This window comes from Haloterrigena salifodinae (assembly GCF_003977755.1).
In the GTDB taxonomy this organism is placed as follows: domain Archaea; phylum Halobacteriota; class Halobacteria; order Halobacteriales; family Natrialbaceae; genus Haloterrigena; species Haloterrigena salifodinae.
In genome coordinates this window covers 1,170,684-1,224,896 of record NZ_RQWN01000001.1, presented here as the reverse complement: position 1 = coordinate 1,224,896, position 54,213 = coordinate 1,170,684, and the positions used below count along the sequence as shown (strand labels likewise).

The window sequence follows — 54,213 nt, the reverse complement described above, 5'->3', positions numbered from 1 at the left end:
GGGTTCGACGCGCTCGCCGCGGGGCCCCTCGATGTCGACCTTCGGGAGCAGATCGCGCAGGTAGCGACCGGTGTGGGAGTCGTCGAGTCGCGCAACCTCCTCCGGCGTTCCCGTCGCGACGATCTCGCCGCCGTTCTCGCCGCCCTCGGGGCCGAGATCGATGATGTGGTCGGCGTTCTTGACGAGGTCGAGTTCGTGCTCGATGACGACGACGGTGTTGCCGTTGTCGGTCAGCCGGTGGAGCACGTCGATGAGCTTGCGCTCGTCCTCGCTGTGGAGTCCGGTGGTGGGCTCGTCGAGCAGGTAGAGCGTCTCGCCCGTGTCCTTCTTCCCCAACTCTTCGGCGAGCTTAATCCGCTGGGCCTCGCCGCCCGACAGCGTCGTGGAGGGTTGGCCGAGCTTCATGTAGTCGAGGCCGACGTCCTTCAGCAGCTTCAGGCGCCGCCGGATCTGGCTCGAGGACTCGAAGAACTCGTAGGCCTCCTCGACTTCCATCTCGAGGACGTCGGCGATGGTCTTGCCCTTGTAGGTGACGTCGAGCGTAGCGTCGTTGTAGCGGGCGCCGTCGCACTCTTCACAGGGGACGTACACGTCGGAGAGGAAGTTCATCTCGATCTTCACCGTACCCTGTCCGCCACACTCCTCGCAGCGGCCGCCCTTGACGTTGAAGGAGAACCGTCCCTTCTCGTAGCCGCGCTGTTTCGCCAGCTTCGTCTGAGCGAACAGCTTGCGGATGTAGTCGAAGACGTTGGTGTACGTCGCCGGGTTCGAGCGGGGCGTACGGCCGATCGGCGACTGGTCGATCAGCCGCACGGTCTCGATCTCCTCGAGGCCCTCGAGGGCGTCGTGGTCGCCCGGGATGACCGACGTGTTGTCGTTCATCTCGCGGGCCAGCCCCTTGTAGAGCACTTCGTGCATGAGCGTCGACTTCCCGGAGCCGGAGACGCCCGTGATCGCCGTGAAGTTGCCAAGCGGAATGTCGACGTCCACGTCGTCTAAGTTGTGCTGGCGGGCGCCCCGAATCGTCAGCGCGCCGTCCGCATCGCGGCGTTCGTCGGGGACCGGAATCTGCCGGCGGCCGGAGAGGTACTCGCCCGTCACGGAGCCCTCGGTCGCCTTGACCTCCTCGACGGGGCCGTTGGCGACGACCTCGCCGCCGCGCTTGCCCGGACCGGGGCCCATGTCGATGACCTGGTCCGCCCGGCGCATCGTCTCCTCGTCGTGTTCGACGACGATGAGGGTGTTTCCGAGGTCTCGAAGTTCCTCTAAGGTGTCGAGCAGGCGGTCGTTGTCCCGCTGGTGGAGCCCGATCGAGGGCTCGTCTAACACGTAGAGGACGCCGACGAGGCCGGAGCCGATCTGCGTGGCGAGGCGGATGCGCTGGCTCTCCCCGCCCGACAGCGTCGCGGCCTCCCGGTCGAGCGTGAGGTAGTCCAGCCCGACCTCGCACATAAAGCCGAGTCGCGCGCGGATCTCCTTTAAGATCTCCTCGGCGATGACCTTCTCGCGCTCGGTGAGGTCGGCCTCCATCGATTCGAAGTGTTCTAAGGCGTCGCCGATGCTCATTGCGTTGATCTCGGTGATCGCCGTCCCGTCGACGAGCACGGCCCGACTCGCGGCCTTCAGTCGTGTGCCGTCACAGGCCGGACACTCCGTCGCGGACATGTAGTCCTCGATGTGGTCTCGCGTCGAGTCAGAGTCGGTCTCGACGTACCGGCGCTCGAGGTTCGGAATGACGCCCTCGAAGCGCTTGCGCTTCCGGCGGGTGCCGTTTTTCGTGCTTCGCTTGAACACGACCTCGCCGTCGGTGCCGTAGAGGAACGCCTGCTGGACGTCCTCGTCTAACTCCTCGAACGGCGTCGACAGCGAGACGCCGAAGTGCTCGGCGACGGCGTCGAGGCGGGTTCGGTAGTACGACCGGTTGTAGCTCCAGGCCTCGAAGACGTGCTTGAGCGGCTTGGACTCGTCCTGCACGACGAGACCCTCGTCGACCTCCTTGGTCTCGCCCAGCCCTTCACACTCGGGACAGGCGCCGTGGGGCGAGTTGAACGAGAAAGAGCGGGTCTCGATCTCGGGGACGTCGATCCCGCAGTGAGTACAGGCGAGGTCCTTCGAGAACTCGACGACGAAGCGGTCGTCCTCCTCGGTCTCGTCGCCCAGGGCGCCCGTTCGGCGGGCCGCGTCGCCCAGATCGCTCGCGACGTCCTTCGGCGCGTCCGGCAGGATGACCTTCAGGACCCCCTCAGCCTCGTCGAGCGCGGTTTCGACGCTGTCGATGATGCGCGGGCGGTCCGCCGCGGAGACCTTCACGCGATCGACGATGACGTCGACGGTGTGGTCGAAGTTCTCGTCCAGATCGGGATCGTCCAGCGTGAGGTCGTGTTCCTCGCCGTCGATCTCGATGCGGGCGTACCCCTCCGAGACGAGTTCCTCGAAGAGGTCCTCGAAGGCGCCCTTCTGGTCGCGGACGACCGGCGCCGCCAGCTTGACCTTCGTGCCCTCGGGGAGCTCGAGGATGCGCTCGACCATGTTCTGGGCCGACTGTTCGCCGACTTCGCGGCCGCATTCGGGACAATGAGGGGTGCCGACGCGGGCGTAGAGGAGACGGAGATAGTCGTGGAGTTCCGTGACGGTCCCTACTGTCGATCGCGGGTTGTTCGCGGCGTTTTTCTGGTCGATCGAGATCGCCGGGGAGAGGCCTTCGACGGTCTCGACCTGCGGCTTGTCCATCTGCCCGAGGAAGTTCCGGGCGTACGCCGAGAGGCTCTCGATGTACCGCCGCTGGCCCTCGGCGTAGATCGTCTCGAACGCCAGCGAGGACTTGCCCGACCCCGACAGGCCGGTGACGACGGTGAACTCCTCGCGCGGAATGGTGACGTCGAGGTCCTTGAGGTTGTGTTCCTCCGCGCCCCGCACCTCGATGTAGTCCTTGCTCATAATTTCGTGGTGATCGGTGACTGCATAATTGCGCGACTCGCTGCTCGATTCACTGTGATGGAGTCAGTGGCCGGAAGGACTTAACGGGTCTGAAAGCCCGATAGCGTGGGATTTGCTAGCAGCTAGCCTGCTCGAACGCTCCCGTCGCCGCGACCTCGTGACGATCCGAGCCCCCAGTCCAAAGTGACTTCGGTCGGACTCTCCAACGGAAAGTCATGAGCGACGACACCGACCCCGGTTTGGCGGTCGACGACCTCGTCGACTACTGCCACACGCAGGCGGGGCTGCTTTCCGGGCGCGTCGAGACCATGCGCTCCGAGGCCGACGACTTGCTCGCCGAGATCGACGAGGACATGGCCGAACTCCGCGGGCAACTCGAAGACCACGGGACGGCGACGACGGGGACCGACGCCCCGTCGACGCCGGACGGTCCCGGCGACGAGTTAGACCTCGACGCCTTCGAGGAACTCGAGAACGACGTCAAGGAGAAACAACTGCTACTCGAGGCCAAACAGACACGAATGGAAGCTTTCCAGACGCTGGCCGGCGCCTACACGGACCTCGCAGAAGAGTTGGCCGAGGACGTCGACGACGGCGAGGACGCACTCTCCCGCCTCCTCGAGTTCGAGGCCGACCGCGACGCCCCGGCGTACTTCGACGAGCGAGAGACGATGCTCGAGGCCGCGGCGCACTCGAGCGACGACGCTGAGGAGTGACGGCGACGGTACCGACCGCATCGCAGCGCCGCCGTTCGATCGTCTGACCGATCGTCACGACCCCCGAAAGAGCCAGCGAGTCCCCGGCGACGGCGCCGATACGCTCGCCGCGTGCTCGCTCAGTTGTCAGCCGATGCACGCACCGTCAGCACAGGGGTCGTCGCCGTCCGCAACATCCGTTCCGTTGCGCTGCCGAGCAGCAACCGATCGAGTCCGCTTCGTCCGTGTGTCCCCATCACGACCAGGTCGGCGTCGACCTCGTCCGCGTAGGACCGAATCCGCTGGTCCGTCGACCCGTATTCCACCGCGCTCACCGCATCGATGCCCGCCTCTTCGGCCGCCGCGACGGCGTCGTCGACGACCCTGTTGGCGTAGCTCTCGAGTCGCTCGAGCCGAAGATCGGCGCGCTCCTCGATGCCCGCCGGCGTCACGTCGACGACCGAGAGGACGTGGACGGTCGCGTCGTGGTGTTCAGCGAGCGCCAGCGCGCGCTCGAGTGCTGCCTCGGCGTGGACGCTCCCGTCGCTTGGAACCAGGATCGTCTCGAACGGATAGCGCCGTCTGACCTCGGATGCGCCTCGAACGACGAGGACGGGCACGTCGGCGTTACGAACGACCGATTCGGTCACGCTGCCAACCAGCAGTCGGCCGATTCCGCGACGTCCGTGGGTCCCCATCACGATCGCGTCGATCCCGTTGTCCGCGGCGTACTCGAGGATCGCGTTCTGCGGTTCGCCGGTTCGTCTCTCGTCGATGACGGTCGCGTCGATGTTGGTAATCCACTCGCGACTCTCGTCGAGCAACTCATCAGCGTCATCCGTCTTCGTGTCCGAATCGACGACGTGCAAGACGTGGGCGGTTATCTGCTCTCTGCCGGCGATTTCGCCGGCGAACTCGAGGGCCGCGTTCGCCGGGCCACTCCCATCAGTCGGAACGAGGATCCGTTCGAACATACGCTATCGACGTTACGGAAGAACTTACAACCACGATACCGTTACCGGCCACCAGGAGCAATCGACGTCTCTGACTGAGTCACGGGTACGCCGTCACGAGCGCCTCGAGCAACTGATCGACATCCTCGCAGGTGTTGAACGCGTGGACCGACGCTCGGATCGCGTCGGGGGTGGGAAGCGACCTGACGACGATTCCGTCTTCCGAGAGCCGCTCGACGGTCGCTTCGGGGTCGTCGACGTCGATCGTGACCAGTCCGGACTCGAAGCCGCGCGGACTCAGTAGCCGGTCGTCCGAGACGCCGTCCTTGAGCCAGTCCGTGAGCCGTTCGATCCGCGATTCGATCGTGCCGAGACCGATCTCCTCGAGCGCCCGGATCGACTCCGCCAGCCCCGCGTGCGGCGCGGGGCTCGCCGTGCCGACTTCGAACCGTCCGGCACCCGGCGCGTACTCGTAGTCCGTGGCGTCCGGGTCGACGACGCTGCGGTACCCGATCGCGGCGGGAACGAGGTCGTGCTCGCTCGCGACGCCGTCGCGGACGTACATGAACCCGGAGCCGAAAGGACTGACGAGCCACTTGTGGCCCGCGGCGACGACGAAGTCGGCGCCCCATTCGCGGACATCGACCGGCGATTGGCCGGGCGCCTGCACGGCGTCGACGAGGACCAGCGCGCCGGCGCCGTGGGCGATATCGACGATCTCGGACACCGGCAGTCGGGTACCGTGGGTCCAGGTGAGCGAACTCACGCAGAACAGCGTCGCGTCCTCGGCCGCCGCCTTCACGTCCTCGAGAGCAAGCCGTCCGCGCTCGGTTTCGAGAACCTGAACGTCGACCCCTCGCTCGCGCTCGAGGCGCTGCCACGGGAGCACGCCGGCGGCGTGCTCGAGGTCGGTTCGGACGACGGTATCGCCGCCGTCCCAGTCGAGCGCGCCCGCGACGCGGTTGATCCCGTCGGTCGTGCTCTCCGTGAGCGCGATCTCGGCCGGCGCCGAGCCAAGCAGGTCCGCGATCGCGTCTCGCGCCTCATCGTAGGCGTCGAACGCCGCGGGGTACTGCCCCTCGTTCGTCGGGGCTTCGAACTCGTGGGACTCGAGAGCCGATTCGGCCGCCTCGACGACGCGGCGCGGGCTCGGGCCGCCCGCACCCCAGTTGAAATACGCGCCGGACTCGAGGGCCGGCATCGTCTCGCGCAACTCGATGGGGTCCATACCCCATCCATCGGCCGGCGTCGTGTTCGTTCTGACGATCGGTTTCGAGCCGCGGCGACGAGTTGAATCGTACTGGGGAGCCGATCATTGTTCGGGCGTATTTAACCATCCACTGTATCGAGGGATCGGCCGTTGAGATTACTATCACTCGAGAATCATCGCAGGTATTGACCGTATGTCCACTCGTAGGTAGAGATGAGGTGAAGGCCAATGACAACGACAGCAGCGAACCGACGACAGTTCATGGCGGCGCTGGGCGCGGCCGGCACCATCGCGGTGGCTGGCTGCCTCGGCGGCGACCGGCCCCAGGCGGACAGCGCGGCGAACGAGACGGAGCTGGCGGGCGGCGAGGAGGGACTGTCGGCGGCGAAGGCTGTCGACATCGACCGGATCGCCTGCGATCCGACCGATATCCCCGCGCCGGTCGACTGGACCGAGCCCCGGGAACACGACGTGACCATCCACACCAAGCGGCTGGTCGCCGAGATCGAACCTGGGGTCACCTTCGAGTACATGACCTTCGAGGGCCAGGTTCCGGGGCCGATGATTCGGGTCCGCGAGGGCGACCGCGTCACCCTCACCTTCGAAGTGCCCGAGGAGCTGAACACGGCTCAACACAACATGGACTTCCACGCTGTCTACGGGCCGGGTGGGGGCGCCGAGGCGACGATGGTCAGCCCCGGCGACGATCCCGCCGAGATCAGCTTCACCGCCGACTACCCGGGGGTGTTCATCTACCACTGCGCGATCCCGAACATGGACTACCACATCAGCAGCGGCATGTTCGGTGCAATCCTCGTCGAGCCCACGGAGGGCCTCCCGGAGGTCGACCGCGAGTACTACCTCGGCCAGCACGAGATCTACACCGACGGCGACGTCGGCGAAGAGGGCCACCACGCCTTCGACTTCGACGCCATGCTCGCCGAACAGCCCACCTACGTCGTCTTCAACGGCCAGGCCTACGGCCTCACCGAGGACGGCGGCGAGGCGATGCAGGCTCAAACCGGCGAGACTGCCCGGGTGTACTTCGCCAACGGCGGTCCTAACCTCACCAGCGCCGTCCACCCGATCGGCAACGTCTGGAGCCGCTACTACCGCGACGGAGACCTCCTGACCGACCCCGACCGCAACATCGAGACGGCCCCGGTCGCTCCCGGCACGACGACCGCTGGCGAGATGGAGTTCCCCGTTCCCGGACCGGTCAAAATCGTCGACCACGCGCTGACCCGCGCCACTCGCAAGGGCGCCCTCGCCGAAATCCACGTCGAGGGCGAACCCGCTCGCGACCTCTACGACGAGAACCCGTGACCGGGACCGCTCAGCAGCACAGCATCGACTCGAGCGACCATCCCTTCTTCCTATCACACGATCGCTCTCGCCGTCCATAGATGCTCTAGTTCGGCAACCGCCGCGACGCTAACTCGAGAGGCGTCTCGTCGTGTTCCCGACCCACGGTAACTGAGGGTGGGCTTTTACAGGAACCCCGAGCAACACTCGCCCGATGATGTCCGTCCCGGCACCGCTACTCGCGTTCGACGCCAGCGATCCGGAAGCGACGGTCGCGATCGGGCAGCTGTTCGCCTCCCTCGCGGTCGGCGTCGCCGCACTCGTCCTGCTGTACTACACGTCCGTCTTCGTCCGCGACGTCCTCGTCGCCGACGTCCGCGAAGCGCAGTGGTACCTCTTCGCCGCGATCGGCGCCGCGATCGTGTACTCCGTCGCCGACATCGCGACGGTGATGCTCGAGGCCGACTCGCTCTCCCTGTTCGCCGAGGGTGCGGTGCTGTTCTTCATCCTCTTTCTCGCGCTGGCGATCCGAGCGATGTACCACGCCGAGCGGCCCAGGGAGGGGCGGTCGCGACTGGTCCCCGCATGGGCCGACTACGCCGTCGTCGCGGTCTTCGTCGCCGCCTGGTGGGGAACCTTCCTCCTGGGGAGCGACTGGACGCACCCGGTGATCGCCGTTGGCTGGATCGTCACCTCGGCGTGGGCCGTGCTCTACGCCGTCCGGACGGTCCGGGTCCACGAGGGGACGACGCTCGCGGCGCTGACGCGCCACCTGCTGCCGGCGATCCTCTGTCTCGCCGCCGTCGTCTCCGTCGATCTCGTGGCCGGCTACCTGTCGGGGTACGGGGCGCTGATCGACGCGGTCTGGATCGTCGGCACGACGCTGGTCGCCGCCTTCCTGTTCGACACCGCCGTCGCTATCCGCCAGCAGGGCGGCGAACTCGAGCGGCTCTACGACTGGACGACCTGGCGCGAACAGTCGTTCGAGCAGTAACCGCGGACGGTCTTCCGGGTGGCTGTCCGACGCCTCAGAGGTTGCCCCGCAGCACGATCTCCTCGCCGACGGAATCGAGCATGTCCTCGGTGACGACGTAGTCCTCGTTGTCCTCGCCCTCGACGCCCAGCGAGGCGAGCAACTGCTCCGCGATCGACGGGTTCGGATCGACGGAGGCGCGACCGTTCTCGACTTTCGCGACGATACCGAGCTCCTTGCCTTCGGCGTCGACAACTGTCTTGCCAACCTCGTCGTCGGTCAGTGTCGCTGTCATACCCGGCGCTATCACGACGACCGGGTTAACTGTCAGGCCGTCCCGTGCCAGCCCCGCGCCGATCGGCCGTCACGCGACTGGTTGCGCTGCAAACGCGCCCCTGGACTATTTGACGGCTGATGACGACGATACGGTCGGAGCGTCCGCTTCCGTCCAGCTATGACTCACACCATCGAACTCAGCGACGACATGAAAGAACGGATCGACAGCCACTGCGAAGAGGGCGAATCCTACGAGGAGTTCCTCGAGGAGCTCCTCTCGATCTACGAGACCGAGGGCGCGTTCCTGCAGGAAGGCTACTCCGAGTGACGGTCGGCGACCGGCCTCGAGTATCCGGCCTTCTCGTTCGATCGGAACCCGACGGCGAAACGATCGTCGAGGCGTGACTCCGTTCACTAGGGACGATAACGGGCTGGCTGTCAGTCGTCGTGAATCACCGGTTCCTCCTGGGGCGCCTGTTTCTCCTGAAGGTGTTCGATCGCGTGGAGCTCGACGACCGGGAACAGTTTGGCCACCGTGAGGAAGAACAGGGTCACCATCCCGACCGTGCCGACGAGCGACGCGATCTCGATGAGGCTCGGGAAGTACTCGCCGGGCACTGCGCCGTAGATGTCCAGCGTCGGGTGCAGGAATCCCTCGACGACGAACAGGATCTTCTCGATCAGCGTGCCGGTGAGCACCGCGAGGCCGGAGACGACGGCCCGCTTCTTGGTGAACAGCGCCGGTCGGATCGTCTGTGCGAAGATGAACGCGAGCGTCGTGGCGACGAGCCCCATCGCGAGCACATAGAGTGGCTGGTGAATCCGTCCCTCTGCGGCGTGGGTCACGTCCACGGGTGCCGTGAACAGACCGGTCGTGAGCTGCTGGAGCTGTAGCCAGAGGAAGAGCAGACAGAAGAAGCCGAGCCACAGCAGCAGGCCGCGAAAGATGTCGTCGGTGATGATGTGATCCCAGTCGTAGGCCCAGCGGAAGGCGTAGGACAGCAGGATCACGCCGCTGATCGCCGACGTCAGGGCGATCGTGAGGAACTGCGGCCCCTGAACGGCCCCGAACCAGCCCGGCATCGTCGGGATCACCGCGAACAGCCACGGAATGACGCCGCCGTGGAGCAGGAGCGGCGCCATGATGATGATCGCCAGTGCGAGCCACCAGACCATCCGCTCGATGATCTCGTCTTCCTTCTCGGTGTAGCCGATCGTCATGAACCGGTAGATCGGCCCGAACCGATCCGGCAGCTGGTCGCGCAGGCGGCTGATGTCATAGCGCAGCGTCAGCGACAGGTATGTCGCCGTCAACACGAGGTAGGCGGTGATGACGGTCACGTCCCACACCAGCGGCGAGTTGTGAATCGTGATGTGGTAGTGGCCCAGCACGCTCGTGACCATCCGGTCCGGACGGCCCATGTGAACGATGATGTAGAAGCCGGCCGCCGAGAGGCCGGCGATCGTCAGGAGCTCGGCGAGGCGAGCGACCGGCATGTAGCGCTCCATCCCAAGCAGCCGGACGGCGGCCGAGAGGATGATCCCGCCGTGTGCGATCCCGACCCACCAGATGAACGCGCCGATGTAGACGCCCCACGTGACGCCGCCGCCCGATCCCCAGTCCGCGAGGCCGGTGACGACCATCCCCTCCCAGAGCTGGTAGAACCAGCCCAGCAGGAACAGGGTAAACGCCAGTCCGGCGACGGCGACCAGCGCGAAGTATTTCGTCGAGGTGTTCTGTATGGGGCGCAGGATGTCGGCCTTCCGCGGCGTTTTCGTACTCATTGGGAGGTCTTCACAAGCCTACGGGTACCGGTCCCCTTATTGCATCCGTTGGCTTTGCAAGCACCGCCGAACGAGCCGAAACGGACGCGCGTCCTCGGTCGGCGGTTCCGCGCGAGTCGGCTTTCGGTCGGCCCGTGCAGCCATCCGTTCGGTTCGCTCGAGGCGTCGCCGCGAGCCGATTCCCGGCTGCGGTTTTGCGCGCCGCTGCGAGCCGTCGCTCCGCGATCGACCGCGAACGCCGCGACTCGAGTAACGACAAATTGTCGTCCGTATGCGGACGTTTCGGTAGCGCTATCGGGGCGTCAACGACCGACTGGGTTCGGGACGCCGCTGCAGTGGCTGTGAACGGTGTGGCACCTCCAAGTGGATGCGGGTCGAATCGCCAGCTATGACGTTCCTGGTCGCCCTCGACGAGTCAGCTCCCGGTCGGGCGGCCCTCGAATACGCGCTCGAGAACCACGCCGACGAGGAGATCGTCGTCGTCCACGTCGTCGATCCGAACGAGAGCGGCTACGGCGAGGCCGCCCACATCGGCGCGGACGGGATCCGCGAACAGCGCCGGGAGCAGGCGACCGCACTGTTCGAAAGGTCTCGGGAGACCGCGGCCGGGCGAGACTGTGAGATCGAGACGGAGCTTTTGACCGGGCAGCCCGCGGCCGCCGTCCTCGAGTACGCGACCGACCGCGGGGTTGACCGGATCGTCGTCGGCAGTCACGGCCGGTCGGGAATCTCGCGGGTCCTGCTCGGGAGCGTCGCGGAACGGATCGCCCGCCGATCGCCCGTTCCGGTGACGATCGTTCGCTGACGGTCGTCGACCGACCGAGCGCGTCGTCCCGCTCGAGAGGTCCAGAAGGCGGCTGAATCAGCGCTGTGGCGTCTCTTCCCCCGCCTTCGAAATTCGTTGTCTGGGGACGGACACTCCACCGCAACTGAATAAACTAATGTGGCTTCGAAATAGTTTCGGCGGTATGAACAACCGCTACGATGTGGTCATCGCTGGTGCCGGTCCGGCCGGGGGACAGTGCGCACGTGACCTCGTTGCCAGGGGCTACGACGTCGTGGTCCTCGAGACCGAGTCGGAAGACGAGTTCCCGCGCCAGAGCAACAAGTCGACCGCGGGAACGTTCCCGTCGATGATGGCCTCCTTCGGAATCCCGGACGACGTCGTCATGCAGTACACCGACAACGTCGTCCTCGAGTCGCCGACCGATCACTACGTCCAGGAACAGCCCGGCGCGGTTCTGGAGTTCGCCGACTTCAAGCGCTACCTCGTCGAGGACGGTCGCGACGGCGGCGCGGAGTATCTGTTCGACGCCCGCGTCACCGCCCCGATCATGGAGAACGGCGAGATCGTCGGCGTTCGGTACAACGGCGACGAGGAGGTCTACGGCGACGTCGTCATCGACGCGACGGGACCGTCCGCACCGCTGGCGAAGAAACTCGACGTCGTCGACCTGAAACGGGAGAACCACGCGATTGGCATCGAGTATGAGTTCGAGGGGATCGACATCGACCGTCCCGGGTTCGCCGACCTCTCCGACGCGATGATGCTCCGGCTGGACCACGAGATCGCCCCCGGCGGCTACTCGTGGGTCTTCCACACCGGTGAGGACACCGCTAAGGTCGGACTCTGTTACCTCCAGAACGAGCACCACAGCCGGTTCGCCAAGGACGGCCACACGGTCGACGACTACCTCGAGCACTGGCTCGAGACGGACCCCCGGTTTGCGAACGCGACGCGACTCGAGGGGAAACAACACCGAGGCTCGGCCCACCTCCAGCTGCCGGAGCGGATGCACACCGACCGGTTCCTGGCCATCGGTGACACCGTCCCGACGGTCGACCCGCTGTGGGGCGAGGGGATCAACAAGTGCATGCAGTCCGGTCGCGTCGCCGCCGTCGCCGTCGACAGCTGTCTCAAACACGGTCTCGAGCCGACCGCCGAGAACCTCGAGGTGTACGACACGCTCTGGCACCGAGACGTCGCGCCCAACCAGCGCAAGCGACTGCTGATGACTCAACTGCTCTACCTCGCGCCGAACGAGCGCTACGATCAGTTCATGAACGACCTCCACCGGCTCGACGAGGAGACGCTCGCGGCGGCGAACAACGGAAACATTCTCGCCCTCGCGAAGCTGTTCGATATCGACGACGCGCCGCTGCTCGCTCGCTTCGCGAAACAGCACCTCAAACTCGGTCAGTTCCTGTAGCGCTCCGTCCGTTTTCGCGGAAAAAGCGAGTCCGATTTCGACCGGTGACGGATCGTCGTCCGTCGACCGCTCGTCGATGCATCGAAACGCCGTTAGCTCCCGGTGAGCCGGGCGTTCAGTTCCGACTCCAGAGCAGTGCGATCGAGAGCAGGGTGGCGATCGCAACCGTGACGCCGAATCCTGGCATGCCGTCGCCGTCTTCCTCAAGGTGGGGCAGTCCGGCTCCGAGAACGACCGTGAGCAGCAGCGCCGCGACGAGGACGACCGCGGCGTTGTCGGTTATCCACGCCGCGATGCGGCGGGACCCGCTCATCGCCGCCCTCCCGGAGCGACCCGCTCGCTGGCCGATCCCATCACGTCATCCGGTAGGCGTTGTCAGCGACCCGCAATATAGTCATCGTGACACTCGAGCGCGCCGTCGCCGCCGGCGGCCGCCCGCCGTCCCGGAGACGATCGACCGCTGGCTCTTTCCGGCCACCCTCTGATTTTCTGTGTAGATGGCGCTTCTCGAGAATTTCGTGCTGGTGTTCGTCGCCGGCCTCGTGACGGCGCTGGCGACCGGGCTCGGCGCCGTCCCCTTCCTCCTGTTCGATTCGATCAGCGACCGTCGGAACGTCGTTCTCTGGGGGCTTGCCTCTGGGATCATGCTCTCGGCGTCGACCTTCGGCCTCGTCGAGGAGGGGCTGGCCGAGGGGACGCCCCTCGAGATCGCCGTCGGGATGACCGCCGGCGTCGCGCTCGTGATCGTCGCCCACGACGTGTTGCTAGACATCGACATTGATCCCCACGAGTACGAGGAGGCCGATTTCAAGAAGCTCGTGCTCATCCTCGGCGTGCTGACCGTCCACAGCTTCCCCGAGGGCGTCGCGATCGGCGTCTCCTTCGCCGACCTTGGCCTCGAGGGCGGCATCCGACTTCTCGGGTTTACGGTCCCGCTACTGGCGATCTTCATGACCGTCGCGATCTCGATCCACAACGTCCCCGAGGGGACGGCGATCTCAATCCCGCTGTCGGCGATGGGCGTCGCGAACTGGAAGCTCGTCTGGTGGGCCGTCTTCTCGAGTCTCCCCCAGCCGATCGGGGCGGTGCTGGCGTTCGGCTTCGTCCGCTACGCCCGGGAATTTCTCCCCTACGGCTTCGGATTCGCGGCCGGCGCGATGATCTATCTCGTGCTCACGGAGTTCGTCCCCGAGGCGCTCGACGTCGGTCGGGAGCTTCCGCGAGGCGGCAAGCCGGAACTGGCCGCCGGCCTCGTCGTCGGCGCGCTCGTCATGGTGCCGCTGACGCTTATCTGAGCGGCGACGCGAACGCAACCGAAATGGGACCGAAGCCCGACCACCAAACGGTCCTGGCTCTCACTCGAGGACGGCCCCGTGTTCGTCGGTTTCCCCTTTCACGATCCGCGTCGAGGAGATTCGCTCGCCGTCGGCGGCGAGGACGTAGGGGGCGACGATCCCCGAGATGGGCTCGAGGTCGCGGCGGCGGCGCCGGTCGTTGATCGCCTCGAGTTCGGGCGCCGTCTCGGGGGAGACAACCAGCGCGTCGATCGAGGGGTCGTCCTCGGCGATGTCGTACTCGCTCGTCAGTTCCCGGAACTCGACCTCGCGGCTCCACGTATTGAGTTCGGCGACGGCGTCGGTCACCGCCGCCACGCGCTCGTCGAACACGGGGATCTCTCGGGGCTCGTGGCGCGTCTCGACCGCCAGATCGTCGCTCGTTAGGGCGACGACGACGCCGTCCTCGCCGAACCGAAGCGCGTGCTCGAACAGGTTCCGGTGTCCGTCGTGGAGCGGCCCGAACGTGCCGGCGACTGCGACTCGCATACACGATTCGAACACGAGGGGTCCCATAACTGTGACGCGACCTTCCGTTCGGTGCGACCGCCGCTGATGTCACTAAACGGATTCAGTCCGGTTATTCGACTGTGAGTCGCCCGTGGAGCTAATTGCGTATCCGATCGCGGCTCCGAGAAATACGAGTACAAGGATAAACCCGTACAGAAGGAAATGTGATGGACTGTCCGGCGAAATGCTGACACTTATCAGTGCCATGCCGATGATAAACGCCAGAATACCGCCGGTAAGTAAATTAGATGGCCGGACGCCACCGACCGTCGACAGCCCGAGGCCAGTTGCCGTAGAGACTCCAATCACCACTACGAGAATTAACAGACCCATTTCCGGCCCCGCAGATAGTACCGTCCACCACTGCCAGCTAGTCTCACTCGGCGGCCAGAGAATAACCCCAGCCAGAAAAATAACTGCGCTACTTACCGCTATCTCAATTAACCGCTTGCTCATATAATAGATACCATTGACGCTCTTAATATGTTTTCTGAATGATGGATTGTGCTGCTAGGTAGCCCGTTATACTCGTTCGGGCAGCCAGCCGCCGTCGACTTCGATATTTTCGCCGCTGATGTACTCGCTGTCCGGGTCAAGGAAGAAGTACAGCGGCGCGATCAGGTCCTCGAAGTTCGCGGGCCGGTCCTGCGGGAGTTCGTCGGGGAACTCGTCGGAGTTCTCGACGACGTACGGCGAGATCGCGTTGACGGTGACGGGGTCGTTCTGCGTGTCCGCGGCGAGCATTCGGGTGAACATCAGAACGCCGGCCTTCGCGACGAAGTACGGGAAGTTCTTCGGGCTCACGAGGCCCTTCCCGCTCGAGGCGTAGCCGATGTTGACGATCCGGCCGTAGTCGCCCTCGCACATCGCGGGGAGCGCGCGTTTCGAACAGAGGTAGGTCCCGTTGAGGTTGGTCTCGAGGACGCGATTCCAGGTCTCGAACTCGATGTCGGCCCAGTGGGCGGGCGCGAAGTCACCGACGTTGTTGACGAGAACGTCGACGCTCCCGAGCTCCGCTTCGACGGCCGAAAAGAGGCCGTCGACGCTCTCGGGATCGGTGACGTCGCCCTGGACCGTCATGGTCTCGGGGGCGCCGCGCTCCTCGGCTTCGGCGGCCACCTCGCGGGCCGCGTCGGCGCTCATGTGGTAGTGAACGGCCGTCTTCGCGCCGCGGTCGGCCGTCGAAAGCAGGAGTTCGCGACCGACGCCGCGCGCGCTGCCCGTCACGAGTACCGTCCGGTCCGAGAGATCTGGTCCGTCCATGTCGCTCCCGTCGGCGACGGCGTGGAAAAAACGCCCGGAACGGGGCTTGCGGGGGGCCGCGGTAGAAGTGGATTTACGGTGCTCCCCGAGAGAGATAGCGGTATGACGTTAGAAACAGTGCTACTCGCCGTCGGACCGGGAGACGCCGAACGAATTGACGAACTGGCCGAAGCGGTCGTCGAAGTTGCCGAACCCGCTGACGCGACCGTCGTACTCGCCCACGTCTTCACGAAAGGCGAGTACGACGACGTCCTCTCCCGACTCGAGTTCGACCGAGAGCAGACGGAGATCGACCCCGACGACGTCGCCCGCCGCCACTCGACGGTCCTCGACCTACAGGAGACCCTCGAGGAGTACGGCGTCGACTACGAGACCCGCGGTGCGGTCGGCGAACACGGCCCGACGATCGTCGATCTCGCGACCAGCACGGACGCCGACCGCGTCGTCGTCGGGGGCCGTCGCCGGTCGCCGACCGGGAAGGCGGTGTTCGGATCGACGGCCCAGGAGGTCATGCTGTCGGCGCCGTGTCCCGTCACCTTCGTCCGGAACGACGATCACGGCAACTGAGCCATCCTCGCATCGTCCGCTTGTCGCGCTAGCGGCGGGTATCGAATCGATCGGTACTGGACTCAGTTCCGGGTCGCCAGTACCGAACCGCTGCGATCGCGCGACGGTGACGCGGACGACGGACGGACCTACCGCTCGTTGGACCGCTCTTTCCACGCTCGTTCCTGCCGTCGCTCCGCCACGTGTCGCCGGCCACCGGTCAGTTCCCGTCGGACCCGTCCCTCGAGTCTGCGCGCTTCGGCCAGCAGCGTTCGCTGGTAGTTCTCGACGACGTCGTACGACCAGCGGTCGTCGTCGACGACGCCGTGAGGTAACAGTTCGTCCCGGACATTATCGGCGAGGTCGTCGCGACCGCTCTCCCTGAGGAGCCGTTCGGCCTCCCGGAGGTGGTCCATTCCGTGGCCCGTCGCGTGGTGGAACGCGAGCAACTGGCCCTGAGCGCGCTGGAACCACTCGAGGCCGAGTTCGACCTCGTGGACTGCGCGCCGCTCGGCCTCGGCCAGATCCGGAGCGGGCTCGGACTCGCTGTCGGTCGGGTCGGGGGCGGACTCGGACTCGGTCTCGGTCTCGTTGGTTGTCTCCTCTGTGGCCATACCCCGATGTACGTCATCACATAGCATACAACTGTCCCCGGTGACCGCGATCACGGAACAGCGCGGGCGTAACGTATTGGAAACAATACTCGTCGGCGAGTATAATCTGAGTAGTTAAGTACGGGCGCGATTGTCCCTAGGATAGCATGGACTACTATGCGGGCGTCGATCTCGGCGCGACGAACGTCCGTGCCGTCGTCGCCGAGGACGACGGGACGACGATCGGTGTGAGCCGACGATCCACACCGCGTGGCCCGACGGGGATCGACGTCACGGAAGGCGTTTTGCGGACGCTTCGCGAAGCGTGTGGCGACGCCGGTATCGCACCCACGGAAATCGTCGCGGCGGGGATCGGCTCCATCGGTCCGTTCGACCTCGCGGAAGGGGCGGTCATCGATCCGGCGAACCTGCCGGACTCGATCGATCGCATCCCGCTGACGGGACCGATCTCGAAGCTGATCGACAGCAACGAGGTGTACCTCCACAACGACACCAACGCGGGCGTCATCGGCGAGCGGTTCCACGCCGATCGCAACCCCGACGACATGGTCTACATCACGATCTCCTCGGGGGTCGGCGCCGGCGTCTGCTGCGACGGCGAGATCATGAGCGGCTGGGACGGCAACGCCGGCGAGGTCGGCCACTGCGTCGTCGATCCGCAGGGTCGGCTGACCTGCGGTTGCGGCCGCGACGGCCACTGGGAGGCCTACTGCTCGGGGAACGCGATCCCCGACTTCGCTCGGCTGCTCGCCGAGGACGATCCGACGATCTCGACTACCCTTCCCCTCGAGGGTCCAGATTTCACGGCCAAGGACATCTTCGAACTGGCCGGCGAGGACGAACTGGCCGACTACACCATCGAGCAACTCGCCCACTGGAACGCGATCGGCGTGACGAACGTGATCCACTCCTTCGCCCCGATCGTCGTCTCCTTCGGCGGCGCCGTCGCCCTCCACAATGAGGAACTGGTCGTCGACCCCATCCGCGAGCGCGTCGCCGAGATGGTGATGACCAACGTTCCCGAGATCACGGTCACCAATATGGGCGACGACGTCGTCCTCGAGGGCGCCCTCGCCAGCGCGCTGACCGGCGGTACGGGCGACCGTAAGCAGCTCTGACGGTCGGTTCTCGAACCGACGGCGGCTCTGGAGCGGGCTCCGATCCGATCTCGCTTCCGACGCGTCGACGACGGTACCGACCCTTGCGTCCGCTTTCCACGTACTTTTGACGCGAGCGACGGTTGATGACGTATGCAGCGGAGAGCATTCCTCCGGGCGGGCGGGGCCGCCGGCGCCGTCCTGACCGTCCCGGGAGCGGCCGCCGGTTCGGCCGCAGCGACGTCGCGCGCCAGTCAGGAGGCCCCCGACTCGTTCGAACCGCTCGGGCAGCTCGAGCTATCCGGCGGCGACCCCGCCGAAGTGGTCGTCGACGACGACGGCGAGACGGCGTACCTCGCCACTACGTACGGGTTCGCGACCGTCGACCTCGGCGATCCGACCGCGCCGGAGCCGCTCGCCGAACGAAATCAGCTCGAGGTTGACGGCCGGGGGTTTACGCGGATTTTCGACGTCAAAGTCGACGGCGACCGACTCGCGGTCGTCGGACCGGCGGATAAGGGGTTCGGCGAGTTCAACGGGTTCGAACTCTACGACGTCAGCGACCCTGCTGACCCCGCGGTCGTCGACCGCTACGAGACCGGGTTCCACATCCACAACTGCTTTTTCGCGGACGAACTGCTGTACGTCGTTGCCAACGGTCCCGACGATACCGCGCTCGTCATCTACGACACGAGCGACGACGACACCGAGGAGGTCGGTCGCTGGTCGCTCCTCGATCACGAGCCCGAGTGGGAAGACGTCTACTGGTACGCCCACTATCTCCACGACGTCACCGTCCGCGACGACCTCGCGTTCCTCCCGTTCTGGGACGCCGGCACCTATCTGGTGGACGTCAGCGATCCGAGCGCCCCGGAGTACGTCTCGCACGTGCGCGACCCCGACGTCGGCGACGATCGCAGCTACGGGGGAAGCGAGGCAGTCTACGGCCTGCCGGGTAACGACCACTACGCGGCGGTCGGCGACGCCGGCGACCTCCTCGCGGTCGGTCGCGAGTCCTGGACGACCGACGACCCGGCGCCGCCGAACGGGCCGGGCGGGATCGACCTCTACGACGTCACCGATCCGACGGCGCCGGACCCGCTGGCGTCGATTGAGCCGCCCGAAAGCGACGACGCGTCCCGCCGAGGCGGCGAGTGGACGACCGCGCACAACTTCGAGTTGCGCGACGGCCGCCTCTACTCGGCGTGGTATCAGGGGGGCATCAAGATCCACGACGTCGGCGACCCCGCCGCTCCCGAGGAACTCGCCCACTGGCGGGCGACCGACGAGGCGGCGCTCTGGACGGCGCGCGTCGCCAACGACGGCGCGACGGTCGTCGCGAGCAGCACGTCGCGGATTCCCGCCACGGACATCGACGGCGCGCTGTACACGTTCCCGACCGGGCTCGGGAGCGACTTCGAGAGGGGCGGCGACGACACCGATGGCGGGTCGAACGGCGCCTTCAGCGATCAGATTCCCGGCTTCGGCGGACTCGGCGCCGGGGTCGGACTCGCCGGCGGCGCGGCCGCCCTCGAGTGGATCCGCCGTCGTGACGACGATCGGTGACCGAGCGCGCCGCCCCGAAACCGTCAGGAACGATCCTGATAGTAGCTAACACGCGTCAAAACCTTATTCAGCGCTCGCGTGTTAGACCGACTAATGACTGATTCCGACGCGGTATCCGACGCCGAAGCCGACGGCGAGCCGTCGCTCCGAGAGCGCGTCGAGACCTGGCTCAGCCGGGAGATGCCGATCATCCAGATGCATGGCGGAACCAGCGCCGTCCGGGAGGTCAACTCCGAGACCGGCGAGGTCATCATCGAGCTCGGCGGCGGCTGCAAGGGCTGTTCGGTCAGCGACGTCACGACGGGCAACATCGAGGCCGAACTCATCAAGTGGCCCGAAATCGACGAGGTCACCGTCCGCGTGCCCGACGCCCGCGAGCAACTCGGCGGTCCCGACCAGGCCGAATCGATCATGGGCGTCGACCGCACGGAGGGCGGCCGCGGCGACTGGGGCTCCTCGAATCCCGGTAAGGACCACCTCTAAGTCGACGCCTTCGCTCTTTGTTCCCGTTTTGCACGTAGTGTTTGATCGATCGAATCGAGGGGGCTTTCCACACAAGTACTTCTCGAGACCCCGTCGAACGGATCGGTTTGACGGCTCTTACAGCTGCGTGTGCGGCATCTACGAAGTCGCGCGTCTTGTCCCGCAGTTGTCAACACGGTGGCGAGCCTCGAGTACTGCTCCACACGCTCGAGTGGATCAGCACGGGTGATAGGACTATCCTCTGTAGTCGTCAGCCACCACTGTCCAAGCCTGTGGTTGGCTTTCCCAGAGCAGCGTCTAACGGTACGGAACGGCGGAGGGCCGTCCGGAACGATCGAACGGGGTAGTTCGACTATCGAAATCGACTGCTCGAGCGGCGTCGACCGCGCCGCCGTCTGCCGTGTGGGGGTCGCCACGCCGGACCTTTCGGTCCGTGTGAACGCTCAGCAAACCGCAAGAGGGCGTCGGGTTCGGCTGAATACGCTTTCGAAATGGTTTTAACCGCAACGAGCCAAAGAGACCGATATAAGCGCCTCTGCGCGTGAGCTACAACAATGAGCGACCAACACCAGAACCTGGCCATTATCGGCCACGTTGACCACGGGAAGAGTACGCTCGTGGGACGACTCCTCTACGAGACGGGGAGCGTACCCGAGCACGTCATCGAACAGCACCGAGAAGAGGCTGAGGAGAAGGGCAAGGGCGGCTTCGAGTTCGCCTACGTCATGGACAACCTCGCCGAAGAGCGAGAGCGCGGTGTCACCATCGACATCGCCCACCAGGAGTTCTCCACGGACGAGTACGACTTCACCATCGTCGACTGTCCGGGCCACCGTGACTTCGTGAAGAACATGATCACGGGCGCATCCCAGGCGGACAACGCCGTCCTCGTCGTCGCCGCTGACGACGGTGTCGCGCCCCAGACCCAGGAGCACGTCTTCCTGGCTCGTACCCTCGGTATCGACGAGCTCATCGTCGGCATCAACAAGATGGACATCGTCGACTACGAGGAGTCGACGTACAACGACGTTGTCGAGGAAGTGACCCAGCTGCTCAAGCAGGTCCAGTTCAACACCGACGACGCCTCGTTCATCCCGATTTCGGCGTTCGAGGGCGACAACATCGCCGAGCGCTCGGACAACACGCCGTGGTACGACGGTGAAATCCTGCTCGAGGCACTCAACGACCTGCCGGAGCCGGAGCCGCCGACGGACGCGCCGCTTCGACTCCCGATTCAGGACGTTTACACGATCTCGGGTATCGGTACCGTCCCCGTCGGACGTATCGAGACCGGTCTCCTGAACACCGGCGACAACGTCTCCTTCCAGCCCAGCGACGTGGGCGGCGAAGTGAAGACGATCGAGATGCACCACGAAGAGGTGCCCAAAGCAGAGCCCGGTGACAACGTCGGATTCAACGTCCGCGGCATCGGTAAGGACGACATCCGACGCGGTGACGTCTGTGGCCCCGCCGACGACCCGCCGAGCGTCGCCGAGACGTTCCAGGCCCAGGTCGTCGTCATGCAGCACCCGTCCGTGATCACGGCCGGCTACACGCCGGTCTTCCACGCCCACACGGCGCAGGTCGCCTGTACGATCGAGTCCATCGACAAGAAGATGGACCCCTCGAGCGGCGAGGTTGCCGAGGAGAACCCCGACTTCATCCAGTCGGGCGACGCTGCTGTGGTCACCATCCGACCGCAAAAGCCCCTCAGCATCGAGCCGTCCAGCGAGATTCCCGAACTCGGGAGCTTCGCCATCCGCGACATGGGTCAGACCATCGCGGCCGGGAAGGTCCTCGAAGTCCACGAGAAATAAATGCAGCAGGCACGCGTTCGACTCGCGGGCACGAGTCCAGACGACTTAGATGACATCTGTGACGACGTCCGCGAGATTGCGAACAACACCGGCGTCAACCTCAGTGGTCCGATCCCGCTGCCGACGAAGACCCTCGAGGTCCCGACCCGGAAGTCGCCTGACGGCGAGGGCACCGCGACGTGGGAGCACTGGGAGATGCGCGTCCACAAGCGCCTGATCGACCTGGACGCCGACGAACGCGCACTCCGTCAGCTCATGCGCATCCAGGTGCCGAACGACGTCTCGATCGAGATCGTCCTCGAAGACTGAGGCGATCGCGGTTGCGGTTGCGATTTTCACCGTTTATTATCGTTCGATAGCGACGCGGCCGTCACGAGCATTGAGAGCGGCCACGTGTCGGTACCAGTATGATTCCCGTCTCCGAATTTCCCATCGACACGCTCTGTAGGCACTCCAGTGCCGTCAGTGTCGACGCGGACACTTTTGAGGCGCGCCGTTCCACTAGTACCCATGGCAGATCGTTCGTCACGATCGGGGATCGGGATGCGGTCGGGGACCGACGCCGAGTCGTCGGTCGACGACTCGAGCAGTCCGATCGTCGATCTGCTCGCCGTCTTCGTCGTCGTCTTCCTCCTCCAGCAGGTGGCGGCGCTGCTCAGCGTCGGGCTGATGGCCGGTCTGTTCGTCCTGGCGCCGCCGCTGTCGACGAACCCGTGGACGGTCGTGACGAGCGTCTACGCCCACGGCGGCGTCGGCCATCTGGTCTCGAACAGCCTCGCGTTGATCGTCTTCGGCTGGCCGGTCGCACGCGCGACGACGCGGCTCCGATTCCACGTGTTTTTCGCGGTGACGGGCGCCGTCGCCGGCGTCGCCCAGATCCTCCTCACGAACGTCGCGGCGTTGGTGACCCCGGTTCCCGCGACGGGCGGTGTGCTCGGCGCCAGCGGCGCGGTCTTCGCCCTGCTGGGCTACCTGATCGCCTCGAACCGGCTGTCGGCCAGCCTGGCCTCGTTCGTCGAGGTCCCCGCGTGGCTATCGGCGCTGGTGTTCCTCGGGCTCGCGATCGCCGTCACGATGGCCACCGCCTCGCCGGGGGTCGCCCTGCTCGCACACTTCACCGGCCTGTTGCTCGGCCTGGCGGCCGGCCGCGCTCGAGTCCTCAACGTCGGCACCCCATCGCGGTCGGGGTCCGCGCGGCTCTAAGACGCGACGGCCGCGAGTCGACCATCGAGAGATAAGGTATTTTTCTGATCTGTTCGTACGGAACGTATGGCACCGACTCAGGTCCAGCGGGCGATCGACGTCGCCGAACGGGAGCTCAACCTCACGTGGGCAGCTATCGCCGTCGTCATCCTCCTCTTTGCAGGCCGACTACTCCTCGAGGGGACCGCCTCGCTCTCTCGGACCGCGGCCCTGCTAGCCTACGCCGGCGTCGTGACCGCGAGCGCGTTCGTCCGCGTTCGGCGATGGGCCGGGATCTGGTTTCTCTGGGCGGCCTTCGCGGGGCACTTCGCGTTGACGTTCTCGGCGGCCGGAATGGTGACCGTCGCGCTCGTCCTCCTGCTAGCCGCCGGCGTGTTGGCGGTACTGGGCATACAGGACGTTCGTGGTGTACTCGAGCGGTGATCGTGTGGTGACTCGAGCGTGCGGACGACTGGCGCTCCGTCTCCGAAACACAAGCTACAAATAGAAACCCCAGTTAGAAAGGGTCGAGGGCTCGTAGATCAGTGGCAGATCGCTTCCTTCGCAAGGAAGAGGCCCCGGGTTCAAATCCCGGCGAGTCCATCAAGATTTTGTAACGTTTCGAGTTATCCGGTTAGTCGCTGCTGTAGCGACTCACTCAGAATTATGCAGGTGCGTTTCGAGCGTAGAAACCACCCCTGAAAATCGAGTGATTGCCGGTGCGGGATTCGCGTCCGCGCCGTCCTGCGGTTTCATCGAAGGAAACCGGGGGTGGTCGGCGTGACGATCGCGCCGTGGCCGTCGGTCGACGATTCAGTCTGTCGTCACTGTGGCGCCCACGTTTCCGATCGGTTCTGCCGCGTTTTCGGTGACAACCGCAATCGAGCCCATCGCTGCGGAGAGTGTGATACCTATGCGCGACTGAGCCGCGGCTCCGCCGCTGGCGAAGACGTCGCGATCCCGGACCCGGAGACGTCGCTCGGTCGACACGGGGGTGAACCCGATGCGTAAGCCCCTGTTCATCCCGGCGAGTCGGCTGTACGATGTCGACAGTCGGACGCCCATAGCCCACCCGGCCCATCAAGCGACCGACGAGCAGGTGTGCCGCGCGCTCGAGAGCCGAGGTGAGTAGCGTGGCCGTTGCGAAAAACCGCGAACGCGGTCACGACGTCGAGTGTGCGGCCTGTGAACAGTGGCCTCTCGAGCGCGTCGACGATGACCGTGCTGAGTGGTACGACCTCGAGTTCGTTGCGGACGTCGTCGGTAACCTAGCCGGCACGATCGCGACGGTCGGCGACGTCGTCGAAGCGAAGTCCTGTTACGAGACCTACGACGGCCGTGCAGGGCGCTGGTGGATCCGTCGGGAGAACCACGAGCGTCTCGTCGACGTTGACGGCTGGTACGTTCTCGTCGTCCTCGAGCGCGAGTCGGACGAGATCCTGCGGATGGCGCTAACCCGAGCCGAGACCGTTGACCGAATTATCGACGGGAACTGGTGGGACTGCGGGAACGGCGGCCGCAGCGCCGAGCAGTACCGCCAGGTCTCGTGGTCGGCCGTCTTCGAAGACCTCCGCGCTCCTGGAGGTGAGTCGGCGTGAGTACTGATGCCGATCGCGGTGATCGCGATGGACGCGATCTTGCGGCGGAGCTGGCGAGCGCGGCCGCGGGACAGGTCGGAATCCCAGTCGATGCGATTTGCGTGGGCTGTGGGCGGACGCGCGTCAAGCGCGCCCGTCTCGAGGAGATCGATCAGCATCCGCAGGTTGATCCAACTTCCCTCGAGGCGACCGACTGCACGTCGTTCAAGCACGTCTGTTACCGCTGTGGCGGTGCGACGTGGTGGAATCCGATCGCGGTCCTGACTGGCCTCCTCGAGCGAGAACGAGGTGAGTAGGGTGTCGCAAGTCGAGACGACACCTCACGAGATCGAGGGCCGCTGGAAGTGGCCCGACTGGGGTCGCGGTCCCTACGACGCCCTCTCGTCGGTGATGCTCGGGCCGCCCTTCGAGGGCTACCTCGAGATCGATACCGAGATCGACGGGGAACCGTGGCACCTGAAGATCAGCTACAGCAAGTCCGGCTTCGCGCCGCGACTGTCGGACGGGATCAACGCGGAGCGACTGTACGAATGGGATATCGTGGGCCGTGGTCGCGGCGAACGGAAGGCGTCGTACAACATCTCCCCGCGGTTCCCAGACATGCGCCACTGGGAGAGTGGTGACCCGATACAGCTCCCGTGGGAGAATCAGGTCGGCGCCGTCGACGGTGTCGATGTCGAGTTCCACACCAGCAATATCGAACTCGAGCGCGGTCTCGAGTTGCTACCGGAGTTCTACGCGGCCGTGTTCGAGCACGCAGAGGAGCGAATCCATCCCGAGTACTTTCGGACGGACCCGCACTCGGCGAGCCGTATGTGGGCGTACGAGCGCTACGTGCGGATCCGTCGCGAGTGGGCGGAAAAGCTCTCGTCGGCCGGTGTCCTCCAGAAGGTGGCCCACTATCTCTCCGACCTCGAGGGAGTGAAAGCGGAACTCCATATCGACAACGAGGAGGTAGTCAATCACCAGAACCGGCTGTTTCTGAACCCGGCGTCGGCGAGCAAACTGTTGCCGGGCCACACCTACGGCCGGAAGTTCGAGATCTACCAGTTGGCCGATCCGGACGCGGTCTCGAAAGATCACCCGTCCTACCACCCGAAGGTGGAGGTGCTGGTGAACAAGTCGATGAACGACGGTGACGCATGGGCGTGGGCCGATCGTCACGAGGTGACCGAGCAGATCGAGGAGACGCTACTGAACGCGCTCCACTGGGAAGATATCCCGCTCGGTCCCGACGGGAGTGGCGTCTACGTCGCCGACGATCATTTCGGCGCCATTGCTCGAGACGACCTGGTCGAACTCTATGAAGATCCGACCCCGCGCCTCGAGGCGAAGAGCGACCACCTGTTGATGACGACGCTTCGGGACATGGGCGAGACCGCTCGCGATGTCACCGAGCAGGTTGCGACCGATGGCGGTGCGACGGTCGACGGCCTCGCCGACCAACTGGGCAAGCATCCCGCGACGATCTACCGGGCGATCGAAGATCTCGGCGATGTCCTCAAACTCGACCAGGGCGACGTCTCGTTTCGCGCTCGGAAGTATCGCGAGGAACTGCGGGCGCTCGTCGAGTCGGCCGAGTACGCGATCGAGAGCTACGCCGATCGGATGCAGCACCTCATGGGTCTGGCCGATCACGTCGCCGAATCGTCGCCGTTCCAGCAGTGGCTTGCCGAGAACGGCGCCGACCTCGAGTTCGACGACCAGGGCGAGCCGCGACGGATGCGAATCGATACGATCCTCTCGCGGCTGAAGGCCGATAGCTTCGAGAACGTCGGTACGATCGCCGCCGAGGCCCTCGAGAAGTGGTCGAAGTCAGGGAACGATCCGACGGTTCTCCGCAGCGCCGAGGTGACCTGGAAGACGCCCGGCGGCGGAACGGAAACCGGATTCGTCGGCGCCGTCGCCGATCGCTGAACCGGCCCGCATAGTGGCAACGCTACCCCTTCACTTCATTTAGACAACCAGAGTTTCGTTAGCAGCTGGTTTTCACAATTTCTGTTGTACTCGGCCCTTCGAGGGTGGGGTCGGCGCCGCGATCGCACCGCAACGCTACGGGGTCGTTTCGCGCTTCGCGCGAAAGCCCCCTTGGCGGGTGTCCCCAAGGGGACAGTGCCGAAAAATTACAGCGGCCTGCCCCTACCTCCGCACGTAGATCTCCAGTTGAAGCACATGAAGCAGGGGTCAACCTATCGGACGAGTCTTGGCATTTGATTCTATTAAGCAAAGGCGTATCTTCTAGTCGACACTTCCATTATTCTCCAGTTTAGAGAAAGTGTATGCCACCTGAATCAGAAGAAATCATCTCTGACTTATTAACTGGTCTTCGGCAGAAGTTACGAACCCAGTGGAGGGAATATCGATCACAATCCTATAATCAAAATACGAAAGGTGAAGCATATGAACAGGCATTAGCGAATCTCTTGACGGACTATGTTGGTGGAGCATATGATATTCGAACACGTACTGCCGTTATTGATGATAATTTAGATTGCTTCGAATTATTCACCCCCGCACAAAATGAAATTGATGTAGTTGCAACCTTTCCACAAGCGACACCACAAATTGTTTTCCAATCGCAAGGAATGACATGGGTTCCATATCATGGAGTCGCATTTATTTGCGAAGTGAAAAGTAGATTAACAACGACTGCACTAAGGAATGATTTAGAGAAAACGGGTAAGCTGCAGCAAATAGAGAGAGAAGGTAGTTTTGGTGTGACTATTGGTGGGAATATGACTGTGAACCATCAACTAAAGTGCTTAGTATATGACGATTCTTCAAATGTAAATGAGGAGACGATGGTGGAAATCCTTGAAGAAAACCTAGAGGCCTGGGACCTAGTCCTTCTTGTAGAAGAAGATATGATTATTGCTCACCCTAAGCTACCATTCACTGAAACCCTTGAGAACCCACTGTTTATGTATACTAAAAGTGAAAATAAGGGTTCTGTTCTCGCCAGGAATGGTTTATTTTGGCTTTTGACATATATCAGTGTTTCAATTCCTCACCCTCCCTCCTTGGTGACCGTGAATCCACTTCTACAAATGCTTCAGAATGAGCGGTTCATGGAATTAGAAGACCTAACAGAAGAAAATGAAGAGTAGCCTTCGATAGATTATAGTGTGTCTCTTGAGGTCTTCTCTCTGGACTTACCGTGAGCGGTGCGATTTGCCAGTTCGAATAGAACAGTCTCACTCATTCCCACAGTGACCCGGCTTAGCAGATAATCCAAAATTGAGGAAGGCTGCACTGGAAAGATAGGCGAAAAGCGATAGAAGAATATATTCAACTTTAGCTATATTCTTGTCTTATGACATCGAATCCTAGAATAACTGAAGCACTGAAATTTGATAGTGATCCGAGTACACAAGAATTCATAGATGGCTTCCTACAGGCTCTGGAGGATCAATATTCGTATGATCGATTAAAAGATCTGTCTATGGAACACCTGGAAGATGAACTAGAGTACTTCCAAAATGACCTAGATATATTCAAATGGAGGTTGATAAATAATAATCGTGTTGCGTGGAAATCAGAGATGGAGAGAATAGAAGATTTCACTGATATAACTCGAACGTATGGCATAGACAGGCCAACTGTTGATGAACTTCATCAAATAAGTTGGACAATAAATAGGATCGAACGGAATTTTGACCGTGCATGGCGGCATTCTACTGATGGGAAATTGAAAAAATTGGTGTCAAATATAAAGTATTTCTTTATCGGATCACCCCAATTTGGAGGTGTAGGAATTGACTTCTCAAGGAAATTAACAGATGATGGGTCGAACTGATGTGTAGTTGATATAAACAGTCAAGAGCGAGATATAGATTTCAGTTACCTTGATCTCTTCCCCTCTGGTTGCACGTCGCGAAGAGCGGTTTCCCCAATATGAACACGAACCGAGTACCGTCCGTGTTCATATTCGGCCCATAGCCCACGAGATCGTCTTGGTCTTCACAGCGATCACGCCGGGACTGATCCCTCTTTATAAACTGGGACCGCTCGAGTGAACCGAAAAAACTAGGAATAGCGGGTTGTGTTCACGGGCATGTCTCACAACGAGACGCCCGGATCGGTTCGCATCCGGACCGACGACGGGAACGAATGGCGATTCGACGCGATTCAGAAAGCCGCTCGGTTCTACGACTGTAACCGGAGCAACGCGGTCGCGTTCGCCTGCGAAGACGTCGACTCGCTCGTCTCCGCAGCTCGGGACGTCCTCGAGCGTGAGGATCTCACCTGCGAGCAGCGCCGGGAGATCGCCGAGACACTGAGTACTCGAGCTGTTCGCTTCGACATCGAAACCTCGGTATCGGTATCGACAAAAGGAGAACTATAGCAGTAGTTGGTGATACGGTTTCTTTATCAGGTCTTTCGTCTGAATTAGAGTTAGACGATTCGTTACGAAGACATCCGAACTTATCGTTAGGACCATAATATGTGAGTATTAATGGATAGGATGATGGAAACGATACGGAAAGTCATTGTCGGTGCCGCTATTGGACTTGCAACCGCTTTTCTTTACGATATATTCAATATAGGAAGACTTCTAGGGCTTTGAGACCAAGCATTAGACACAGAACTTAGTAATAGGCTAGTTCTCTATACTGAATGAGTATTTCACAGCCGATTTTAAATAAATAAACCGTGTAACCTCTACTGCTCTGCTCAGAAAATATCGGCGATCGCGATTTTCGCTTGTTCGGTGCCACGATGGTCGCCACCGCCGTGCCAGCGGAGCAGCGGTAGATTCGTCGCCTTGACCATCTTGTCCCTGACGATCGTGCAGCCTGACCGCCCATGCGGTCGGTAGACGACAAAACAGTACCAGCCGTCGGCGCGGCGTAGCTTCTCGTGGTACTCACGATAGACCTTGAAGTTCCCCGGCTGGCCGTCCGAGTGCTCAAGCATCGTACTCTTAATCTCGACGGGAGTTTCGTTCCCGAACCTGGCGTCATGCCAGCTGGCTCGCTCAAGTTCGAATCGCCGCTTCTTCGCCATCCGTTTCTCGCAGGCCGTTCCGAAGTGATTCGCACGCTTCGATCGATTCACGGCGATCGCCTCCTCTCACGCGCGGCGCGATTTTTTCGAAATCGCCATTCGGAAACATCATATTTCTGAGTGTTTCGTATGCGCCCCGCGCGTCGATATATATACTCCTCCGCTGCTGGCAGAGCGACCGCGCCCATCGCGATTGCCTCGCTCCCGACAGGGAGCGAGCGCGGTGGGCTATGGGCTTCACTAAAGGGGGGTCGGTTGCGCTTTACACCTTTACACCCCGGCGCCGTCATGCGATCACCCGCTCGACGGTGTCAACCCAGTCTCGCTTCTCGCCGCCTTCGTCGATCTCTTTCCACCAGTTCGAGACGGTAGCGTGGCTGTACGGCACGTACTTGGCGGTTTCGCGGGCCGACATTCCCTCGTTTCGGCACGTTTCCATCGTCCACGCGGCGACCTGTTTCACTTCGTTCTCACCGATCGCCGGGCCGTCGTCCTCGCTCGAGGGCGCCGACCAGGACCAATCGGCTTCGTCGTGCGTGTGGGGTTCGTAGTCCGCTGGCGGAATACCAGTGAACGGCCGCGGATCGACGTCTCGGAGCTTGCCGCCGCTGATTCGCTCGGCTTTGATCGCCTTCCCCTTGTTGTTGCGGTCGGGCTTCTTGATGATCGTGCCGACCCGCCAGAGCAACGGATGAATCGAACTCTCGTCGTGGCCGATATAGATGAGACAGCCGTTGTACTTGCGGATCTTGAACACGAGCGGCCCCATCAGTTTTCGCACTTTCTGGCCGTCTTCGCCGGTCCCCGAGGCGTTCGTCGAAAATTCGTCTCCGACGAACGCTTTCGGCTGTTGGGCGTTCTCGACCGGGTTCCCGTCCTGCGTTACCCACTCCTCGAGCAGCGGGTAGTGCGGGATCCAGCCGTCTTCGACGTCGCCGTTGTCACGGACCCAGTCGTCGTTCCGCGGGAGCGTGCGGATATTCGACGCCACTTTTAGATCGCCGTCTACCCACCGATCCCGCAGCTGCAACAGTAGGCACGCGAGGTTCGTTTTGCCAGCACCCATTTCGCCCAGGATGACGATCACCGGCGCCGGCCCGGCGACAATCTCCCGAAGCCGAGTGATCGCCTTGATACCGGATAGGTCCGCTTCTTGTGCCGGGTCGCCGATGTAGTGTTTCAGCGTCAGCGTGTCGCCGTTCTCAAGGGCCTGACGGGCCGTATCGCTCCCTTCGGCGCGGAGGATATCCCGATTCTTTCCGACGTCCATGTACGTCGCTGCGGCCTTCGAGTCCCATCTGTCCGGGTCGTGGTGGATTGCCCGCATGGACATCTGTCGGTCGACCTGCTCGTCACGAACGAACCCGGAGTGCTCGAGTACCTCGTCGGGATCGCGAGCGAGGTTCCCGTCTTGATACTCGCGAAAGCCGCCCACCGTGAAATTGTCTTGTTCGTCGCCCATGTCTCAGCGCCTCCAGCGGTCGAACTCGAGTGCGGTGAACAGTGCGATACTCCCGACTGTGCAGAGTGTGTCTATCATCAGTCAGTCCCTCCCGTCAGTGGCGGCCTGTTCTGCGGCCTGTGCGCGGGTCTGCGGCGGTCCGCCGGTTGTCTCGATGTCGTGCTCGTCGCTGTACTCTTCGACGTACTGCGAGATATCCTTGATCTCGTCAATATCGCTTCCCTCGGCGTCTATCTTCGCCGATTCGAAGCGTTCCTTGACCGTCGTCCGCGGGTTCATCAGCCCGCGCTCGTCAGCCTCGGCTTCTTCGTTGATGACATCCTTCTGGATCTGAAGCCCCATCTTCGAAATTCGGCCGCGTAAGCGGTTGTACTCGAGGAACGACTCAACGAGGTCGTTGTGGACGTCCTCGAGCATGGCCTTTGTCGTGATGAGTTTCGAGTCGGCCATCTGGCTCATGTAGCAGCCTCGGACGATGAGCGTCCCAGTCTCGCCTTGGTCGGGATGCCAGTCGAACTCCCGCACCTCGAACGCGTCCCCGTCGTTCACCGGATATGGGCTCGGGCCTTCGACGGTCTTCTTACTCCACACGCCGGGTTCGACGTAATACTTCTCGCGTTCGTCGGAGACACCGTTGATGTGGTGAACGGCCACCATGTGCCGATTTCGGAGTTTCCGGGCACCCGTGACGAACAGTCCGAGCAGCGGCGGCCCCAGGAGCAACAGCGCCGCGAACCAGCCGAAGACGATCGGCGGCACGCCCGGCACCTCCGGGCGAATCCAGATCAGTAGGGCACCGATCGTGACCGCGAGACCGAGTACGATCAGTTGTCCCTCGGCGACGATGTACGTCAGTCGATCCTGCCAGTTGCCGAACGTCGTACTCGTATCGCTCATGCCTGGATCACCCCGCTTACCTCCGAGCGGACGACGTACCAGGCGCCGACTGCTGCGAGCCCGACCGTCATCCCGATACCCGAGAACAGCCCCGACTCGCCGCCGAAGTGCCGGAACGGGTTCTGCTCGACCTGTCCGACCGAGATACGCGCCCCGGTCCCTTGATTAAGGGACTTCTCGGTCGCGATCGCGACGCCCGCGCCCTGGGTGGCCGTCACGGGGAACGTAATCGTGTTCGTTCCTTCCTCGAGTTCCTCCTCGGCGTAGTTGAACGAGCCCGTGCCTCGCTCCCAATCGCTTGCCTCAGTCATCGAGACCGTCGTCGGCCTATCGGCCTCGATCTCGATCGTGAACATTCCCGGCTCATACTCCCAGTCGGTGATCCGCGTCTCGCTGTCGATCTCCTGCGTGAACTCCTCGTTCGGTTCGACCGTCGGCACCGACTCGTTCTCGTCCTCGAGCTGGCCGTCGGAACGATCGTCGCCCTGGTCGGTCGCGTTCTCGGCGTCCTCCTGCGCGGCCACCGGCGCGATCCCGGCGCCCATGCCCATCGCCAGCACTACGGCTACCACGACGGAAAACGAAAGAATCCGATTCATGATTAGTTCCCCAGTCCGGGTATCGCGTCCGTTACGATCCCGACGACCGCGATCACTACCACGCCAATCAAACCGAGACCGAGCAACTGGCCACCGTCGCCGCCGAAGAACGTCGGCAGACCGAGGTTGAAACCGTCGTCGTCCTCTTCCTCCGTCTCCTCCTGTGCCTCCTCCTGCATCTTGATCCACTCCTTGCGGAGTGCCTGAAGCTCCTCCTCGAGCGCGGCAATGTCCGCGGTCTGGTTGTTCCGGCTCTGCGTTTGGAACGTGTCGATATCGTTCCCGTCGGCGTCAGTCACCTTCACGAAGGTCGTCGGCGACTCGATCGACGTGAACGCTCCTTTCCGCTCGCCGCTTATTTCATCGACGTAGTTGTACGCGATGTAGAACGGTTCGTTCCATGTGCTCGGCTCGTAGGTCTTCCCCGTCTCGAACCCGATTTCGTTTCCGTCCGCGTCGGTCGGCGTGTGGGCGGTAAAGATGTCAGCCGTGACTTCCCAAACGCCGTCCTCCGCTTCGGTGCTCTCAATCTCGAGCTCGGCGGAGAGTTCGGCCGTGGTAGGGATACCGAGCATCGCCGCATGAGCCGACTGCCCGGCAGCGTTGTCGTAGTTCTGGTCGAGTTCCGTCGCGGCCGTGATCGGGTCCACGAGGTCTTCGGTCGGGATGTCGCCCGGCTCGTAGTTCGCGTACACGTCCGACGTGAACCCGGAGAGATCCGCATTCACTTGGTCTCGCTTCGAGATGACGGTATCGAGCGGGGAGCCCCACCATGTTTTTGCATGGAATTTAGCCGAGGTGTTCGGACCATCTATTTGCAGATGGTTTCCATGACTCCCCTCATTGGCCTTCTCAACCCACATCTCCATTCCGTCACTGCCTGATGTCTCTCCATTATAGGACATATATTCGACAGTGGTACCGTTCAGACAGGTGTACGTGCGGGTTTCCCATGTTCCACCCCAACCAGATTCGACAAGTTGGCCGCCGGACCCTTGGCCGGTGAAGTGGTTAGACGCATTCACGTTTGAGTGCGTCGCAGCCTGCTCCCACAGGTGTTTTAACTGACGCATTTGGGCGTCTGAGTGAGTGATGATGTTTTTCTCGATAGTCGAGTAATAGTCATCAATCGCCGTCTGCATGGCGTCGGTCGCGGCAGATTCGCCGTTTCCGGCGTTCATTTCCTCAATGATCGCAGCCTTCCCCTTCGCGTAGGCTACGTTCTCCGAGTTGGTGATGTTGTTCTCGATCGAAGTCATCACCCGCACGTCAGCACTTTCCATATCAGTCGCCCCTTTCTCAATCTCGTTCAGCAGCGCGTCAGCGCCGGTATATCCACTGTAATCCCGGTCGTCGCCGGTGAAGTGGTCGACTGCTTTTTTCGTCACGTAGTGGACGCCGGCCGCCGCCGCGATCCCACCGATCACGAACGCTGGCGCGATTGCCGCCACGCGGCCGATCGGTGAGTATCGGGGCGCGACGCGATCACCGACGACTACCATCCCACCGAGCGCCGTCCCGGTCGCCGCCGTCCGCCGCATGAGTCCACGCCGCGATATCTTTGAGTCGTGGGCCGTGGGCTGTGGGCCATCGTCCGCTGCTGACATTTACGACCCCCTCCGGGCGAGCATGGCCGCCGCCCCGATCGCCGCGATCGCGACGCCGGCGCCGAAGCCAGGCGAGCCGTCCGAGAAGGTGAAGATACCGCCGATCGAGCCATCAGTCACCGTCACGTCGTCGGCCTCCGTATCGTCGGCATCGACCACGACTTGATAGTCCGTCCCGTCCTCGAGCCCGTCCGCTTCAGTGTACTCGGTGGATGTCGTGTTGCCCTCGTCGGCCGCGATCGAGTCCGAGAGAACGACCGTCGCGTTCGTGCCACTGTCCTCGAACTCGGTCGCGTTGTAGAACGTCACCGACGCGCTCGCGTTCGCCGGGTCCGAAATCGAGTCGTTCCAGACGACGTCCACGGTCACGTTCGAATCGTTCGAGAACGAAACGGTCTCGTTCGCCATTTCAGTCGTCGCCGCTCCGCCGATCGCCGCGAAACCGACAATACCGATAGTCAACAGTGCCAGTCCAACAACCGCCTGTGTGTAGTTCGAAAGTTGCATTGTGAAGTCCTCTCTGGGTTACTTGTAAGCGATAACGTAGAACGCCGCCGCGTTCAAGATGACCGTAAACCAGCCGATGTACCACATCGACTCGAGAGCGACCGCGACGGCCGGAACGAGCGAACTGAGCACGTTGAGGATGACCGCGAGCAAGACGACGACGGTCTCAACGTCGGTCCAGTCTTCCGGCGTCGACTCGTTCGTGAGCCAGCCGACGAGGAGAATCCCCATCGAGAGGATGAACGCATACGTCACCTCGGTTCCGTTGGACGCCCAGATCGCATCGGCCAGCGAGAAGTTCAGCGGTGCGTTGAACTGCAGCGTCCCGACGGCGCCGACCGAGATCGACGCCAAGACGAACAGCGGCGCGAGGATGCTGTCTGTGAGATCAATTCCGTTCTCCCGACGAACCGTGTCGGGAACCATATTCTGTGGTAGGCTCAGTGCCATACGCGCCGCTTTCTCCGATCCCACGAAAGCGTCCGGAATACCACCGGAACCCCTCCGGATTCCAGAGGGTCACCAAGTTTTATGAGAAGGGGGGTTGCCCGCCGGATATGGCGCTGAACAAACTCCGTCAGTTGGATCAGGATTCGGTCGGGATCACCCTCCCGAAAGACGACGTCCGCGTCGAGGGCCTTCTTGACGAAAACGGCCAGCTCCAGAGCGACCACCACGTCCACATCCGCCACGTCGGCGACGGCAAATGGAGCGTCGAGTTAGTCGAGGGACTCGAGCCGTAAGCCAGACCGATTTAATGATTCTCGAAAATCTCAGCAATTAGAACCCTGTATCAAACGCCTTGACGATTAGCTACCGATCCCTTTTTAATCATTAAGTTAAACTTCACATCTATACCGGGTGTTAGAGAGATTGAGTATTAAGATAATTACTGAGAAAAAGCGGGGAGTTGATATAGGTTACTCAGATGTGAGTGTAGAAAAATGGGACAAATATGGGGGATACAAACTTACAGAAGATATTCTAATCATCGATCCATTTATTTATTATACGAACTACGACGAGGGGACTCGTGATAACATAGCCAAATCTGTTCTCGATCTTCAAGATAAAATTGATCAATTCTTAAGAACTGATGGCATTGTGATCTCATTTATGTCTCATGCTTTTGGACACAATCCAGAAACACTCGAAGAAGATAGGGTAAGGAATGATGCTGTATTTGAGGATATGGGTATTGCTTTCTCAACTGGTAGAATACAGGATTATGAATGCTACCTCCAAGAAGACAACAAATGGTTGGATAAATATGTGGATTTGGTTGGTAAATCTGACTGCTATTTGGAATACGATGGCACAAAGTTTGAAAATGAGACTGAATTAATAACACGCGGACCTCATGGATCTGTATGTGGGGTTGCATTCACGTCATATGACGGATCCGAGAATGGTTCAATAATATTCCTCCCAAGGCCTGACGACCTAACTGTGAGGCCAGAGGAATGGTTCCAACATTCACTACTTACAGCTTTAGAATATATACCAGAAGGAAAAAGAGATGAGATACTACCAGAGACAGATGATGAAAATAATACAGAAGATGAAACTGGTAGCTCTGAAGAGTACGAAGCTATTAGTAAAATATTGAGGATATGTGAAAGATTCCCTCGGATAGCCTTAGAACTCGAAAGTAGATATAACGATAGAGATACGATAGAAATGGATGATGAATACGATGTTCAAGATCTTCTTCATGCTATTCTCTGGCTAGATTTCGATGATGTGAGGGAAGAAGAATATTCTCCAAGTCATGGTGGAAGCAATTCAAGAATTGACTTTTTATTAAAGGATGAGAAAATCGGAATCGAGGTGAAATATGCAAATGAAAATAACAAAGAAAAGGATCTCAAAAACCAGTTAGCGGAAGATAAAGAGCATTATAAAGCACATTCTGACTGTGAGAATTTAGTTTGCTTCATCTATGATCCAGAGTTCGTTATAGAAAATCCCAGTGGATTTGAAAAAGATTTGTCAAGCCAAACTGGCGATCTTCCGACCGAAGTGATTATCTCCCCAAAGACACCCGCAGTACCTATTCAATGAAATTAGAGAAATAGTTTTCTGATAATAATTCATTGAGTCTGTTCTAGTTCTTCAGCTTCAATTTCACCCTCGAGATATGCACGGCCTCGGTCGGTGATCTGGTAATAACTCCCATCTACTTTTTCAATGAGATCAGCGTTTTCGAGTTTGCTCATGCGTCGAGAGACCCAGTTTCGAGAATAGTCCAAATTAATCGCTGTGACTGCGGGAGATAGTATTAAATTGGACTCATTGAGCAATTCAAGAATTCGACTATCAGTTTGATTCATCCAGCTAACCCGCGGGCGCATACCCGAATCTCGTATTGTCGCATTTAACAGATAGCGAAAGCTATTGTATAGACCAAGATTTGATGACCTGTAGAACACGGAATAGTGGGTTAAGGTTAAGTAATGTCTGTTCCTGTGTAGGATCAACGGAGGCCAGACGGACCCGCCGGTACCCGGTCGGGTCCTCGAGAGAAACGCGGACCCGGTGCTTGGGACACCGGCCCGCCTGGCTTCCGTACCATAGATACGGAAGCATGTATTCGCGCAACCGCGCGGGGGAAAAGTCCCCCGATCGACCGAGAGAGTCGCGTATCGGCCCACAGCCCACGCTTTCCGGAATCGGTTTCGGAAACGACCGACTCCGTCAGCAACGTTCTCTAACAGGTGTTATTCACTACTTCGTGAATTATCGGGAATTCGGAAACCATATTCCGACAACTAAGTGGAGAGAAGACGCTCGATATAATCAGCCGACGGACAGCAGCCGCGCGCGCCCCCGCTCCTACACAGTGGCGCGCGCGGTGAGTCCGCGGTCCCATAACAGTGAGACCATGAGCGAGATTGCACGCAACCCCGGTAAGAGTACCGGATACTGTAACTGCAGGGATAGCTCCGAGGTGAGGCGATGAGCCTCGAGTTCACCCGCGTCGGCAAGTACGACCAGACCAGCGAGCGCGACGGAGGGGGTGAGCGATGAACGACGATCTCCAACCGCTTACGCCGTCCGAGGGCGTCGATATGTTCCTCGAGCACCGGCAGCCGAGTATCCGCGAATCTTCGATGCAGAACGCTCGGCACCGCTTATCGGTGTTCCTCGAGTGGTGCGAAGAGCAAGAGATTGACAACCTGAACGACCTGACCGGCCGCGATCTGTCGCTGTTCGTCTCCTGGAGGCGGGGCGACGTCGCGCCGATCACGCTGCAAAAGCAACTCAGTAGCGTCCGGATGGCCCTGCGTTGGTGGGCCGACATCGAGGCCGTCGACGATGGTCTCGCGGAGAAACTGCACGCTCCCGAGCTGCCGGACGGCGCCGAGTCCCGCGAGGTATTCCTCGCGGCCGACCGCGCGAAGCAGGCGCTTCGATACTTCGACCGGCATCACTACGCCAGCCGGGACCACGCCCTGATTGCGCTGATCTGGCGGACCGGGATGCGACGGGGTGCAGTCCGAGCGCTCGACGTCGACGATCTCGACGAGGATGATCAGGCGATCCGTGTCGAGCACCGACCGGAGACGGGCACACCGCTGAAGAACGGCGACGGCGGCAGCCGGTGGGTCTACCTCGGACCGCGCTGGTTTCAGATTCTCTCCGACTTCGTGGAGAACCCCGACCGAAAGGACGTCGTCGACGAGCACGGTCGCCGACCGCTGTTCACGACGCGACAGGGAACCCGCCCGACCGGCCACTCGATATACAAGTGGGTGATCCGGGCGCTACACCCGTGCACGTACGCGGAGTGTCCCCACGACCGGACACCGTCTGGCTGCGAGGCGCGGAGCAGCGACTCGAGTCCATCGAAGTGCCCGTCGGCGCGATCGCCGCACGCGGTCCGCCGCGGTGCGATCACGAACCACCTGAACGAGGAGACGGCACCCGAGACGGTCAGCGAGCGGATGGACGTCTCCCTCGAGGTGCTGTACGAGCACTACGACGCGAGAACCGAACGCGAGAAGATGGCGGTTCGACGCCAAGACGTTCCGAAATAAATTACCAGAGACATGAATTGCAAAACTACGCGACAGCGCGGGATTTCACCATCCCGGCGAGTCCATTTCCTTCCGCTCACTACGTTCGCTCCAGTCAAGGGACTCGCCGTAGTCACACTCGCTTCGCTCGCATGACTCCCGGCGAGTCCACAGTTGTGTTCAGAAATATCGTCTCGAGGTGAGGTCCGACTGTTGATGACCCCGCTGTAGGACGGTGCGTGTCCACTTCCGAAATCGTTGTCCGCGGTTGCCGATCTCGCCGACCTCGTCTCAGATGATCAGCGCGATTCTCGTGTCCCGCGAGGAACAGTGAGTGCTCGTCACGTTCGACAGCCAAGGCGGCGGATGCGGATCGACACGATCCTCTTGACCGGCACTGTCTCGTCTGCTCCTCCTCGACTGGTACGTTTCCGTTGAAGGCTTAATGGCGTCTTTGCTGGTTGTAGTACTGCACGAACTGTTCGAACCGTTCTCGGGTACTCGCCCGACTGCCCACTCATGAATTACGGAAGCGGTCGATTCGCGTTTTGAGGGTATAAAATCGCTTTTCGATTGCCGACATGCCCTTAGTACGAATGGATCGAGAGTAGCGAGAGTCAGTTCGGTGAGGCAGGGACGCCGAGAAACTCGAACGGCTCGGTCTCGACGAGTTCGTTGACGGCATCGCCGGCAAAGGCGTTCGCCTGGTTTTCACCGAGCGACAGCGATCGGACTCCGGCATCGGCGGCGAAGTCGATCTCGTCGAGGTCCAGCCAGAAAACGTTCGGTGAGAACGCCGACTCGAAGTAGTAGCGTCGGTCTCGGTGATCGGCGACTGTGCGCCAGCGCGTCGAGGAGATATGTGGTTCGTCCGGCGTACTGATCCCGTACGGTACGGAGACGTTGCGGATCACGCCGAAGACGCTCGCCGTTGCGGTTCGACGGTTCTGTGTCTGTGGGATTGCGTCCACGTAGAAACTTGCACGGGCGAACCGGTCCGCTGGGCGATTCGTTCCCGGCAACATGACGGTTCCACCGATCTCCGACCAGTACTTGTCGAGTGCGAGTTGCTGGTCGAACGGCGGGGAGTTCGTCATCACCTGATACTCCCGATCGTGATGGATCACTAACTCGCCGTCGACGTACTCGAGGATGGCGCTGTCACCCGTGGCGTCTGACATGGAAAGGTGCAGGGTGGCGAACCGACCTTCGTCCGGGATTTCGTCGGAAACGACGACGAATTCTTCTTTCCGGTGGTTCTCGACCGCCTCGGCGACCGTCGCGAAGTTGTCGAGGACGTACTGTGCCCACACTGAGACCGACAGTCCAGGTGCGTCGCCATCCCACTCGGGATAGTCGGATTCGGTGAGCCACAGAACGTTCGCGGCCAGTCCTGCCTCGTTCATTCCGTCGGTCGTTGCGATGTCGTATGCGGAGGCGATGACGCTGCCGTACTCAGCGGTCCACTCCAGCGAGGCTGGACCGACTTTGCCCGTTCGATCCATTCCGCGCGGGAATACCCAGACGTTGGTGCCGATCTCGTTGTGCCAGTCCATCGACCGGCCGGTGAGCACGATGTCCTCGGGTCCGAGATACATCAACCGCGTACACATCTCGGTTGCCCTCTCTGAATGGCGCCTGCCAATTTTCGCACCGATTTCCGTTCTCCCGTCATTTTAGGCTGCGACTTCTTCAGCTGCAAACATCTCCCGAAGCGTATCTTCGTCCGTCGGCGAGAGGTTCGTGCGAATCACTTCTGGATCGTACGACGCGAGATCCTCGACGATGCGCTCTTCGGAGACATCGTGAGCGAGCATGAACAGCGCGGAGTGGCCAGGTTCGATCGTATCAGACACCTCATCAATGAAGTCGTCATCAATACCGACATTGGAGAACTTTCCGGAGAGTGCACCGCTTGCGGCTCCAATCGCAACACCGAGCCACGGCATCCAGAAAATGGTCCCGATAAGCAGGCCCCAGAACGCCCCGCCTAGGGCGCCCGCACCGACCAGACTTCGTGCCTGTTTCACTTTGACGTGACCGTTTTCCTTCCGGACGACGACCGCTGCGTCGTCGAGTTGGAGCAACTCTTCTTTCTGAAGTTCGTAAAGTTCGTCACGGACGGATTTCGCGCCATCCATGGAATCGAACGCAAGGACGATTAGTTCTTTCATCGGCAATGAACGCACATCGACGTTGGTGTTAAATGTTTCACACGATAATTTAAAACAGCATCTATCTAGAAGTTCTTAAGAACTGATGATGCACTTTACCCGGTCTGCCATTCACGGAAGTTCTTGAGAACCTACATTTCATATACGATAGCGACGATACGACAATTACCATACCCGGCAACCGTGGTGTTTAGTTCTCGGATTCAAGAGCAGTGATTCGACGATGCATCTCATCACAGATCCATGTCGCTAATTCCGGAATGGGTTCGTCGGCTTTCGGTTTGGGTCGCCCTGGAGGAGCGATACTGGGACATCAGTGAGTACCTCACGATGGTCTTTGAGAACTTGTTGCACACGATTCGGAAATTCCGTGAAGTGGTCCGAGAAAACCGTCTGTACGCGCTCTTCGATTGTAGTACAGAGGACAGTAACCCACAGGTCTTCTTCGAGGGTGAGGTTGTCAGCAGTTCCCCCCAGAATCCGCCCGCTTTCCTCGAATCGAACTGCGTGCAGATTCGCCATTGCTCGACCGACCCGATACAGTATCGACTCGCGCTCGGATGGTGATGCACCTGACCAACGGGTAACGATGGGTTCACCTGAGAGGGCGGCAGTCGCGAGATAATACGGCTCGCTTTGCACGCGAGTGTACAGTACGCGTGGCACCCGGATTTCTGCATGGGTGTTGAGATACTGAAGAACTGCACCGGCCCTTCGAATCCGACGGCTACCACCGTCGGTCACCAGTTTGAGAAACGATTCCTCGCCACTAGCAAACGAAATACGATAGGTTTGATTCCCCGGATGCTGGGATTCTGAGGGGCTGTCTATCTCAGAGATGTTCCGGTCTGGGAACGCCCGCTCTAATGCATCGGAAAGAACCTGTTCCATTTGTGTTGGATAGTATATGATTTCAGAAGAATCTTCGCTCTGTGTTGAGCAACGACGCGGTTACAGAAGGGCACCTAACTGAATGTACCACCGCTTCGAGAGCCGGTAATTCCAGACCGATTTCGCCCCCGTAATCTCAAGCCGCAGTTCGCGCCTCGAGCCACTGCTCGAGACGCTCGACGACGATCGCGGCCACGACGTCGGCAATTCGTTCGGGAGCGTCGGTCAGGTCCCAGAGGTACTCGCCGTCGCGGGTGACGGTCACCCACTCGACGAAGTCGCCGCGATCGAGTTCGAGCAGGAGGTCCTCGAGGACGGCCGCGTTGAGCCGACAGTCGAGGGCGTCTTCGACGCGGCCGGCCAGCTGGGACGTGGTCGCGAGGACTCGGTCCTCGCCCGCGGGGACGGGCCGGTCGGGGGTCGACGGGGCGGGGGGTTGGATGGGCATATTCGACCGACCGGTAGGAATTCGAGTTATATTAATTTAGGTGGTACTCTCGATGCCGTGACTGTCGGGCCGACCGACGCCGCGCTACGCAGTGGCTCGAGACGCCGTCGCGGCGCGCGGATCACAGTGTCTCCATCAGGGCCAGTCTCGGGCCGGCGGCGCACTCGTACGGAAACGACAGCGTCACGACCGTCCCGCCGTCGGGGCGGTCGGCGAACCGCAGGTCGCCGCCGCCGTTCTGAACGATCCAGTTGACGAGCCACAGCCCCAGTCCGGAGCCGTGCTCGAGTTGCGTCTCCGCGCCGTCGAGGACCGCCCGGCGCTCAGTTTCGGGAATCCCGTCGCCGTCGTCCGCGACCGTGAACTCGAGTCGGAGTTCACCGTCGTAGTCGACGGCTCGGACCGCGACCTCGACGGTCGGGCCGTCCGTACCCTCTTCGTCTGCGGCCGAGTTGTGTTCGACGGCGTTGTCGACGAGTTCGTTCAGGGCGTCGACGACGCTGCCGTCGACGGTCGGCGTGGTCGCCCTCGCCCCCGACTCGTCGGTTCTGGACGCGATCCGCGCGTCGGGGTAGGCCGATCGCGCACGGTCGACGACCGAGCGAACCGCCGCCGTGGCGTCGATCAGATCGTCGTCTCCGTTGCGCTCGAGCGTCCGTTCGACGCCGCGGGCCTTGTCGGCCGTCTCGATCAGGTCGGTGGTCTCCTCGAGGATCGGTCTGACGTGCTCGCGCTCGAGGGCGGGCTGTTTCTCGCTGATGAGGCTGGCGTGGCCCTTGACGACGGTCGCGGCGTTCCGGAGATTGTGCCGGAGGACGCGGTTGAGCACTTGAATCCGCTGCTCCCGGTCGCGCTGTTCGGTGATGTCGCGGGCGACGACGACGTAGCCGTGCTCGAGGGCGCTGACCGTCACGTCCTGCGGAAACGTCGTCCCGTCGGCCCGCTGGCCGATCAGCGTCCCGCGCCAGTAGTTTCGCTCGGCGAGAGCCGGACGCACCTCGCGGTCGATCGTCGCCTGCGCGGCGTTCGTGTACCGCTCCGCCCACTCGGTCCCCTCGATCGTCGCCGAGTCGTGAACGCCGTAGAGGGTGGCGTAGGCGTCGTTGACGTAGGCGTGTTCGTCGTCGACGACGACGGCGATCCCGTCCATCGAGGCGTCGACCGCCCGCGAGAGCCGTTCGCTCTCTCGGTAGTAGTGGGTAAACTCGACGTAGGTGTGGCCGAGCAGGCCGCCGAAGGCCATCCCGGTGCTCAGCGCGCTGATCACCGGCTGGGTTAACCCGCTAGAAAAGTCCATTCTGACGGAGAGCAGGTAGATACACCAGGCACAGAAGAGCGCGACCATCGCGCCGCAGGTGACCGAACCGACGGTGACGATGTCCGCTCGCCGCGTCGTCTCTTCGTCGGTCCGGGTCCGCAGCCCGTACCAGACGTGGCCGAGCCCGATCGTCGTCGGGACGCTCGCCTCGAGGACGAGTAGGAAGACGGGGCCGCCGAACGTCACGACGTACGCGGCGACGATCGCGAGCAATCCGAGCCCGGCGATCGAAACCGAGTACTCCCGGACGTACGTCGACGTGCGGCGAGCACTGGTGAACATCGTCGGAACAGTACGTGATGGGAAGACGACGATGATAAATCAATTGGCAATTCTATCGACACCTCGACCGGCGACTCCGTTCGCCGACCCCGACTTGTTTGGTGATAGACGCCGTCTTCGAGCCACATGAGGACGCTCTACGCGGCGATGCGAGACCGGCTCCGCTGTTACGCGGGCGACGAATCCGAACCGGGCGGAATGAGCCACGCGAGCACTCGACTCGAGGGCCACAGGATCGAATGTCTCGCCGCCTCGCGGGCGGCCCCCGAGCGAGTCTTCGTCGGCACCTTCGAGGACGGCCTCTACCGCACTCGCGGACGGGCTACCGAGCCGGGTGAACGAGAGTTCGAACGTCTCGAGACGGACTTCGTCAGCGAGGCCGTCACGGCGCTGGCGGTCAGCCCTCGCGATCCGAACGTGGTCTACGCCGGAACCGAACCGAGTCGCGTCTACCGCTCGGCCGACGGCGGCGACACCTGGACGCACCTCGAGGGGCTGACTGACCTCCCGTCGGCCGACGAGTGGGCCTTCCCACCGCGACCCCACACCCACCACGTCCGCTGGCTCGAGGTCGACCCCTTCGATCCGGATCGGCTCTACGTCGGCATCGAAGCGGGCGCGTTCATTCTGAGCTCCGATGGCGGCGAGACGTGGCACGATCGCCCCGAGGGGTCGCGCCGGGACAACCACACGCTCGCGACCCACGGCGACCGCGAGGGCCGGGTTTACACCGCCGCCGGCGACGGCTACGCGGTCAGCGACGACGGCGGCGACTCCTGGCGCCGCCCGCAGGACGGCCTCGGACACACCTACTGCTGGGGGCTGGCCGTCGACCCCGCCGATCCCGACGCGGTAATCGTCTCGAGCGCCAGCGGCGCCCGGACGGCCCACACGGCCGAGCGGGCCGACTCGCACGTCTACCGTCGGCTCGGCGACGAACCCTGGGCACGACTCGAGGGCCGCGGCCTCCCGACTGGCGAGGGCGTCGTCCGCGCCGTCTTCGAGACGACCAACGCGGACGGCGTCGTCTACGCGCTGAACAACCGCGGGCTGTTCCACAGCGAGGACTTCGGCGACTCCTGGGCGGCTATCGATACCGACTGGGAAGATGGCCTCGAGGTGCAGGCGCCGCGCGGACTGGTCGCGCTGCCGAACTAATTGAGCCAACCAGTCGGCTGCCGGAGGGCGCCGCTTTGCTCGAGACCGACGGCGATCACGACGGCGTGAACGGGTGCGACAAGGGCGCTGCTCAGCACCGGCCCCACGACCGGGGGAAGCGAGAGCAGCCACGCCGAGAGTCCGATCGCCAGGATCAGCGCGAAGAGGGACCAGCCGCGTCCGTCCGCGAACCGACCGCTCTCCCGGAGTGCCGGCCGCAGCGGTCGCCCGGCGACGAGCAGTCCCGGAACGAGAAAGAGTCGCACGAACAGCGCGAAGTAGATCGCCAGGAGAACGAATCCCCACAGCCCCATCTCTTGGAGGACGGCGATGGAACCGAGCAGCCGCTGGAGCAGGTCCAGCGCGACGACGAATCCGAACAGCGAGGTGACGGCCTCGAACCGAACGGGTCGATCCATCGCGCGGGCCATCGTTACGGCGCCGGCGACGGTGACTGCGACCAGCGGCAGGACGTACAGGGCGAGCCCCCACCCGAGATATATCGGTTCGAGGCCGATCAGCGACTCGAGCGGGCGCAGCGTCCGGCCGATGCCCGTCGGATAGCCGGCGAACTCGATCTGAACGTTGATTCCGTCCGCACCAAGTCCTGTCCGCTCGAGAGCCGGAATCGGGTCGCGCCGGTGGAGCCAGTCGACGACCGTGAGGACGATCCCCACGAGAAGAAACGGGACGAAGAGGACGGGATCGTCCCAAAGGCGAGAGAGTGCGACCGAGAGCGGGCTCTGCCGCTTCCGACTGGATACGGGCGGGTTCGACGGGTGATCGTGTCCGTCGGCCATGGTTACTCGGCCTCCTCGAGTGCGAGCAGTCCGTTATCTGTGAGGACGTATAGCACGCCGTCACCGACGATCGGCTGTGTGAAGTACGTCGCCTCCTCGTAACGCCACCGTTGCTCGCCCGTCTCGGCGTCGATCGCGACCAGTTCGGGGAACTGATACCCGAGGTAGACGACGGCGTCGGCGACGACCGGATCCGTGTCGGGAACGTACTCAGCGGTCCACTCCCGCTCGCCGCGCTCGAGGTCGATCGCGTGTAGCGACTCCTCGCCGTCGGTGACGAACACCGTTCCGTCGGCGACGGCGGCGCTGCCGTCGGTGGCGTTCCCGTCGTGGGTGTACTCCCACAGAACGCTGCCGTCGGCCGGATCGAGCAGCACGACGCCGGTCCGATAGGGAACGACGAGTCCCTCGTCCGTCGCCGTCGGCGGGTGGAACTCGTAGTAGGTCATCGGCGTCTCCTCCCCGGGATCCGGTTTGACGCTCCAGTGAGTGTCGCCCGTTTCGGCGTCGAAAGCGACGATGTCCCCGGGATGACTCGAGACGTAGACGACCCCATCGCGGACCGCCGGTCGAGTTGATCCGATCGATCGCTCGTCGCCGATCGTTCGTTCCCACCGAACGCGACCGCTGCTCGCATCCAGTGCGACGGCACGGTCGGTCTCGGGGACGATCGCGTACACCGTTTCGTCCGCGGCGACGGGCGATTGTACCCTTAGCGACGAACTGGACCACCGCTGGGTCTCCCGACCGGGACTGTGCCAGCGTTCGGTGCCGATCGATCGCCCGAGCAGCTCGTAGCCGCCGCTGGCGCTCAGTCCGTGAATCCCCTCTCGACCGCTGACGGCGAGCGTGTCGCTTCGATACGCTCGCGCCGGGGCTCGAGCCGGTGACAACCAGTACTGGCCGTCCCGCGTGAATCGAATCTCGCCGGTGTCGCGTTCGAACGCGACGAGCGACTGCTGACCGACCGCGTACAGCGTCTCCCCGACGAGAATCGGTGCCGACAGTCCGTACATGTTCGGGTCCGTATCCCGCTGCCACGCGACCTCGACGCCGTCTTTCGGTCCCGTTGCGTTCGGATTGTAGCCGGTTCCGCTGGGATCGTAGCGTGCCATCGGCCAGTCGGTCTCGCCGCTCGTCGAGGCGGACGCGGTGTCGGCGGCGAACTCGACGTCGAGAACGCTCGTACCGCCGGCGATTCCGACGGCGCCGACTCCGACGCCGGCGAGCAATCGTCGTCTGGAGGGCATCGATCGACCCGTCACGCGGCGAACGTGTAAGTTCTTTCATCGCATCGGGACGAATTCAACCTCGAGCCGACGGATTCGGAAAGTCGACGGGAACGGATCGATCCCGGCTCGTCTCGTCGGCCGGCAACGGTGGGGTGCTTCGAAATCCTTTTAGTCGCGACACGGGGATAGTAGGGTAACTGAGTGATATCATGGACGTCGACATCATCTCCGAAACGGAGAATCCCATGTTGCATCGAACCGACGTGACCTTCGAACTGTCCCATGAGGACGCGACGCCGGAGCGCCTGCAGGTCCGGGACAGTCTCGCAGCCAAACTGAACAAGGACGCTGACGAGGTCGTCGTCCGCAAACTCGACACGAAGTTCGGGATGCGAAAGACCGTCGGCGAGGCCAAGGTCTACGACACGGCCGACGACGCCCGCGACGTCGAGCAAGACCACATGCTCGAGCGAAACAAGATCGGCGCCGAAGAGGCCGAGGCCGAGGCGGACGCCGAAGCGGAGGAAGCATAAATGCCCCGACACGAACTCTACGACGACGACGGCAGCACCGAGCGCGAACAGTGCCCCCGCTGCGGGGACGCCTTCCTCGCCGACCACGGCGACCGCCAGCACTGCGGCAAGTGCGGCTACACCGAGTGGGAGTAAGGCGATGTGCCGAGCGTAGCGAGGCATATCGTGGAAAAGCGAATTGCGAGGGACGTGAAGCGTCCCTCGAACCATGCGAGCGGGCCAGAGGCCCGCGAGCAGACGGTGGATGCCGTGAGCGTGCGAAGAGTCGAGCGGAGCGAGAGTCCGCGACGATGCGAACGGGCGCCTCGTGCCCGTAAGCGAGTACCGACCTTCTCTCCGCGCGAACCGACCGAGCAGTCGCAGTAGTAATCCGTGAATTCTGACATCCGAATCCTCGGGATCGAAGGCACCGCCTGGGCGGCCAGCGCGGCAGTGTACGATTCCGTGACCGACGACGTCTTCATCGAGAGCGACGCCTACCAACCCGACAGCGGCGGCATCCACCCCCGCGAGGCCGCCGAACACATGCACGACGCGATTCCCCGCGTCGTCGAGACTGCACTCGAGCACGCCCGCGAGACGTACGACGGGCCCGCCGGCGAGGCGCCTGTTGATGCCGTCGCCTTCTCTCGAGGGCCGGGGCTCGGCCCCTGCCTGCGGATCGTCGGCACGGCTGCCCGGGCGCTCTCCCAGGCGCTCGAGGTCCCGCTCGTCGGCGTCAATCACATGGTCGCCCACCTCGAGATCGGCCGGCACTCCTCGGGCTTCGACTCGCCGGTCTGTCTGAACGCCAGCGGCGCCAATGCCCACCTGCTGGCCTACCGCAACGGCCGCTACCGCGTGCTCGGCGAGACGATGGACACCGGCGTCGGCAACGCCATCGACAAGTTCACCCGCCACGTCGGCTGGTCCCACCCCGGCGGGCCGAAAGTCGAGGCGGCCGCTGAGGACGGCGAGTACGTCGACCTCCCCTACGTCGTCAAGGGAATGGACTTCTCCTTCTCGGGGATCATGAGCGCCGCGAAGCAAGCTTACGACGACGGCGTCTCCGCGAGCGAGGCGAGCGGAGGCTCGTCGGACGAGCGCAGCGAGTCCGACGGCGTCCCCGTCGAGGACATCTGCTTCGCACTTCAGGAGAACATCTTCGGGATGCTGACCGAAGTAGCCGAACGCGCGCTCTCGCTGACCGGCAGCGACGAACTCGTGCTGGGCGGCGGCGTCGGGCAGAACGAGCGCCTCCGCGAGATGCTCGCGGAGATGTGCGCCCAGCGCGGGGCCGAGTTCCACGCGCCCGAACCCCGGTTCCTCCGGGACAACGCCGGCATGATCGCTGTGCTGGGGGCGAAGATGTACGAGGCCGGCGACACCCTCGCGATCGAGGAGTCCCGCGTCGATCCGAACTACCGTCCAGATCAGGTCCCCGTCACGTGGCGCAGCGACGAACCGGAGCTCGCGGCCGGCCGCGGAGCGGACGGCGGTGAGACGCAGGTTCGCGGTGCCGAGGCGCTCGTCGACCTCGAACCCGAGACCGATCGCGTCACGAAGCATCGCGAGGCCAAGAGCTATCGCCATCCCGAACTCGACGAGCGACTGCGCCGCGAGCGGACGACCCTCGAGGCCCGCCTGACGAGCCTCGCGCGCCGCGAGGGGGTGCCGACGCCGGTGCTCTCGGACGTCGATCCGCGGGAGGCGCGCCTGGAACTCGAGTACGTCGGCGAGCGCGATCTCCGGGACGGGCTGACCGCCGAGCGCGTTCGCGACGTCGGTCGACACCTCGCGCGGCTACACCGGGCCGGATTCGTCCACGGTGATCCGACGACGCGAAACGTCCGCGTCGGGTCCGTGGAACCCGACGCCGCCGGAACCGAGCGGACGGCCGAGGACCGCGAGCGGACCGTCCTCATCGATTTCGGACTCGGCTACCACACCGACCACGTCGAGGACTACGCGATGGATATCCACGTCTTCGACCAGAGCCTCGTCGGCACTGCCGACGACCCCGCCCCGCTCCGCGAGGCGCTACGGGAGGGCTACCGCGAGGTCGGCGAGGAGCGAGTGCTCGAGCGTCTGCGGGACGTCGAGGGGCGCGGCCGGTACGTCAGCGACGACGGTCGGGAGTAAGGAGGAAGTTGTCTCGAGACCGTCGGTCGCCGGTTCTTCGTTCTTGACTCGATACTCGAGGTTTCGTTACTCCGCGGAGCAGGAGTCCTCGGTCGTATCGACCCCGAGCAGGTAATTCCCGCCGCAAAAGCCCATCCAGACGTTCTGGAGGAGTCCGAGCCCGGCGATGCCCGCTATCGCTGCGCGCTCGCGCTTGTCGTCCTGGTAGGCCGCCGCGGCCATCACGACCAGCCAGATGCCGAGCACGCCGCGTCCGATGCGATTGAGTCCGCCGACGTTTCGCTGCATACGCGGTCGTACGGGCGGCCGAGTGGAAATCGTGTGGCCGAATATCTCGTGCGCATTTATTACGTCGCCTGCCGACTAGCCGACGGCGACCGACCGATGAAACGCGTTCGAATCACCTTGGACCCCGCCGGCGAGTACGCGCCGCCGCTGTACCGACGGTTCGCGGGCGGGGCGCCGTCACTGGATCGAGCCCACATTATCAACTGGAACGTCGCGGCGCCGCCGACGGCGTTCCTGCTGTGGCTTCGCGGCGACTACCGCCGGTTTGAGCCCGAACTCGAGGCCAGCCGAAACGTCGACGAGTACGAACTCCTTCCGCTCACCGAACGGGAGTGTCACTGCTTCCTCGAAGGGGCGGTCGCCGACGCCGCACGTCTCCTGTTCGAGAACTTCACGCAGGGGAGTCTGATCACCGTCCCGCCGATCGTCTGCAACGACGACGGGACCAACACGTTCTCGATCATCGGGACGGCTGCCGACATCCAGAACGCGGTCGAGGGCGTCCCCGACGGCGTCGGCGTCACCGTCGAAGCGGTCGGCGGGGAGACTGTCGCCCCGAAGAGCGCCGTCGGACAGCTCTCCGAGCGCCAGCGCGAGGCTGTCGAGGCCGCCCTCGAGATCGGTTACTACGACGTTCCCCGCGAGGCGACGGCGGCCGATGTCGCCCGCGAACTCGACTGCGCGACCGCGACCGCCGCGGAACACCTCCAGAAAGCCGAATCGAAGCTAATCGGAGCCTTGCTCGAGCGGTAGGTCGGCGGCTCTCATCCCCACGGAACCGCGATACGGGACGGCGCTCTCGAGGCCCCGCGGGCGTTCGATTCCGCTGACGGAGAGGATCACCAAATACTCTTATCAGGTGAGGTCGTATCTTCCCGTATGGTAGACAAACCGACTTCCGGAGAGATTCTTGGCGTACCGTACAACTTCGATCGACCCAGCCTCGGACGGATGATCTCCTCGTACTGGCAGCCCGGCGAGGGAATGCTCGTCGAGAAGCCTTTCGGCGTCGGCTACACCCTGAACCTCGCCAACTGGCGGTCGTGGATCGTCGTCCTCGTCGCTGGCGCGCTCCTCTGGCAGCAAGAGCAGAGCGACTCCGGCGCCGACGAGGACCGCCGGGACGAACCTGTCGAGGTCATCGTCGACGACCAGGACGAGTCGGCTAACTGATCGCGCGCTCATTTCCGATTCCGTCACCATACGATCCCCTAGCCGTCCGTCCCTTTTCGTCGGGACTCGGTTCCGATAACCTGTTATTCGTATTAGTCTATTGCGTACCAAATGGAACGGATGCTACTATCGATTACGATAATGACGATTATCGTTCAATATTTCGGATATTTTCTTCTCCGCATCGATATTCGACGAATAGAATACGCGGATTCGAGGATCAGACAGCTTCCGACGCTAACTGCGAGACTCCCCCTCCTCGGTGTCGTGGTCCCGTTATAGTACTTGTACCATCGAAATCGCCTGAAACGAGAAACGGACAATCGCTGAACCAGAACCGCTGTGCTTCTAATTCTTCCCGTCTGACACCCACTCTGACGGAAATATGTCCTGGCTCTGCGTTACTGTCGTCGCAGATTCCGCGAACTCGCCCGTGCACACGAGGATGTGACGGGACGGTAACGTCACCTCGGGTTTCGTGTCGATCCGTCTCCGCGAGGAGTCATTAGGCTCGAGTAGCTGTCGAAATCGCGAGACGTCGACGGACCGAACCGTTATACCGGACCACGGCACAATGTGGGGCAGTATGCAGGTCGAGAGCCCCGACTTCGTCGTCGCTCGAGATGGGAGCGGCGATTTCGAGTCCGTTCAGGCCGCGATCGACGCCGTTCCGGACTTCCGGGACGCGGAGACGACGATCCACCTCGAGTCCGGGACCTACGAGGAGAAACTGGTGGTGCCGTCCTCCAAGACCAACGTGACTCTCGTCGGCGAGGACCCCGAGGACACGATTCTCACGTACGACGACTACAACGGCAAGGAGAACCGCTTCGGTGAGGAGATGGGGACGACCGAGTCCTCGAGTTGCTTCCTGTTCGGTGACGACTTCACGGCGCGGGACCTCACGTTCCAGAACACGGCGGGCGCCGTAGGGCAGGCCGTTGCCGTCCGTGTCGACGGCGACCGCGCTGTCTTCGAAAACTGCCGATTCCTGGGCTGGCAGGACACCCTCTACACCCACGGCGAGGACAGCCGTCAGTACTACCGTGACTGCTACGTCGAGGGGCGGGTCGACTTCATCTTCGGCTGGTCGACGGCCGTCTTCGAGGACTGCGAGATCTTCTGTACCGGCGACGAGGGGTACGTCACCGCCGCCTCGACGACCGAGGACACCGACTACGGCTACCTCTTCCGGAACTGCGAGATCATGGGCGACGCGCCCGACGACTCCTTCTACCTGGGACGACCGTGGCGGCCCTACGCTCAGACGGTATTCGTTCACTGTCACCTCGGCGAGCACGTTCGGCCCGAGGGGTGGCACAACTGGCGGGACCCCGACAAGGAGGAAACCGCCTTCTATGCCGAGTACGAGAACGAGGGGCCCGGCTTTACGCCCGACGAGCGGGTCGACTGGGCCCGCCAGCTGACCGACGAGGAGGTCGCTGAGTACACCCTCGAGACCGTCCTCGACGGCTGGGTGCCGCTCGAGCGCCTCGCGGACGTCGACGCCCGATCGTCGACCGTCGATCGCTGACCGCTGTCAGTGGTTGACCTCGCCCGTGATGCAGTCGAGGCTGGCGATCACCGCGACGAGGTCGGCGACGTACTGTGGGTCGCCTGGGAACTCGAGTGCCCCGGGTACGGCCGCCGAACACCTCCGGAAGGCGGAGGCGACCGTCATCGAGACCCTCGAGTTGTAACTGCCGTCGGCTCGAGCCGCGACCGATTTCGTGCGTCTAATCAGGCAAATACTCCGCGAGCGGCGGCGCGAACGCGTCGATCACGCGACACGGTTCGAGGGCACGCACACCGTGTTTCGTCCCGGGCGGAATGACGTAGGAGCCCCCGGCCTCGACCGTTCCGGAGTACGCGCCGCGGAGTTCGAGCGAGCCCTCGATGACGAAGCTCGCCTGAGTCGTCTCCTCGTGGCTGTGTGGCTCGCCCTCCTTGCCTTCCGACAGCGAGTAGTGGACCAGCAGCAGCTCGTCCGTGCAGGCGAGGACGCGGCGCTCGCCGCCGCCCTCGAGGTCGTCGATTCGAGTCGGATCGTCCCAGTCAGTGACGTCCATACAATCGAATCGTGTCGTTCGAGCATAAGGTTCCGCCGAGGTCCGGAACCGGCGCGCCGCGAAACCGTGCGATCGACGGCTATTTTCCGCCCGCGAACGCCGCATCGCATATGGTCATTCGATTCGTCACCGGCAACGAGGGGAAGGTTCGCGAGGCGCGAGATTACCTCGCAGACCTCGAGCCAGTTGAACAGATCGACTACGACTACACCGAGGTCCAGAGCGACTCGCTCGAGGCGATTGCGGCCCACGGCGCCCGCGAAGCCTTCGAGGAACTGGGGAGCGACGAACCGGTCCTCGTCGACGACGCGGGACTGTTCGTCGACGCACTCGAGGGGTTCCCGGGACCGTATTCGTCTTACGTGGAGGACACCGTCGGCGTCGAACGCCTCTGGCGACTCGCGAGTGAGGAGGAGAACCGACGGGCGCGATTCAGGACGGTGCTCGCGTACGCCGATGAGGACGGGACCGAGACCTTCAAAGGAACGGTCGCGGGCACGCTCGTCGCCCCGCGCGGCGAGGGCGGCTTCGGCTACGATCCGATCTTCGAGTACAACGGGCAGACGATGGCAGAGATGAGCACCGAAGAGAAAAACGCTATTTCCCACCGCGGCCGCGCGCTGGCCGAGTTTGCGGAGTGGTACGCTGGACGCGATCAGTGATTCGATAGATCGGGTATTTTCGATTCAACCCTCCCAATCCGAATTCGTTTTGCAGACTTTCCGAAGACGACTATTCTTGATATCCGGTGCTAGACCTTTATATGGCGCGTAACGTGAGGTATCGTAGGCGAGGGAGCGCTCGAGAAACCGCTCTCGAGAGCAAGATCTCGCCCATTATAGATCGAGAAAATACAATATGAGTTCGGACGATAACGCGATCGAGACGGCCTGCCGGAGCCTCGAGGGCGTGTACGACGATGTCGAGGAGATAGTTGACGCCCTGACGGAGCAGCGGCCGGCCGAGGACAGGGTCACGACGCAGGCGGCAGTATTCGGCGCGCTCGCGAACGAACACCGAGTACGGATCCTCGAGGCGCTCCGGGACGGCGAGCTGTGCGCCTGCGAACTGCAGGTCGTCCTCGAGGCGCCCCAGTCGACAGTCGCGACCCACCTCCGTCGGCTTCGGGAAGCGGGGCTGATCAAGGGCCGCAAGAAGGGGAAGTGGACCTACTACCGGATCGCCGACACGGCGGCGCTCGAGTTGCTCGATATCGGAGCCGCCGTCGACGTTCCGGAATCCGACTGACCGCAATGCGATACGAACCGAGACCA

The 54,213-nt window shown here is 62.6% G+C and carries 62 protein-coding genes and 1 tRNA gene (1 of these 63 cut by a window edge); 35 read left to right on the top strand and 28 right to left on the bottom strand.

The genetic code is table 11. From position 1 onward, the window contains the following. A protein-coding gene (uvrA, locus tag EH209_RS06250) for an excinuclease ABC subunit UvrA (RefSeq protein WP_126662040.1) crosses the window boundary here: on the bottom strand, nucleotides 1-2,937 show its 5' portion. 27 nt of this gene lie to the left of the window's left edge; the window shows 2,937 of its 2,964 coding nt (coding positions 1-2,937); its start codon is at nucleotides 2,935-2,937; its stop codon lies beyond the left edge, outside the window. Between the two features lie 215 nt (nucleotides 2,938-3,152). On the opposite strand from uvrA, the gene EH209_RS06245 reads away from it, so the two are divergent. Continuing rightward, nucleotides 3,153-3,653 (top strand): hypothetical protein, encoded by a 501-nt coding sequence (locus EH209_RS06245; protein WP_126662039.1) that lies wholly within the window; start codon nucleotides 3,153-3,155, stop codon nucleotides 3,651-3,653. A gap of 119 nt (nucleotides 3,654-3,772) precedes the next feature. On the opposite strand, the gene EH209_RS06240 is transcribed toward EH209_RS06245, so the two are convergent. Beyond that, nucleotides 3,773-4,606, bottom strand: coding sequence for a universal stress protein (locus tag EH209_RS06240; protein WP_126662038.1), 834 nt, complete (start codon nucleotides 4,604-4,606; stop codon nucleotides 3,773-3,775). Between the two features lie 79 nt (nucleotides 4,607-4,685). Further along, a complete protein-coding gene (locus EH209_RS06235; protein ID WP_126662037.1) occupies nucleotides 4,686-5,813 on the bottom strand; it encodes an aminotransferase class V-fold PLP-dependent enzyme in 1,128 nt (375 codons plus the stop codon). Nucleotides 5,814-6,023: 210 nt separating this feature from the next. Between EH209_RS06235 and nirK the strand changes: the two genes are divergently transcribed. Both nirK and EH209_RS06225 read left to right on the top strand, forming a co-directional pair. Continuing rightward, nucleotides 6,024-7,121, top strand: coding sequence for a copper-containing nitrite reductase (gene nirK, locus EH209_RS06230; RefSeq protein ID WP_126662036.1), 1,098 nt, complete (start codon nucleotides 6,024-6,026; stop codon nucleotides 7,119-7,121). 193 nt (nucleotides 7,122-7,314) lie between these two features. Beyond that, nucleotides 7,315-8,094, top strand: a complete 780-nt coding sequence (locus tag EH209_RS06225) for a hypothetical protein (protein WP_126662035.1) — start codon at nucleotides 7,315-7,317, stop codon at nucleotides 8,092-8,094. A gap of 34 nt (nucleotides 8,095-8,128) precedes the next feature. Here EH209_RS06225 and EH209_RS06220 read toward each other — a convergent pair whose 3' ends face one another. After that, nucleotides 8,129-8,368, bottom strand: a complete 240-nt coding sequence (locus EH209_RS06220; RefSeq protein ID WP_126662034.1) for a hypothetical protein — start codon at nucleotides 8,366-8,368, stop codon at nucleotides 8,129-8,131. 159 nt (nucleotides 8,369-8,527) lie between these two features. On the opposite strand from EH209_RS06220, the gene EH209_RS23925 reads away from it, so the two are divergent. Then, nucleotides 8,528-8,677 (top strand): DUF7557 family protein, encoded by a 150-nt coding sequence (locus tag EH209_RS23925; protein WP_164722003.1) that lies wholly within the window; start codon nucleotides 8,528-8,530, stop codon nucleotides 8,675-8,677. Nucleotides 8,678-8,787: 110 nt separating this feature from the next. On the opposite strand, the gene nrfD is transcribed toward EH209_RS23925, so the two are convergent. Next, on the bottom strand, nucleotides 8,788-10,134 hold the full coding sequence (nrfD, locus tag EH209_RS06215; protein WP_126662033.1) for an NrfD/PsrC family molybdoenzyme membrane anchor subunit: 1,347 nt from the start codon (nucleotides 10,132-10,134) through the stop codon (nucleotides 8,788-8,790). A gap of 388 nt (nucleotides 10,135-10,522) precedes the next feature. Between nrfD and EH209_RS06210 the strand changes: the two genes are divergently transcribed. Beyond that, entirely contained in the window at nucleotides 10,523-10,939 is a 417-nt protein-coding gene (locus EH209_RS06210; RefSeq protein ID WP_126662032.1) for a universal stress protein, read from the top strand. Nucleotides 10,940-11,102: 163 nt separating this feature from the next. After that, the gene (locus tag EH209_RS06205) at nucleotides 11,103-12,344 is read left to right on the top strand and encodes a digeranylgeranylglycerophospholipid reductase (protein WP_126662031.1); all 1,242 of its coding nucleotides are present in this window, start codon (nucleotides 11,103-11,105) and stop codon (nucleotides 12,342-12,344) included. A gap of 115 nt (nucleotides 12,345-12,459) precedes the next feature. On the opposite strand, the gene EH209_RS06200 is transcribed toward EH209_RS06205, so the two are convergent. Then, on the bottom strand, nucleotides 12,460-12,657 hold the full coding sequence (locus EH209_RS06200; RefSeq protein ID WP_126662030.1) for a PGF-CTERM sorting domain-containing protein: 198 nt from the start codon (nucleotides 12,655-12,657) through the stop codon (nucleotides 12,460-12,462). A gap of 184 nt (nucleotides 12,658-12,841) precedes the next feature. Here EH209_RS06200 and EH209_RS06195 point away from each other — a divergent pair, with 184 nt between their 5' ends. After that, nucleotides 12,842-13,639 (top strand): ZIP family metal transporter, encoded by a 798-nt coding sequence (locus EH209_RS06195; RefSeq protein WP_126662029.1) that lies wholly within the window; start codon nucleotides 12,842-12,844, stop codon nucleotides 13,637-13,639. 60 nt (nucleotides 13,640-13,699) lie between these two features. Here EH209_RS06195 and EH209_RS06190 read toward each other — a convergent pair whose 3' ends face one another. The 3 genes from EH209_RS06190 to EH209_RS06180 form a co-directional block, all read right to left on the bottom strand. After that, on the bottom strand, nucleotides 13,700-14,167 hold the full coding sequence (locus EH209_RS06190; protein ID WP_126662028.1) for a phosphopantetheine adenylyltransferase: 468 nt from the start codon (nucleotides 14,165-14,167) through the stop codon (nucleotides 13,700-13,702). 72 nt (nucleotides 14,168-14,239) lie between these two features. Beyond that, entirely contained in the window at nucleotides 14,240-14,644 is a 405-nt protein-coding gene (locus EH209_RS06185; protein ID WP_126662027.1) for a hypothetical protein, read from the bottom strand. 66 nt (nucleotides 14,645-14,710) lie between these two features. Beyond that, a complete protein-coding gene (locus EH209_RS06180) occupies nucleotides 14,711-15,451 on the bottom strand; it encodes an SDR family NAD(P)-dependent oxidoreductase (protein WP_126662026.1) in 741 nt (246 codons plus the stop codon). A 102-nt stretch (nucleotides 15,452-15,553) separates the two neighbouring features. Between EH209_RS06180 and EH209_RS06175 the strand changes: the two genes are divergently transcribed. Beyond that, entirely contained in the window at nucleotides 15,554-16,018 is a 465-nt protein-coding gene (locus tag EH209_RS06175; protein ID WP_049914427.1) for a universal stress protein, read from the top strand. Nucleotides 16,019-16,146: 128 nt separating this feature from the next. Here EH209_RS06175 and EH209_RS06170 read toward each other — a convergent pair whose 3' ends face one another. Then, nucleotides 16,147-16,611 carry a hypothetical protein gene (locus EH209_RS06170; RefSeq protein ID WP_126662025.1) on the bottom strand — a complete coding sequence of 155 codons (465 nt, stop codon included), beginning with the start codon at nucleotides 16,609-16,611 and terminating at the stop codon, nucleotides 16,147-16,149. A 146-nt stretch (nucleotides 16,612-16,757) separates the two neighbouring features. Between EH209_RS06170 and EH209_RS06165 the strand changes: the two genes are divergently transcribed. The 15 genes from EH209_RS06165 to EH209_RS06095 all read left to right on the top strand — a co-directional run bounded on the left by EH209_RS06165 (nucleotide 16,758) and on the right by EH209_RS06095 (nucleotide 28,699). Next, nucleotides 16,758-17,729 (top strand): ROK family protein, encoded by a 972-nt coding sequence (locus EH209_RS06165; RefSeq protein WP_126662024.1) that lies wholly within the window; start codon nucleotides 16,758-16,760, stop codon nucleotides 17,727-17,729. Nucleotides 17,730-17,861: 132 nt separating this feature from the next. After that, nucleotides 17,862-19,274: an LVIVD repeat-containing protein gene (locus EH209_RS06160; RefSeq protein ID WP_126662023.1), complete on the top strand. Its 1,413-nt coding sequence runs from the start codon at nucleotides 17,862-17,864 to the stop codon at nucleotides 19,272-19,274. A gap of 93 nt (nucleotides 19,275-19,367) precedes the next feature. After that, a complete protein-coding gene (locus EH209_RS06155; protein WP_126662022.1) occupies nucleotides 19,368-19,757 on the top strand; it encodes a NifU family protein in 390 nt (129 codons plus the stop codon). 554 nt (nucleotides 19,758-20,311) lie between these two features. After that, complete coding sequence (gene tuf, locus EH209_RS06150) at nucleotides 20,312-21,574, top strand: translation elongation factor EF-1 subunit alpha (RefSeq protein WP_126662021.1); 1,263 nt, start codon at nucleotides 20,312-20,314, stop codon at nucleotides 21,572-21,574. Beyond that, nucleotides 21,575-21,883, top strand: a complete 309-nt coding sequence (gene rpsJ / locus EH209_RS06145) for a 30S ribosomal protein S10 (protein ID WP_004215311.1) — start codon at nucleotides 21,575-21,577, stop codon at nucleotides 21,881-21,883. Nucleotides 21,884-22,084: 201 nt separating this feature from the next. Further along, the gene (locus tag EH209_RS06140) at nucleotides 22,085-22,777 is read left to right on the top strand and encodes a rhomboid family intramembrane serine protease (protein WP_211338326.1); all 693 of its coding nucleotides are present in this window, start codon (nucleotides 22,085-22,087) and stop codon (nucleotides 22,775-22,777) included. Between the two features lie 66 nt (nucleotides 22,778-22,843). Further along, entirely contained in the window at nucleotides 22,844-23,200 is a 357-nt protein-coding gene (locus EH209_RS06135) for a hypothetical protein (protein ID WP_126662020.1), read from the top strand. Nucleotides 23,201-23,287: 87 nt separating this feature from the next. Then, nucleotides 23,288-23,359, top strand: a tRNA-Ala gene (locus EH209_RS06130). 168 nt (nucleotides 23,360-23,527) lie between these two features. Then, the gene (locus EH209_RS24565; RefSeq protein ID WP_126662019.1) at nucleotides 23,528-23,767 is read left to right on the top strand and encodes a DUF7563 family protein; all 240 of its coding nucleotides are present in this window, start codon (nucleotides 23,528-23,530) and stop codon (nucleotides 23,765-23,767) included. Nucleotides 23,768-23,889: 122 nt separating this feature from the next. Then, nucleotides 23,890-24,354: a hypothetical protein gene (locus tag EH209_RS06120; protein ID WP_126662018.1), complete on the top strand. Its 465-nt coding sequence runs from the start codon at nucleotides 23,890-23,892 to the stop codon at nucleotides 24,352-24,354. Continuing rightward, the gene (locus EH209_RS06115) at nucleotides 24,351-24,650 is read left to right on the top strand and encodes a hypothetical protein (protein WP_126662017.1); all 300 of its coding nucleotides are present in this window, start codon (nucleotides 24,351-24,353) and stop codon (nucleotides 24,648-24,650) included. Before EH209_RS06120 ends, EH209_RS06115 begins: the two co-directional genes overlap by 4 nt. Before the next feature lies 1 nt (nucleotide 24,651). Then, nucleotides 24,652-26,271, top strand: coding sequence for a DUF7845 domain-containing protein (locus EH209_RS06110; protein ID WP_126662016.1), 1,620 nt, complete (start codon nucleotides 24,652-24,654; stop codon nucleotides 26,269-26,271). A 362-nt stretch (nucleotides 26,272-26,633) separates the two neighbouring features. Further along, nucleotides 26,634-27,461: a DUF6602 domain-containing protein gene (locus EH209_RS06105; RefSeq protein WP_126662015.1), complete on the top strand. Its 828-nt coding sequence runs from the start codon at nucleotides 26,634-26,636 to the stop codon at nucleotides 27,459-27,461. Between the two features lie 206 nt (nucleotides 27,462-27,667). Continuing rightward, the gene (locus tag EH209_RS06100; RefSeq protein WP_126662014.1) at nucleotides 27,668-28,150 is read left to right on the top strand and encodes a hypothetical protein; all 483 of its coding nucleotides are present in this window, start codon (nucleotides 27,668-27,670) and stop codon (nucleotides 28,148-28,150) included. Between the two features lie 258 nt (nucleotides 28,151-28,408). After that, complete coding sequence (locus tag EH209_RS06095; RefSeq protein ID WP_126662013.1) at nucleotides 28,409-28,699, top strand: DUF7692 domain-containing protein; 291 nt, start codon at nucleotides 28,409-28,411, stop codon at nucleotides 28,697-28,699. 329 nt (nucleotides 28,700-29,028) lie between these two features. On the opposite strand, the gene EH209_RS06090 is transcribed toward EH209_RS06095, so the two are convergent. The 7 genes from EH209_RS06090 to EH209_RS06060 form a co-directional block, all read right to left on the bottom strand. Then, nucleotides 29,029-29,412, bottom strand: coding sequence for a hypothetical protein (locus tag EH209_RS06090; protein WP_126662012.1), 384 nt, complete (start codon nucleotides 29,410-29,412; stop codon nucleotides 29,029-29,031). Between the two features lie 235 nt (nucleotides 29,413-29,647). Beyond that, entirely contained in the window at nucleotides 29,648-30,823 is a 1,176-nt protein-coding gene (locus tag EH209_RS06085) for a hypothetical protein (protein ID WP_126662011.1), read from the bottom strand. Between the two features lie 81 nt (nucleotides 30,824-30,904). After that, a complete protein-coding gene (locus tag EH209_RS06080; protein ID WP_126662010.1) occupies nucleotides 30,905-31,720 on the bottom strand; it encodes a hypothetical protein in 816 nt (271 codons plus the stop codon). Beyond that, nucleotides 31,717-32,319 (bottom strand): hypothetical protein, encoded by a 603-nt coding sequence (locus tag EH209_RS06075; RefSeq protein ID WP_126662009.1) that lies wholly within the window; start codon nucleotides 32,317-32,319, stop codon nucleotides 31,717-31,719. The genes EH209_RS06080 and EH209_RS06075 overlap by 4 nt, the downstream gene beginning before the upstream one ends. Nucleotides 32,320-32,321: 2 nt before the next feature. Beyond that, a complete protein-coding gene (locus EH209_RS06070) occupies nucleotides 32,322-33,926 on the bottom strand; it encodes a hypothetical protein (protein WP_126662008.1) in 1,605 nt (534 codons plus the stop codon). Then, nucleotides 33,927-34,433, bottom strand: coding sequence for a PGF-CTERM sorting domain-containing protein (locus tag EH209_RS06065; RefSeq protein WP_249038755.1), 507 nt, complete (start codon nucleotides 34,431-34,433; stop codon nucleotides 33,927-33,929). It lies immediately after the preceding gene. Between the two features lie 18 nt (nucleotides 34,434-34,451). Then, a complete protein-coding gene (locus tag EH209_RS06060; RefSeq protein WP_126662007.1) occupies nucleotides 34,452-34,883 on the bottom strand; it encodes a hypothetical protein in 432 nt (143 codons plus the stop codon). 107 nt (nucleotides 34,884-34,990) lie between these two features. Here EH209_RS06060 and EH209_RS06055 point away from each other — a divergent pair, with 107 nt between their 5' ends. Beyond that, nucleotides 34,991-35,176: a hypothetical protein gene (locus tag EH209_RS06055; RefSeq protein ID WP_126662006.1), complete on the top strand. Its 186-nt coding sequence runs from the start codon at nucleotides 34,991-34,993 to the stop codon at nucleotides 35,174-35,176. A gap of 118 nt (nucleotides 35,177-35,294) precedes the next feature. Continuing rightward, complete coding sequence (locus EH209_RS23920) at nucleotides 35,295-36,497, top strand: PD-(D/E)XK nuclease domain-containing protein (protein WP_211338325.1); 1,203 nt, start codon at nucleotides 35,295-35,297, stop codon at nucleotides 36,495-36,497. A 29-nt stretch (nucleotides 36,498-36,526) separates the two neighbouring features. Here the strand turns inward: EH209_RS23920 and EH209_RS24560 are convergent, their stop codons facing one another. Continuing rightward, nucleotides 36,527-36,787: a winged helix-turn-helix domain-containing protein gene (locus EH209_RS24560; protein ID WP_126662005.1), complete on the bottom strand. Its 261-nt coding sequence runs from the start codon at nucleotides 36,785-36,787 to the stop codon at nucleotides 36,527-36,529. 672 nt (nucleotides 36,788-37,459) lie between these two features. Here EH209_RS24560 and EH209_RS06040 point away from each other — a divergent pair. Then, nucleotides 37,460-38,473 (top strand): tyrosine-type recombinase/integrase, encoded by a 1,014-nt coding sequence (locus tag EH209_RS06040; protein WP_126662004.1) that lies wholly within the window; start codon nucleotides 37,460-37,462, stop codon nucleotides 38,471-38,473. A 596-nt stretch (nucleotides 38,474-39,069) separates the two neighbouring features. Here the strand turns inward: EH209_RS06040 and EH209_RS06030 are convergent. The 5 genes from EH209_RS06030 to EH209_RS06010 all read right to left on the bottom strand — a co-directional run bounded on the left by EH209_RS06030 (nucleotide 39,070) and on the right by EH209_RS06010 (nucleotide 43,565). Then, nucleotides 39,070-40,065 (bottom strand): linear amide C-N hydrolase, encoded by a 996-nt coding sequence (locus EH209_RS06030; RefSeq protein WP_126662003.1) that lies wholly within the window; start codon nucleotides 40,063-40,065, stop codon nucleotides 39,070-39,072. 63 nt (nucleotides 40,066-40,128) lie between these two features. Next, on the bottom strand, nucleotides 40,129-40,626 hold the full coding sequence (locus tag EH209_RS06025; RefSeq protein ID WP_126662002.1) for a DUF1269 domain-containing protein: 498 nt from the start codon (nucleotides 40,624-40,626) through the stop codon (nucleotides 40,129-40,131). 249 nt (nucleotides 40,627-40,875) lie between these two features. Further along, nucleotides 40,876-41,517 (bottom strand): phosphotransferase family protein, encoded by a 642-nt coding sequence (locus tag EH209_RS06020; protein ID WP_126662001.1) that lies wholly within the window; start codon nucleotides 41,515-41,517, stop codon nucleotides 40,876-40,878. Between the two features lie 136 nt (nucleotides 41,518-41,653). Then, nucleotides 41,654-41,965, bottom strand: coding sequence for a hypothetical protein (locus EH209_RS06015; protein WP_126662000.1), 312 nt, complete (start codon nucleotides 41,963-41,965; stop codon nucleotides 41,654-41,656). A 121-nt stretch (nucleotides 41,966-42,086) separates the two neighbouring features. Then, nucleotides 42,087-43,565 carry a sensor histidine kinase gene (locus tag EH209_RS06010; RefSeq protein WP_126661999.1) on the bottom strand — a complete coding sequence of 493 codons (1,479 nt, stop codon included), beginning with the start codon at nucleotides 43,563-43,565 and terminating at the stop codon, nucleotides 42,087-42,089. A gap of 126 nt (nucleotides 43,566-43,691) precedes the next feature. Here EH209_RS06010 and EH209_RS06005 point away from each other — a divergent pair, with 126 nt between their 5' ends. Further along, nucleotides 43,692-44,723 (top strand): hypothetical protein, encoded by a 1,032-nt coding sequence (locus tag EH209_RS06005; protein WP_126661998.1) that lies wholly within the window; start codon nucleotides 43,692-43,694, stop codon nucleotides 44,721-44,723. Here the strand turns inward: EH209_RS06005 and EH209_RS06000 are convergent. Continuing rightward, entirely contained in the window at nucleotides 44,720-45,523 is an 804-nt protein-coding gene (locus tag EH209_RS06000) for a hypothetical protein (RefSeq protein ID WP_126661997.1), read from the bottom strand. The genes EH209_RS06005 and EH209_RS06000 overlap by 4 nt on opposite strands. Nucleotides 45,524-45,525: 2 nt before the next feature. Continuing rightward, nucleotides 45,526-46,773: a PQQ-binding-like beta-propeller repeat protein gene (locus EH209_RS05995; protein WP_126661996.1), complete on the bottom strand. Its 1,248-nt coding sequence runs from the start codon at nucleotides 46,771-46,773 to the stop codon at nucleotides 45,526-45,528. 191 nt (nucleotides 46,774-46,964) lie between these two features. Here EH209_RS05995 and EH209_RS05990 point away from each other — a divergent pair, with 191 nt between their 5' ends. From EH209_RS05990 to EH209_RS05980, 3 genes are all read left to right on the top strand, one after another. Continuing rightward, complete coding sequence (locus EH209_RS05990) at nucleotides 46,965-47,288, top strand: 30S ribosomal protein S24e (protein WP_008894027.1); 324 nt, start codon at nucleotides 46,965-46,967, stop codon at nucleotides 47,286-47,288. Beyond that, complete coding sequence (locus EH209_RS05985) at nucleotides 47,289-47,423, top strand: 30S ribosomal protein S27ae (RefSeq protein ID WP_126661995.1); 135 nt, start codon at nucleotides 47,289-47,291, stop codon at nucleotides 47,421-47,423. It begins immediately after the preceding gene. A 237-nt stretch (nucleotides 47,424-47,660) separates the two neighbouring features. Next, entirely contained in the window at nucleotides 47,661-49,409 is a 1,749-nt protein-coding gene (locus EH209_RS05980) for a bifunctional N(6)-L-threonylcarbamoyladenine synthase/serine/threonine protein kinase (protein ID WP_126661994.1), read from the top strand. Between the two features lie 66 nt (nucleotides 49,410-49,475). On the opposite strand, the gene EH209_RS05975 is transcribed toward EH209_RS05980, so the two are convergent. Next, nucleotides 49,476-49,697, bottom strand: a complete 222-nt coding sequence (locus tag EH209_RS05975) for a YgaP family membrane protein (protein ID WP_126661993.1) — start codon at nucleotides 49,695-49,697, stop codon at nucleotides 49,476-49,478. Nucleotides 49,698-49,793: 96 nt separating this feature from the next. Here EH209_RS05975 and EH209_RS05970 point away from each other — a divergent pair, with 96 nt between their 5' ends. The 3 genes from EH209_RS05970 (at nucleotide 49,794) to EH209_RS05960 (ending at nucleotide 52,404) form a co-directional block, all read left to right on the top strand. Next, nucleotides 49,794-50,450, top strand: coding sequence for a helix-turn-helix domain-containing protein (locus EH209_RS05970; protein ID WP_126661992.1), 657 nt, complete (start codon nucleotides 49,794-49,796; stop codon nucleotides 50,448-50,450). 126 nt (nucleotides 50,451-50,576) lie between these two features. Then, a complete protein-coding gene (locus EH209_RS05965; RefSeq protein ID WP_126661991.1) occupies nucleotides 50,577-50,870 on the top strand; it encodes a DUF5808 domain-containing protein in 294 nt (97 codons plus the stop codon). Nucleotides 50,871-51,456: 586 nt separating this feature from the next. Then, complete coding sequence (locus tag EH209_RS05960) at nucleotides 51,457-52,404, top strand: pectinesterase family protein (RefSeq protein WP_126661990.1); 948 nt, start codon at nucleotides 51,457-51,459, stop codon at nucleotides 52,402-52,404. Between the two features lie 6 nt (nucleotides 52,405-52,410). Here EH209_RS05960 and EH209_RS24385 read toward each other — a convergent pair whose 3' ends face one another. Together EH209_RS24385 and EH209_RS05950 are read right to left on the bottom strand one after the other, a co-directional pair. Beyond that, nucleotides 52,411-52,551: a hypothetical protein gene (locus EH209_RS24385; protein WP_204746827.1), complete on the bottom strand. Its 141-nt coding sequence runs from the start codon at nucleotides 52,549-52,551 to the stop codon at nucleotides 52,411-52,413. 55 nt (nucleotides 52,552-52,606) lie between these two features. Further along, a complete protein-coding gene (locus EH209_RS05950; protein ID WP_126661989.1) occupies nucleotides 52,607-52,939 on the bottom strand; it encodes a cupin domain-containing protein in 333 nt (110 codons plus the stop codon). Nucleotides 52,940-53,049: 110 nt separating this feature from the next. Between EH209_RS05950 and EH209_RS05945 the strand changes: the two genes are divergently transcribed. Then, nucleotides 53,050-53,601 (top strand): XTP/dITP diphosphatase, encoded by a 552-nt coding sequence (locus EH209_RS05945; protein WP_126661988.1) that lies wholly within the window; start codon nucleotides 53,050-53,052, stop codon nucleotides 53,599-53,601. 196 nt (nucleotides 53,602-53,797) lie between these two features. After that, nucleotides 53,798-54,187 carry an ArsR/SmtB family transcription factor gene (locus EH209_RS05940; protein ID WP_126661987.1) on the top strand — a complete coding sequence of 130 codons (390 nt, stop codon included), beginning with the start codon at nucleotides 53,798-53,800 and terminating at the stop codon, nucleotides 54,185-54,187. The last annotated feature ends 26 nt before the right edge of the window (nucleotides 54,188-54,213 follow it).

What these genes read in the sequence shown, in the direction of transcription:
- EH209_RS06245 (WP_126662039.1), top strand. Translation starts at nt 3,153, where the DNA reads ATGAGCGACGACACCGACCCCGGTTTGGCGGTCGACGACCTCGTCGAC.
- EH209_RS06240 (WP_126662038.1), bottom strand. Translation starts at nt 4,606, where the DNA reads ATGTTCGAACGGATCCTCGTTCCGACTGATGGGAGTGGCCCGGCGAAC.
- EH209_RS06235 (WP_126662037.1), bottom strand. Translation starts at nt 5,813, where the DNA reads ATGGACCCCATCGAGTTGCGCGAGACGATGCCGGCCCTCGAGTCCGGC.
- nirK (WP_126662036.1), top strand. Translation starts at nt 6,024, where the DNA reads ATGACAACGACAGCAGCGAACCGACGACAGTTCATGGCGGCGCTGGGC.
- EH209_RS06225 (WP_126662035.1), top strand. Translation starts at nt 7,315, where the DNA reads ATGATGTCCGTCCCGGCACCGCTACTCGCGTTCGACGCCAGCGATCCG.
- EH209_RS06220 (WP_126662034.1), bottom strand. Translation starts at nt 8,368, where the DNA reads ATGACAGCGACACTGACCGACGACGAGGTTGGCAAGACAGTTGTCGAC.
- EH209_RS23925 (WP_164722003.1), top strand. Translation starts at nt 8,528, where the DNA reads ATGACTCACACCATCGAACTCAGCGACGACATGAAAGAACGGATCGAC.
- nrfD (WP_126662033.1), bottom strand. Translation starts at nt 10,134, where the DNA reads ATGAGTACGAAAACGCCGCGGAAGGCCGACATCCTGCGCCCCATACAG.
- EH209_RS06210 (WP_126662032.1), top strand. Translation starts at nt 10,523, where the DNA reads ATGACGTTCCTGGTCGCCCTCGACGAGTCAGCTCCCGGTCGGGCGGCC.
- EH209_RS06205 (WP_126662031.1), top strand. Translation starts at nt 11,103, where the DNA reads ATGAACAACCGCTACGATGTGGTCATCGCTGGTGCCGGTCCGGCCGGG.
- EH209_RS06200 (WP_126662030.1), bottom strand. Translation starts at nt 12,657, where the DNA reads ATGAGCGGGTCCCGCCGCATCGCGGCGTGGATAACCGACAACGCCGCG.
- EH209_RS06195 (WP_126662029.1), top strand. Translation starts at nt 12,842, where the DNA reads ATGGCGCTTCTCGAGAATTTCGTGCTGGTGTTCGTCGCCGGCCTCGTG.
- EH209_RS06190 (WP_126662028.1), bottom strand. Translation starts at nt 14,167, where the DNA reads ATGCGAGTCGCAGTCGCCGGCACGTTCGGGCCGCTCCACGACGGACAC.
- EH209_RS06185 (WP_126662027.1), bottom strand. Translation starts at nt 14,644, where the DNA reads ATGAGCAAGCGGTTAATTGAGATAGCGGTAAGTAGCGCAGTTATTTTT.
- EH209_RS06180 (WP_126662026.1), bottom strand. Translation starts at nt 15,451, where the DNA reads ATGGACGGACCAGATCTCTCGGACCGGACGGTACTCGTGACGGGCAGC.
- EH209_RS06175 (WP_049914427.1), top strand. Translation starts at nt 15,554, where the DNA reads ATGACGTTAGAAACAGTGCTACTCGCCGTCGGACCGGGAGACGCCGAA.
- EH209_RS06170 (WP_126662025.1), bottom strand. Translation starts at nt 16,611, where the DNA reads ATGGCCACAGAGGAGACAACCAACGAGACCGAGACCGAGTCCGAGTCC.
- EH209_RS06165 (WP_126662024.1), top strand. Translation starts at nt 16,758, where the DNA reads ATGGACTACTATGCGGGCGTCGATCTCGGCGCGACGAACGTCCGTGCC.
- EH209_RS06160 (WP_126662023.1), top strand. Translation starts at nt 17,862, where the DNA reads ATGCAGCGGAGAGCATTCCTCCGGGCGGGCGGGGCCGCCGGCGCCGTC.
- EH209_RS06155 (WP_126662022.1), top strand. Translation starts at nt 19,368, where the DNA reads ATGACTGATTCCGACGCGGTATCCGACGCCGAAGCCGACGGCGAGCCG.
- tuf (WP_126662021.1), top strand. Translation starts at nt 20,312, where the DNA reads ATGAGCGACCAACACCAGAACCTGGCCATTATCGGCCACGTTGACCAC.
- rpsJ (WP_004215311.1), top strand. Translation starts at nt 21,575, where the DNA reads ATGCAGCAGGCACGCGTTCGACTCGCGGGCACGAGTCCAGACGACTTA.
- EH209_RS06140 (WP_211338326.1), top strand. Translation starts at nt 22,085, where the DNA reads ATGGCAGATCGTTCGTCACGATCGGGGATCGGGATGCGGTCGGGGACC.
- EH209_RS06135 (WP_126662020.1), top strand. Translation starts at nt 22,844, where the DNA reads ATGGCACCGACTCAGGTCCAGCGGGCGATCGACGTCGCCGAACGGGAG.
- EH209_RS06105 (WP_126662015.1), top strand. Translation starts at nt 26,634, where the DNA reads ATGCCACCTGAATCAGAAGAAATCATCTCTGACTTATTAACTGGTCTT.
- EH209_RS06100 (WP_126662014.1), top strand. Translation starts at nt 27,668, where the DNA reads ATGACATCGAATCCTAGAATAACTGAAGCACTGAAATTTGATAGTGAT.
- EH209_RS06095 (WP_126662013.1), top strand. Translation starts at nt 28,409, where the DNA reads ATGTCTCACAACGAGACGCCCGGATCGGTTCGCATCCGGACCGACGAC.
- EH209_RS06085 (WP_126662011.1), bottom strand. Translation starts at nt 30,823, where the DNA reads ATGGGCGACGAACAAGACAATTTCACGGTGGGCGGCTTTCGCGAGTAT.
- EH209_RS06080 (WP_126662010.1), bottom strand. Translation starts at nt 31,720, where the DNA reads ATGAGCGATACGAGTACGACGTTCGGCAACTGGCAGGATCGACTGACG.
- EH209_RS06075 (WP_126662009.1), bottom strand. Translation starts at nt 32,319, where the DNA reads ATGAATCGGATTCTTTCGTTTTCCGTCGTGGTAGCCGTAGTGCTGGCG.
- EH209_RS06070 (WP_126662008.1), bottom strand. Translation starts at nt 33,926, where the DNA reads ATGTCAGCAGCGGACGATGGCCCACAGCCCACGGCCCACGACTCAAAG.
- EH209_RS06065 (WP_249038755.1), bottom strand. Translation starts at nt 34,433, where the DNA reads ATGCAACTTTCGAACTACACACAGGCGGTTGTTGGACTGGCACTGTTG.
- EH209_RS06060 (WP_126662007.1), bottom strand. Translation starts at nt 34,883, where the DNA reads ATGGCACTGAGCCTACCACAGAATATGGTTCCCGACACGGTTCGTCGG.
- EH209_RS06055 (WP_126662006.1), top strand. Translation starts at nt 34,991, where the DNA reads ATGGCGCTGAACAAACTCCGTCAGTTGGATCAGGATTCGGTCGGGATC.
- EH209_RS24560 (WP_126662005.1), bottom strand. Translation starts at nt 36,787, where the DNA reads ATGCGCCCGCGGGTTAGCTGGATGAATCAAACTGATAGTCGAATTCTT.
- EH209_RS06040 (WP_126662004.1), top strand. Translation starts at nt 37,460, where the DNA reads ATGAACGACGATCTCCAACCGCTTACGCCGTCCGAGGGCGTCGATATG.
- EH209_RS06030 (WP_126662003.1), bottom strand. Translation starts at nt 40,065, where the DNA reads ATGTGTACGCGGTTGATGTATCTCGGACCCGAGGACATCGTGCTCACC.
- EH209_RS06025 (WP_126662002.1), bottom strand. Translation starts at nt 40,626, where the DNA reads ATGAAAGAACTAATCGTCCTTGCGTTCGATTCCATGGATGGCGCGAAA.
- EH209_RS06020 (WP_126662001.1), bottom strand. Translation starts at nt 41,517, where the DNA reads ATGGAACAGGTTCTTTCCGATGCATTAGAGCGGGCGTTCCCAGACCGG.
- EH209_RS06015 (WP_126662000.1), bottom strand. Translation starts at nt 41,965, where the DNA reads ATGCCCATCCAACCCCCCGCCCCGTCGACCCCCGACCGGCCCGTCCCC.
- EH209_RS06010 (WP_126661999.1), bottom strand. Translation starts at nt 43,565, where the DNA reads ATGTTCACCAGTGCTCGCCGCACGTCGACGTACGTCCGGGAGTACTCG.
- EH209_RS06005 (WP_126661998.1), top strand. Translation starts at nt 43,692, where the DNA reads ATGAGGACGCTCTACGCGGCGATGCGAGACCGGCTCCGCTGTTACGCG.
- EH209_RS06000 (WP_126661997.1), bottom strand. Translation starts at nt 45,523, where the DNA reads ATGGCCGACGGACACGATCACCCGTCGAACCCGCCCGTATCCAGTCGG.
- EH209_RS05995 (WP_126661996.1), bottom strand. Translation starts at nt 46,773, where the DNA reads ATGCCCTCCAGACGACGATTGCTCGCCGGCGTCGGAGTCGGCGCCGTC.
- EH209_RS05990 (WP_008894027.1), top strand. Translation starts at nt 46,965, where the DNA reads ATGGACGTCGACATCATCTCCGAAACGGAGAATCCCATGTTGCATCGA.
- EH209_RS05985 (WP_126661995.1), top strand. Translation starts at nt 47,289, where the DNA reads ATGCCCCGACACGAACTCTACGACGACGACGGCAGCACCGAGCGCGAA.
- EH209_RS05975 (WP_126661993.1), bottom strand. Translation starts at nt 49,697, where the DNA reads ATGCAGCGAAACGTCGGCGGACTCAATCGCATCGGACGCGGCGTGCTC.
- EH209_RS05970 (WP_126661992.1), top strand. Translation starts at nt 49,794, where the DNA reads ATGAAACGCGTTCGAATCACCTTGGACCCCGCCGGCGAGTACGCGCCG.
- EH209_RS05965 (WP_126661991.1), top strand. Translation starts at nt 50,577, where the DNA reads ATGGTAGACAAACCGACTTCCGGAGAGATTCTTGGCGTACCGTACAAC.
- EH209_RS05960 (WP_126661990.1), top strand. Translation starts at nt 51,457, where the DNA reads ATGCAGGTCGAGAGCCCCGACTTCGTCGTCGCTCGAGATGGGAGCGGC.
- EH209_RS24385 (WP_204746827.1), bottom strand. Translation starts at nt 52,551, where the DNA reads ATGACGGTCGCCTCCGCCTTCCGGAGGTGTTCGGCGGCCGTACCCGGG.
- EH209_RS05950 (WP_126661989.1), bottom strand. Translation starts at nt 52,939, where the DNA reads ATGGACGTCACTGACTGGGACGATCCGACTCGAATCGACGACCTCGAG.
- EH209_RS05945 (WP_126661988.1), top strand. Translation starts at nt 53,050, where the DNA reads ATGGTCATTCGATTCGTCACCGGCAACGAGGGGAAGGTTCGCGAGGCG.
- EH209_RS05940 (WP_126661987.1), top strand. Translation starts at nt 53,798, where the DNA reads ATGAGTTCGGACGATAACGCGATCGAGACGGCCTGCCGGAGCCTCGAG.